At 43.4% G+C, this 57671-nt stretch carries 53 protein-coding genes (2 of these 53 cut by a window edge); 31 read left to right on the top strand and 22 right to left on the bottom strand.

All coding sequences use genetic code 11. From position 1 onward, the window contains the following. On the top strand, nt 1-748 hold the 3' portion of the coding sequence (gene alr, locus HQK88_01510; GenBank protein MBF0615474.1) for an alanine racemase. Its footprint begins 374 nt before the window's first position; only the last 748 of its 1122 coding nucleotides appear in the window; its start codon lies off the left edge, out of view; it ends in the stop codon at nt 746-748. A 69-nt stretch (nt 749-817) separates the two neighbouring features. Here alr and HQK88_01505 read toward each other — a convergent pair whose 3' ends face one another. The 9 genes from HQK88_01505 to def all read right to left on the bottom strand — a co-directional run bounded on the left by HQK88_01505 (nt 818) and on the right by def (nt 10933). Beyond that, nucleotides 818-1510: a molecular chaperone TorD family protein gene (locus tag HQK88_01505; GenBank protein MBF0615473.1), complete on the bottom strand. Its 693-nt coding sequence runs from the start codon at nt 1508-1510 to the stop codon at nt 818-820. Further along, nucleotides 1507-2415 (bottom strand): hypothetical protein, encoded by a 909-nt coding sequence (locus tag HQK88_01500; GenBank protein MBF0615472.1) that lies wholly within the window; start codon nt 2413-2415, stop codon nt 1507-1509. Before HQK88_01500 ends, HQK88_01505 begins: the two co-directional genes overlap by 4 nt. A gap of 45 nt (nt 2416-2460) precedes the next feature. Further along, nucleotides 2461-3597 carry a dehydrogenase gene (locus tag HQK88_01495; protein ID MBF0615471.1) on the bottom strand — a complete coding sequence of 379 codons (1137 nt, stop codon included), beginning with the start codon at nt 3595-3597 and terminating at the stop codon, nt 2461-2463. 24 nt (nt 3598-3621) lie between these two features. Beyond that, nucleotides 3622-7116: a molybdopterin-dependent oxidoreductase gene (locus HQK88_01490; protein ID MBF0615470.1), complete on the bottom strand. Its 3495-nt coding sequence runs from the start codon at nt 7114-7116 to the stop codon at nt 3622-3624. 79 nt (nt 7117-7195) lie between these two features. After that, on the bottom strand, nt 7196-7960 hold the full coding sequence (locus tag HQK88_01485; protein ID MBF0615469.1) for a c-type cytochrome: 765 nt from the start codon (nt 7958-7960) through the stop codon (nt 7196-7198). A gap of 373 nt (nt 7961-8333) precedes the next feature. Continuing rightward, on the bottom strand, nt 8334-8813 hold the full coding sequence (locus HQK88_01480) for a DsrE/DsrF/DrsH-like family protein (GenBank protein MBF0615468.1): 480 nt from the start codon (nt 8811-8813) through the stop codon (nt 8334-8336). Between the two features lie 119 nt (nt 8814-8932). Next, a complete protein-coding gene (locus HQK88_01475; protein MBF0615467.1) occupies nt 8933-9475 on the bottom strand; it encodes a DUF116 domain-containing protein in 543 nt (180 codons plus the stop codon). Continuing rightward, nucleotides 9465-10397 (bottom strand): methionyl-tRNA formyltransferase, encoded by a 933-nt coding sequence (locus tag HQK88_01470; GenBank protein MBF0615466.1) that lies wholly within the window; start codon nt 10395-10397, stop codon nt 9465-9467. Before HQK88_01470 ends, HQK88_01475 begins: the two co-directional genes overlap by 11 nt. Nucleotides 10398-10408: 11 nt before the next feature. Then, nucleotides 10409-10933, bottom strand: coding sequence for a peptide deformylase (def, locus tag HQK88_01465; protein ID MBF0615465.1), 525 nt, complete (start codon nt 10931-10933; stop codon nt 10409-10411). An 82-nt stretch (nt 10934-11015) separates the two neighbouring features. On the opposite strand from def, the gene HQK88_01460 reads away from it, so the two are divergent. The 12 genes from HQK88_01460 to HQK88_01405 all read left to right on the top strand — a co-directional run bounded on the left by HQK88_01460 (nt 11016) and on the right by HQK88_01405 (nt 23965). Then, nucleotides 11016-11963 (top strand): bifunctional riboflavin kinase/FAD synthetase, encoded by a 948-nt coding sequence (locus HQK88_01460; GenBank protein ID MBF0615464.1) that lies wholly within the window; start codon nt 11016-11018, stop codon nt 11961-11963. A gap of 131 nt (nt 11964-12094) precedes the next feature. Further along, a complete protein-coding gene (locus HQK88_01455) occupies nt 12095-12394 on the top strand; it encodes a hypothetical protein (protein ID MBF0615463.1) in 300 nt (99 codons plus the stop codon). Then, complete coding sequence (locus HQK88_01450) at nt 12379-12627, top strand: DUF2283 domain-containing protein (GenBank protein MBF0615462.1); 249 nt, start codon at nt 12379-12381, stop codon at nt 12625-12627. Before HQK88_01455 ends, HQK88_01450 begins: the two co-directional genes overlap by 16 nt. A 17-nt stretch (nt 12628-12644) precedes the next feature. Next, a complete protein-coding gene (locus tag HQK88_01445; GenBank protein ID MBF0615461.1) occupies nt 12645-13433 on the top strand; it encodes an ABC transporter permease in 789 nt (262 codons plus the stop codon). A 283-nt stretch (nt 13434-13716) separates the two neighbouring features. Beyond that, nucleotides 13717-14358, top strand: coding sequence for an adenylate kinase (locus tag HQK88_01440; protein ID MBF0615460.1), 642 nt, complete (start codon nt 13717-13719; stop codon nt 14356-14358). Between the two features lie 22 nt (nt 14359-14380). After that, nucleotides 14381-15592, top strand: coding sequence for a sulfate adenylyltransferase (gene sat, locus HQK88_01435; protein ID MBF0615459.1), 1212 nt, complete (start codon nt 14381-14383; stop codon nt 15590-15592). Between the two features lie 139 nt (nt 15593-15731). Next, nucleotides 15732-16154, top strand: a complete 423-nt coding sequence (gene aprB / locus HQK88_01430; GenBank protein MBF0615458.1) for an adenylyl-sulfate reductase subunit beta — start codon at nt 15732-15734, stop codon at nt 16152-16154. Between the two features lie 63 nt (nt 16155-16217). Further along, nucleotides 16218-18191 carry an adenylyl-sulfate reductase subunit alpha gene (locus HQK88_01425; GenBank protein MBF0615457.1) on the top strand — a complete coding sequence of 658 codons (1974 nt, stop codon included), beginning with the start codon at nt 16218-16220 and terminating at the stop codon, nt 18189-18191. Nucleotides 18192-18286: 95 nt separating this feature from the next. After that, complete coding sequence (locus tag HQK88_01420) at nt 18287-19546, top strand: CoB--CoM heterodisulfide reductase iron-sulfur subunit A family protein (GenBank protein MBF0615456.1); 1260 nt, start codon at nt 18287-18289, stop codon at nt 19544-19546. 7 nt (nt 19547-19553) lie between these two features. Beyond that, the gene (locus HQK88_01415; GenBank protein ID MBF0615455.1) at nt 19554-21785 is read left to right on the top strand and encodes a hydrogenase iron-sulfur subunit; all 2232 of its coding nucleotides are present in this window, start codon (nt 19554-19556) and stop codon (nt 21783-21785) included. 26 nt (nt 21786-21811) lie between these two features. Next, nucleotides 21812-22981, top strand: coding sequence for a quinone-interacting membrane-bound oxidoreductase complex subunit QmoC (gene qmoC, locus HQK88_01410; GenBank protein MBF0615454.1), 1170 nt, complete (start codon nt 21812-21814; stop codon nt 22979-22981). Nucleotides 22982-23185: 204 nt separating this feature from the next. Continuing rightward, nucleotides 23186-23965: a YkgJ family cysteine cluster protein gene (locus HQK88_01405; GenBank protein MBF0615453.1), complete on the top strand. Its 780-nt coding sequence runs from the start codon at nt 23186-23188 to the stop codon at nt 23963-23965. Between the two features lie 52 nt (nt 23966-24017). Here the strand turns inward: HQK88_01405 and HQK88_01400 are convergent, their stop codons facing one another. Genes HQK88_01400 through HQK88_01385 form a run of 4 tightly spaced genes read right to left on the bottom strand, consistent with a single transcriptional unit; the run spans nt 24018 to nt 29310 of the window. Next, on the bottom strand, nt 24018-25337 hold the full coding sequence (locus HQK88_01400) for a M23 family metallopeptidase (protein MBF0615452.1): 1320 nt from the start codon (nt 25335-25337) through the stop codon (nt 24018-24020). Between the two features lie 28 nt (nt 25338-25365). After that, entirely contained in the window at nt 25366-26709 is a 1344-nt protein-coding gene (locus HQK88_01395) for a sigma-54-dependent Fis family transcriptional regulator (protein ID MBF0615451.1), read from the bottom strand. A gap of 13 nt (nt 26710-26722) precedes the next feature. After that, nucleotides 26723-28753, bottom strand: coding sequence for a HAMP domain-containing protein (locus HQK88_01390; GenBank protein MBF0615450.1), 2031 nt, complete (start codon nt 28751-28753; stop codon nt 26723-26725). Further along, nucleotides 28750-29310, bottom strand: a complete 561-nt coding sequence (locus HQK88_01385; GenBank protein MBF0615449.1) for a DUF4390 domain-containing protein — start codon at nt 29308-29310, stop codon at nt 28750-28752. Before HQK88_01385 ends, HQK88_01390 begins: the two co-directional genes overlap by 4 nt. 154 nt (nt 29311-29464) lie before the next feature. On the opposite strand from HQK88_01385, the gene HQK88_01380 reads away from it, so the two are divergent. From HQK88_01380 to HQK88_01365, 4 genes are all read left to right on the top strand, one after another. Then, on the top strand, nt 29465-30034 hold the full coding sequence (locus tag HQK88_01380; protein MBF0615448.1) for a phosphatase PAP2 family protein: 570 nt from the start codon (nt 29465-29467) through the stop codon (nt 30032-30034). Beyond that, on the top strand, nt 30024-30401 hold the full coding sequence (gene hisI / locus HQK88_01375) for a phosphoribosyl-AMP cyclohydrolase (protein MBF0615447.1): 378 nt from the start codon (nt 30024-30026) through the stop codon (nt 30399-30401). Before HQK88_01380 ends, hisI begins: the two co-directional genes overlap by 11 nt. After that, a complete protein-coding gene (gene hisE / locus HQK88_01370; protein ID MBF0615446.1) occupies nt 30382-30675 on the top strand; it encodes a phosphoribosyl-ATP diphosphatase in 294 nt (97 codons plus the stop codon). The genes hisI and hisE overlap by 20 nt, the downstream gene beginning before the upstream one ends. A gap of 185 nt (nt 30676-30860) precedes the next feature. Next, nucleotides 30861-31037, top strand: coding sequence for a hypothetical protein (locus HQK88_01365; protein ID MBF0615445.1), 177 nt, complete (start codon nt 30861-30863; stop codon nt 31035-31037). 59 nt (nt 31038-31096) lie between these two features. Here the strand turns inward: HQK88_01365 and rlmB are convergent, their stop codons facing one another. Together rlmB and HQK88_01355 are read right to left on the bottom strand one after the other, a co-directional pair. Further along, entirely contained in the window at nt 31097-31840 is a 744-nt protein-coding gene (gene rlmB / locus HQK88_01360) for a 23S rRNA (guanosine(2251)-2'-O)-methyltransferase RlmB (protein ID MBF0615444.1), read from the bottom strand. Nucleotides 31841-31850: 10 nt separating this feature from the next. Then, on the bottom strand, nt 31851-32183 hold the full coding sequence (locus HQK88_01355; protein ID MBF0615443.1) for a hypothetical protein: 333 nt from the start codon (nt 32181-32183) through the stop codon (nt 31851-31853). A 392-nt stretch (nt 32184-32575) separates the two neighbouring features. On the opposite strand from HQK88_01355, the gene HQK88_01350 reads away from it, so the two are divergent. The 7 genes from HQK88_01350 to HQK88_01320 all read left to right on the top strand — a co-directional run bounded on the left by HQK88_01350 (nt 32576) and on the right by HQK88_01320 (nt 39763). Continuing rightward, complete coding sequence (locus tag HQK88_01350; protein ID MBF0615442.1) at nt 32576-33946, top strand: cobalamin-dependent protein; 1371 nt, start codon at nt 32576-32578, stop codon at nt 33944-33946. A 137-nt stretch (nt 33947-34083) separates the two neighbouring features. Then, a complete protein-coding gene (locus tag HQK88_01345) occupies nt 34084-35079 on the top strand; it encodes a MoxR family ATPase (protein MBF0615441.1) in 996 nt (331 codons plus the stop codon). A gap of 7 nt (nt 35080-35086) precedes the next feature. After that, nucleotides 35087-35971, top strand: a complete 885-nt coding sequence (locus HQK88_01340; GenBank protein ID MBF0615440.1) for a DUF58 domain-containing protein — start codon at nt 35087-35089, stop codon at nt 35969-35971. 1 nt (nt 35972) lies between these two features. Then, entirely contained in the window at nt 35973-36869 is an 897-nt protein-coding gene (locus HQK88_01335) for a hypothetical protein (protein ID MBF0615439.1), read from the top strand. Then, a complete protein-coding gene (locus HQK88_01330; GenBank protein ID MBF0615438.1) occupies nt 36869-37915 on the top strand; it encodes a VWA domain-containing protein in 1047 nt (348 codons plus the stop codon). The genes HQK88_01335 and HQK88_01330 overlap by 1 nt, the downstream gene beginning before the upstream one ends. Then, entirely contained in the window at nt 37912-38937 is a 1026-nt protein-coding gene (locus HQK88_01325) for a VWA domain-containing protein (GenBank protein MBF0615437.1), read from the top strand. Before HQK88_01330 ends, HQK88_01325 begins: the two co-directional genes overlap by 4 nt. Then, nucleotides 38918-39763 carry a tetratricopeptide repeat protein gene (locus HQK88_01320; protein MBF0615436.1) on the top strand — a complete coding sequence of 282 codons (846 nt, stop codon included), beginning with the start codon at nt 38918-38920 and terminating at the stop codon, nt 39761-39763. Before HQK88_01325 ends, HQK88_01320 begins: the two co-directional genes overlap by 20 nt. A gap of 470 nt (nt 39764-40233) precedes the next feature. On the opposite strand, the gene HQK88_01315 is transcribed toward HQK88_01320, so the two are convergent. From HQK88_01315 to HQK88_01305, 3 genes are all read right to left on the bottom strand, one after another. Continuing rightward, on the bottom strand, nt 40234-41232 hold the full coding sequence (locus HQK88_01315; GenBank protein ID MBF0615435.1) for a hypothetical protein: 999 nt from the start codon (nt 41230-41232) through the stop codon (nt 40234-40236). A gap of 165 nt (nt 41233-41397) precedes the next feature. Further along, nucleotides 41398-41718, bottom strand: a complete 321-nt coding sequence (locus HQK88_01310) for an XRE family transcriptional regulator (protein MBF0615434.1) — start codon at nt 41716-41718, stop codon at nt 41398-41400. After that, nucleotides 41697-42059, bottom strand: coding sequence for a type II toxin-antitoxin system RelE/ParE family toxin (locus HQK88_01305; GenBank protein ID MBF0615433.1), 363 nt, complete (start codon nt 42057-42059; stop codon nt 41697-41699). The genes HQK88_01310 and HQK88_01305 overlap by 22 nt, the downstream gene beginning before the upstream one ends. Nucleotides 42060-42185: 126 nt before the next feature. Between HQK88_01305 and HQK88_01300 the strand changes: the two genes are divergently transcribed. The 6 genes from HQK88_01300 (at nt 42186) to HQK88_01275 (ending at nt 52987) form a co-directional block, all read left to right on the top strand. Then, nucleotides 42186-44009 carry a protein BatD gene (locus HQK88_01300; protein ID MBF0615432.1) on the top strand — a complete coding sequence of 608 codons (1824 nt, stop codon included), beginning with the start codon at nt 42186-42188 and terminating at the stop codon, nt 44007-44009. 8 nt (nt 44010-44017) lie between these two features. Beyond that, entirely contained in the window at nt 44018-44776 is a 759-nt protein-coding gene (locus tag HQK88_01295) for a tetratricopeptide repeat protein (GenBank protein MBF0615431.1), read from the top strand. A 133-nt stretch (nt 44777-44909) separates the two neighbouring features. Then, a complete protein-coding gene (locus tag HQK88_01290) occupies nt 44910-46103 on the top strand; it encodes an MdtA/MuxA family multidrug efflux RND transporter periplasmic adaptor subunit (GenBank protein MBF0615430.1) in 1194 nt (397 codons plus the stop codon). Further along, nucleotides 46103-49195: a multidrug efflux RND transporter permease subunit gene (locus HQK88_01285; GenBank protein ID MBF0615429.1), complete on the top strand. Its 3093-nt coding sequence runs from the start codon at nt 46103-46105 to the stop codon at nt 49193-49195. The genes HQK88_01290 and HQK88_01285 overlap by 1 nt, the downstream gene beginning before the upstream one ends. A 65-nt stretch (nt 49196-49260) precedes the next feature. Continuing rightward, complete coding sequence (locus HQK88_01280; GenBank protein MBF0615428.1) at nt 49261-52353, top strand: multidrug efflux RND transporter permease subunit; 3093 nt, start codon at nt 49261-49263, stop codon at nt 52351-52353. Nucleotides 52354-52777: 424 nt separating this feature from the next. After that, nucleotides 52778-52987, top strand: coding sequence for a hypothetical protein (locus HQK88_01275; protein MBF0615427.1), 210 nt, complete (start codon nt 52778-52780; stop codon nt 52985-52987). A gap of 96 nt (nt 52988-53083) precedes the next feature. On the opposite strand, the gene HQK88_01270 is transcribed toward HQK88_01275, so the two are convergent. The 4 genes from HQK88_01270 to HQK88_01255 form a co-directional block, all read right to left on the bottom strand. Beyond that, nucleotides 53084-54226: a hypothetical protein gene (locus HQK88_01270; GenBank protein ID MBF0615426.1), complete on the bottom strand. Its 1143-nt coding sequence runs from the start codon at nt 54224-54226 to the stop codon at nt 53084-53086. Next, nucleotides 54223-54720 carry a DUF4365 domain-containing protein gene (locus HQK88_01265; protein MBF0615425.1) on the bottom strand — a complete coding sequence of 166 codons (498 nt, stop codon included), beginning with the start codon at nt 54718-54720 and terminating at the stop codon, nt 54223-54225. The genes HQK88_01270 and HQK88_01265 overlap by 4 nt, the downstream gene beginning before the upstream one ends. 288 nt (nt 54721-55008) lie before the next feature. Beyond that, entirely contained in the window at nt 55009-56106 is a 1098-nt protein-coding gene (locus HQK88_01260; GenBank protein ID MBF0615424.1) for an HlyD family secretion protein, read from the bottom strand. Between the two features lie 32 nt (nt 56107-56138). Further along, nucleotides 56139-57503 (bottom strand): TolC family protein, encoded by a 1365-nt coding sequence (locus tag HQK88_01255; protein ID MBF0615423.1) that lies wholly within the window; start codon nt 57501-57503, stop codon nt 56139-56141. Between the two features lie 132 nt (nt 57504-57635). On the opposite strand from HQK88_01255, the gene HQK88_01250 reads away from it, so the two are divergent. Further along, on the top strand, nt 57636-57671 hold the 5' portion of the coding sequence (locus tag HQK88_01250) for an HD domain-containing protein (protein ID MBF0615422.1). 1431 nt of this gene lie beyond the right edge of the window; the window shows 36 of its 1467 coding nt (coding positions 1-36); it begins with the start codon at nt 57636-57638; the stop codon falls past the right edge of the window.

Below are 57671 nucleotides of genomic sequence, written 5' to 3'. Positions count from 1 at the left end.
TGATATTGATACCGGTATGGGCAGGCTTGGCTTTGCTTACGATGAGTGTGTTGACAAACTGATAAACCTTACCGCTTTTAAGGGTATAGAGGTTACCGGGTTTATGAGCCATTTTTCAGAGGCTGATCTGAACAACAGAGATTTTGCACAACATCAACTGGACAGATTTCTTGAAATACGCAAAGTAGTTTCCCAGTACTACACAAGCGCTATATGGCATTTTGCAAACAGTGCAGCAGTGCTTACTTTTGCTGCTTCTCATCTTGATGCGGTGCGCCCAGGGCTTATGCTCTATGGCAGTAACCCCATGGCCTGCCAGTCCGATATAAATTGTGACGAATTTTTAAAGCCTGTGATGACAGTTAAAAGCCGCTTTGTAGATATCAGAAAGGTATCTAACGGGAAATCCATAAGCTATGGCCGCACATTTATTACAAAACGGGATAGTCTTATCGGGGTGCTTTCTGTTGGATACGCTGACGGTTACCCGCGGATGTTGTCAAACATTGGCAGGGTTATCGTAAACGGCAAGTATGCTCCGATAGTTGGCAGGGTTTGTATGGATTTAACCATGGTGGATTTAACAGATATTTCAGATTTTAACGAAACTGCCGAGGTCACACTAATTGGCTCTGACGGGCAGTGTAAAATCACAGCCTGTGAACTTGCTGCACTTTCCGGCACTATTCCGTATGAGATTGTTATATCCCTGGGCAAAAACAAGAATAAGAAATATCTTTACCAATAACACTCTGACTGAGTAAGGGCGACTGGCCGGCCGCCCCTACAAAATCCACTAAACGTAGCAAACAAATTACTATTTTTCATCGAAGAGTAATGAGTTGTCAATATCAACCCAAATACTGAGCATTTTTGCTAGCACATGGTAAAAACTGCCTGTATCACCGATGGCTATAACCGCTTCGGTAAATCTTTTAGCCCAGCGGCCGAGGTGGTCGGACATAAATTTCTGTTGCCCATGCTGTACTATTTCTATGTGTTCAGTGTTGGCATTCTCAAGTGCAGTGGCCTCCTTTAGCGCCATCACGTGCATAAACTCAAGCTCGGTTGATATGTGATCAACCCGCTCGGGCACGTCAGTTGCCGTGTTAAGGCCAAAGGCATTGTAAAAGCCTGCCACATCGGCAAGCTCCGCTTGTGAAGTGAGGGAGTGCTGAGGTGTGTCCCTCATACATTCCATCTCATACGGCGTTACAAAAGTCCGCCCAAACGACAAAAACAGACTATTATACTCCTCATACAGGGTGTCGAAAGTGCTGGTTTTTAAAGCCTCTGAGATGGAATCAACGAGGGGCAGGAAATGCCCCTCGCCCGCTGCTAAAAACCCCACAACATCTTTCCACGAGTGTACGTAATGATGAGACAGCTCCTGAAAATGCTCCTCTGTCATCTGGCGAAACCCTGCTGCCAGTAAACCATAAATACGGCTTCTTACGACAGCGGTCGCCTGTTCATATTCTACAGCTTCTATAGCTAAATTAGTCATCATTTCTTTGCCTGTGACGCAGCATCAAACACAAGAGGTGTCCAGACGATTGACAGGGATTTCATGCCGTTTACATCACCTCCGCTGCCATTCCATGCTGCAAAGTTGACATAGGTTCTCTTGCCCGTAACAAATTCAGCATCCCCTTCGTCGTCACTTTTTAGGTCCCTGACAAACACTACCGTCCATTTCCCGTTTTTGTATGAGCCATGTGCAACCGGAGTTTGATTTTTCATTTTTGTCAGAGTGCCGTAGCCCTCGGCTATGTACTGAACCATAGCGGCATCCTTAGATGGCCTTTGGGGAAACTCTGACTTTAAAATCGCGTCAGAGTATGAAACGTAAATGCCGTCAGTGTGTGGCTGACGAGCGTCCAGATTGCGCTTGCCGTCTTTTTCCGCCTGCCAGTCGGCTCTCCACTGCCATACGTTAACAGGCTCCCCCTTCGCTCCCATTAGTGGAGACGGGTAAAACTCTTCTGCCTGCTTAACTGGAAACAACATCGCTACCGAGTCTCTGAAAGAATCAATTGCATTTTCTGTGTCCTGAGTCGCATCGTCCCAGGTCAACTGGAAGGCGACTTTTTTACCGTTATGCACCGCCTTAACTGTCACCACTGGCGCTGGTTTCGACAGATTAAACACATATCTTACGTTACTGTTTAGCGCTTTCATGTCATCAACAGCAATTGTGCCTTGCCTTAGCGCTGTTGTAGTCTCAAGCGCTATAAGTTTAATGTGTGAAGCTTTGGCTGATTTCCAAAGCTCAGCATTATCCAGTGAAATGTTACCCTTTGTGTAACTCACCCTGATGCCATCATCTGGCATTATGATTCCAGCAAAAGATGTGTTGCACATTGCTGTAAGCATAAGCGTGAGTGTAAACAAAAGCAAAACAGCTTTCTTCATTGCTATATCCTCCTCATGAGATATTCCCTGATTGCCGGGGACATTTTAAGTTACATCCAGACGATATACGTCACGGGCCTTGTCGTAATGATCCCTAATAACATGGGGCTCTTGTATCGGTGCTTGTGCAACAATGTCCCCTTTGCTGTTGTAACCGATAGCGATGTCGTTTTTAACTTCAAATTTAGTCATAAGCTCGGCACAACTGCCAAATAAAACCAATAGCCCCTTCAGAGTGGTATCTGAGGGCGCTGCCTTATAGGCTTTAATTGCGGCATCCACGCCCGTTCCAAACATCTGTGTCAGATACGGTGAAGGAACATGAATAGGAGGTATGTAGTAGATGTTAGGCTGAGTGCCAAACTGTGGATACAGAGGGTGCGCAATTTTTTTAACATGCACAAGGTAGTCTATCGGGTTATTTGGGTCAGCCTTATCAGGTGGGCTTATCCAGCCCTGAATTCTGACTTTCCCTATGCAGTGTTCCATACACTGGGTGTGAAGGCCAGCCTCTGTCTTTGGATAACAGGCCACACACTTCTCACTCCTGTTGGTAGTGGCATTGTACATCGGTTTTTTGTATGGGCAGCCCGCTACACACTGTCTGTAGCCCTGACAGCGGGACTGGTCTATCAGCACTATGCCGTCTTCTGGCCGTTTATAGACCGATTTGCGCGGACAGGCGGCAACACAGGCTGGATAACTGCAGTGGTTACAGATTCTGGGCAGATAGAAAAACCAGATCGGATGCGGAAGCGACTCTATGTGCATCCCCTGTGTTACACTGCCGCCATAGATTTCATCCTCACCCATGTTAGGGTAGGACCAGTCTTCAAGGGCAGGTAAAAACCCCTCAACGCTTTTGTTTTCCTCGGCAGCCTTTTCAAAAATTGTCTTACCGGCATAAGTGTTGTTGTTCCACTTACCGCCGCCAATTTTCTCTAACAGTTTAGAATCCCAGTACAGTGGGTATCCGCCGTAAGGTTTAGATTCAACATTATTCCAAAACATATACTCTTGTCCGCGTCCTGCCGTCCAGGTTGTCTTACAGGTGATGGAGCATGTCTGGCATCCTATGCACTTATTTATGTCAAAAACTGCGGCAAATTGTTTTTCCGGCATTGCTGCTGAATATGGATACTTCATGTTCCGGTTTATTTGCCAGTTAAAGACGTCTTCCATTATATATTTCCTCCTTTGCTGGTGTTAGCTGACATACTGTCCACTCAGATATTTTTTAAAGGTGTCGCTTTCATGCGTAGGGCGTCCGCCTAAAGTCACAGGTCTCCACTTACCCTTGCCACTTTCGCCACCGTCCTCAGCTTTGGAAAACTTGACAAAAGACTCACGAGGAGCGCCGTTTGCGCAATGTACATCCGGGCAAAAACCCTGTCCGGTTGCCTGCCCCATTAGTTCTTTACGAACCAGGGTATCGGTAAGAAGCGTAGGTCTAAGCCACGAGCGTGTGCCGCTTTGGTGTCCGCCGTAACGATACATGGACTGGTAACCTGTGGCAGGACTCTTAGCAAGTCCATCCTTTCTGCTCTCATGTCCCTTTACAGAGCCAAATGAGGCCATATACATATTAAACCACGTTCTTGTGACTCCGCGCGGAGTGCCGGGATAATACCTTGCCCTAAGCATACAGCGAGACACTTTGTACTCATTTGGACGCTCCTGCCAGCCCTTAAACGGCATGTCCTCAGGGTCGGCATCAACCCACACATAATCGCCGTCCTCAATTCCGTAGGCTTTAGCGTCCTCCGGGTGCATGTCAATGTATCCCTCGCCTACCCACGGTTTACGCTTATCCTTGCGGTATATGTCGCCAAATGGCCCCCACCACACAGACAGATAATCCAGGTCGGCAAACATGGTGTGGACACTGTGGCGATATTTTGGCGTTAGCCATATGAAATTGTACTTATCCTTTATAAGCGGATGCTCTGTCTTTAACAGTTGATCCACTGTGTAAACCACGTTTCGTGCCTGCCGCGTTTCACGGCTAAGGTCACTGCTTGGCCAGCCGTAAGCCTCCGGTGTTTTTGGTTTTATCAGAGGATGCGGTGAGGCTACAATAACATTAGGCTCATAAAATGTGGCATCAATGGGTTCACGGTGAAGAGGTATGCTCTCGCCATAGTCTTTAAACTCCTGCTCATCGCGATAAAACTCAAGGCGTCCGCTTTTGGTGTACCAGGGTTTCGATTCATTACTTTGCTCGTAGCCAATAAATTTTGGATAGGTTCTGCCCATCATCATGGCAGGGATTCCGTCTTTAGCTTTCACCAGCAGATCCTCTATATCGTAGCCCTTAAACATGTTAGAGTGGCTCAGCACGCGCTGTATATATGGTTTAGCCTTGTGCGGAGCGCTGATAAGTGCCCAGTAATCATCGAAGCGCTTATCATTAGTGATTTTTCCCATCGCATGGGCGACACCCTGATAGATTTCCGTATCACTCTTTGTATTGTGAATGCGTTTGATTTCTGTAAGCGGCATGACCTGCATAAAGGGATTGGTGCAGGACTGAGTCATGTCGTGGACATTGTACTCGGCCCAGCTGTCTGCTGCAAACACGATATCTGAATACTCGCAGGAGCCGTTCCACCACCACTCGTTTACAAACACCGCATCGAGCATACGCTTGTGCATTCCCTTAGCGCGATATGCCGGATGGCGTAGCAGGTTCATCACCAATTCGTAATGGCCCTTGGCGTTACCCAGTAATGAGTTTGAGGCTGTAAACCATAATGATTTAGTTGGAAACGGCATGTGGGTTTTTCCATTGAAGTAGTGGCCATGCACTTTCAACGGTTGATCGCCGTGCGAATAGTAATGAGCCGACTGCAATGCAAACAATGGTTTCATCTTTGCCGGCTTTGAAGGATCCAACGTTATATCAAAGGGATTTTCCGCCATGTACTGTGGCATTCCGTTAAAGTATGCTGCACGGTAGTTACCGGCATAACTGCCTACATTTCCGCCGACAAACCCAACGTTTCTTGTCAGAGCCGCTACTAAAAATATTCCCCTGTCCTTCTGATCTGCATTAAACATCTGGTTTGGTCCCATGCCAACTGTAAAAAGGACTTTCTCAGGGTTTTTGGCAAATTGTCTGGCAAGGCTGTGTATGGCAGAAACAGGCGCCCACGTTACTTTTGAGGTGTTTTCAGGCGTCCATGTATCAAACAGGTGTTGTTTAATAACATCAAACACGGGGCGTACTTTTACATCCTTGCCGTCTATTGTGACGGTAAATTCGCCCTCTAAGGCAGGGTCAATGCCCAATTTATGGAAATGCTCGCCTACGTCGTCACTGCTTACGGCAACAGGTTTTCCGCTTTTTGTGTCCCACATGACGAAATCGCCCCATGAGTTGCGCATTTCCTCTGTGACACCAGGCATCCCCACGTTTGTTTGTGCAGGTTTTGGCAAGTCTCCCTTATCTTTAACTATCTTTTTCAGTGTAAGTTCCTTCTGCTTGTAATCTTTAATTACATCGGCTGCCTTACACATGTTGCCGGTGTCCATCCGTACAAGCATAGGAAGGTCTGTATGTGTTTTGACAAATTTCTTGTCATAGAGGTTTTCTTTAATTAACACATGAGCTATGCCAAGGGACAGAGCAGGGTCGGTGCCTGGTCTTATAATTACAATCTCGTCGGCTTTGCTGCAGGTGGAGCTGTACTCAGTAGTTATAACAATGACCTTTTTGCCCTTCATGCGAGCCTCTGTAAGCCAGTGGCCATCAGGCATCTTTGTGGAAATCCAGTTTATACCCCAGCAGGCTACGACGTCACAGTACTCAACATTTACCAAATCAAAGTCAATAGTCTGCTGGCCGCACACCATGGGGTGTCCTGGGGGCAAGTCGGTGTGCCACGTGTAGTTATCCAGTCCAACGCCGCCAACGGCCTTGTCTTCACTTACGTTTCTGACCTGCTTGTCCAGTAGAGCCATTGAATTGGCAAACCTGTACTGGCCAAAGAGTTTCATAGAGCCAAGAACCGGCATACCGCCCCTGAACTTCATGGTTCTGGTGCCAGCCCCTTCTGTACGCTTAATCATAGCCTCGTCGTAGTCTTGCTGCTTAAGAAGCTCTGCTCCCTTATCACCTGAATAAGTTTTTGCCAGTTCATGGAAAGTTTTTGCCGCTACCTCAAACGCTTTGTCCCATGGTACCGCAACATAGGTATCCTCGCCGCGGCGAAACATTTCCTTTGGCGGTATTCCGTTTTGATCACGCGGGAAACCTTTTTCCACCCACTCAAGAAATCCCTTACGTATCATAGGGGTTTTTACCCGTCGGTCTCCGTAAAAACGCCTCACTAACGAAATCCCCTTGTTACAGTGTCTTGGATCCCATCGCTGGGAGGCTTTCGTTCCATACACATCGGTTGCCTTGTGGTAGTTCTGAGACGGCCCGACACGGACTACAACGCCGTTTTTCACGTAAGCCCTGAGGTAGCAGTTATGCGTGCAGTTGGGTGTGCACATGAAAATGTAACTTGAATCTGCCTTATAAATATCCCTGTAGAGTTTTTCCCAATCGCGCGCAGGGTAATGGCTAAGCGGATTAGCCACATTAACGGCAGGCTCAAGGGCATGCATGGCTAAGGCCTCAGTGCCCCCTGCCAGTGTCAGCAGTAATCCGCCGCCGGTTGTTTTTAAAAAATTTCTTCGTGATAAATTGGCCATATATTTCTAATCCTCCTGCAAAACAACGCTTGCTTTATTCAGAGATTCAATACCCCGGTTATATACAAGCGTTTGTCTGTTATTTTTTCATAAGTTTTAGCGTATAAGATACCAGATTCCAACGCTGTTCCTCGTTTAAGGAATCCTCATAAGAGGGCATTCCGGTGCCATCCAGTCCGGTTGTGAAAGTCATATAGACATTCTCCGGCGTTGAGCCGCGCTTAAGCTCCCCTGTGGTAAAATTAAACGGCAAGATTGGTTTCCCTGAGTCGTCTTTGATGTCTTGTGACTTGGGGCCGTCTCCTTTACCCTCTTTACCATGACACTCCCAGCACTTCATCTTCTCAAACACTTCCTGCCCTTTTTTAGCAGATTCGGCAGAACCAACCCATGCGGGTTTTGCTGCTGTAAAAGGTTTACAAGGTGCCTCCTCTTTCCATCGAGTTGATAATGTCTTCACATACTCGATGACCGCGTCAACGTCTGCCTTAGAAACATCCTTATGGGATGGCATTGCCGCTCTTGTAATTCCTTGTGAGACTATGTGCTCAAGATCGGCCTGAGTGGGAAGGCAGCCAGAGGGTGTTGATCTAAACTTAAACACGCCAACAGTTAAGTCACGTGGATAGACCGACCACAACTTATCCCCAACAACTCCTTTTTCCACAATTCCAATGACACCATTACCATCCCCCTTAAAACCATGACAAATGGCACAGCGGCTTTCAAAAACTTTTTTGCCGGTATCCACCTCAGCCCCGTATGATGTCTTAGATAATTGTGGCCAAAACAACACACTTAGGATGATAAGATACCACGCTGTTTTGATTACAGAACTCTGCATGTCTCCTCCTTTCAAAAAAAACTTGTACGTCTTACAAACGTTATCCTGTGCTAATTTACGATGGTAACACAACATAATACTGAGATTTATGCGACTTTAGTTACAGTAGTATTTTTTTTTGGCACTTTTTTTCAGGATACGATTATCCTGACTTTGGCAGTTTAATTTGAAAGGAAACGACAGGCTCTGGCAATGCTGGTACGGCAGCGTGAAAGTCTTGCAAATAGGTGTTACAATAAAAATATACCTCTGCACCATCCACTGTAGCCAAGGCATATAAACTAATAAAGCGGAATTGCTCCGCTTTAATTAGCTGCCTTATACTATATGTTTTAGACTAACTTAACTAATATCTAAACCAATATCGTTCAACTTAGATAAACAAGCTGATGTTAGCGTCAAGAGCAAAGTTAAGGAACTCTGCAGCACCGGCAAGTACAACACCATCTACAAGGTCATCCTTAGATATGCCGGTCATCTCAATTGTAGGCGTACAGGCTATCATTCTGACATCAACCTCACGGCAAGCGTCAACAAGCTCAGGAATACTAGGCCAGTTGATCTTCTTAATCATGCTTTTCATCATCATGGTTGCCATGGGCGTCATACCGGGCAGCATTCCAATTATGTTTGGCATAGGAATAGGGGAGGGCATAGCAGGGTTGCCTATCGGCGCCACCTGAAGATTACGGTACTTCTTCTTATTTATTATATCCACACCGTAAAGAGTAAAAAATATTTGCACATCAACGTCCATTGCCGCTGCGGTAGAAGCAAGAATTAACGGAGGATAGGCCATATCCAAAGTCCCTTTGCTTGCTATTATTGCCATTCTCTTTTTTTGTGCCGCCATACTTAAAGTTACCTCCTAAAATTTATTTTTTATTGGTCTGTTACACACCCGTTCCTCAATTTATAGCATTTTATTTGTTGTGATGTCAACATGGAGGGCAGAGATTATTAAAAATTTTTTCATTGTAGAAATGTCTTTATCGCTTCCTGCACTTTTTCAACGCTGACTTTTGTGTTATAGCATGGGCCAAACGGCCTTTCGTTTTGTACTCCAATGACAGGCAGCGGGTGTGAATCAGCTATCCCGCTGCTTAAGTCCCGTTGACAGGCAACAGCCACTATGGCATCCGGACGGATGTCTTTAACCAGTTTTCTTGCTAGAGAGCCGCCTGTTGCCACATAGAGTTTGAGGTTACAGTTCTCTGCCACGGCTATTAAGTCTTTGACGTTACACCTGCCGCACCTCTTGCAGTTATTTATGTCATTGGTAATCCGAATGTCACACTTATCAATCTGAATACAGTGAGGTAACATAATCAGGAGTTTTGAGGTCTTAATGCCAAGTTTCATCACAAGGTTATTATTAATGTTTATAATGAAATCCTGAAACGATTCTTTTTTGCTTTTTAGGAACGCCCCTATTAGCATAAGAAACGGATAGAGCACCTTTAGTGTAAAGGCACGCAAAAATTTAACCCAAAATATTTTAAATTTAACCCACATAAAGAACGTTTTCAGGTGTTTTTACTCTGCCGGCTATAAAGTCTGCGCAGGACATGGCTTTTTTACCCTCAGGCTGTAGCTCCAATATTGACAAGGTACCCTCTCCACAGGCTACAACAAGTCCGTCTCTGGTATTTTGATGTATCACCTCGGAGGCTGTTGCCCAACTCCCTTCAGTTATCACTGCCTTTGCCCTGAGAATCTTTACCCTCTGTCTGTTAAAAAACGTATAGGCTCCCGGCCACGGGTAAAGCCCCCTTATTGTGTTGACAATGTGAGCGGCTGATTTATTCCAGTTAATAAGACCATCCTCTTTTCTCAGAATTCGCGCATAGGTGGATGTACCATTCTGGGGGGTTGCTGTGGCAGTTCCGGCCTCTATATCTGTAAGAGTTTTAATTAATAACTCTGCCCCTCGTTTAGCAAGTCTCAGACTCAAAGATTCATACGTGTCATCCTCTTTGATAATTTCCCTTTCTGTGTAATAAACTGGCCCGGTATCAATCCCCTCATCCATAAGCATGGTGCTTACGCCGGTTTCAGTGTCACCGTTTATGATTGCCCATTGGATTGGCGCTGCCCCGCGGTAGTTGGGAAGCACTGAGGCGTGAACATTTAAGGATTTAAACTTTGGCATATTTAAAATCTCAGCCGGTAAAATCTTGCCGTAAGCTATCACAACGTTGAGGTCATGGTTAAGCGCTGCCAATGTGTCAATGAGAGCCTCAGATTTAATGGTCTCAGGCTGTATCACTTCAATGCCGGAGGCCAGAGCCGCCTGTTTAACCGGAGGTATTATCAATTTAGTCCGTCTGCCCTTATCAGGCTGGGTTACAACAAGTGAGACGTTGTGTCCGCTGCCGGTTAATGCTTCAAGAGCCGGAACAGAAAACCACGGTGTCCCCCAAAAAGCTATATTCATTTGCAGGTTTCCTAAGATTTCAGAAAAATTCGCTTTTTTGCATTTTTCAAATTTTTCTTATCATAAGCAGCTTTTTCGCTCTCACTGATCCTGTTAAGCAGCAGTATGCCGTGCAAATGATCAATTTCGTGCTGAAGGATGCGTGCAAAATTCCCTGTGGCCTCTATCTCAAGAGTGTTACCGTCAATGTCAGCCCCTTTTACAAAAACCCGCATAGCTCTGTTTACTGTGAAAGTTGACTTTGGAAGACTGAGGCAACCCTCTGTTGATTCCATTATCCCTTCTGAATAGACAATCTCCGGATTAATTATCACAGTCAGCTTATACTTGTCAGGCTCCTTAAGTGATGGGTCAGCGATGATGATTTTAGTGGAATGTCCAACCTGAGGCGCCGCTAGTCCTTGCCCCTCGCACTCAAACATGGTTTCTTTCATATCCTCAATAAGTTTCACAACCTTGCCGTCTATGTTTTCCACGGCTGTGGCTTTTCCCATAAGCACGGCTGCAGGATATGTTTTTATTTTTAAAGATGACATACATAATTATAACACTATTTTTTTAGGAAATTGTATAATGAATAGTTTATGTGGTCAATAATAATTTTATAAGGAGACAACGTTGGAGGTAATAAGAGGGCTGGATAATCTGATAGAAAAATATCCGGTTCCTGTAGTAACTCTTGGTAACTTTGACGGAGTACACACCGGGCACAGGCGAATACTTGAGCGGGTACGAGAGTCTGCACAGAAGTCAAACGGCACATCTATCGTGATCACCTTTGAGCCTCATCCGCTTAAGATTGTAAATCCACAGAAGGGGATAAAGATACTGACGCCTTTTGATATAAAAGCAGAGCTTATAGAAAAGGCAGGGATGGACGTGCTTTTGTGTATAGAGTTCAATAAGAGGTTTTCCTCGACAGAGCCGGATTTTTTTGTAGAAAACGTTCTTGTCGGTAAACTTAATGCAAGCCACGTGATAGTCGGGCACAACTACAGATTTGGCAAAGGGAAAAAGGGTACAACGGAATCACTCCGCAGACGGGGCAAGAAGTATGGATTTACATTTCAGGTGGTTAGAAATGTTAAAAGAGACAGCGTAGTAATAAGCAGCAGTGTAATCCGGCATCATTTGATAAAGGGTGACATGGCACATGCCAATTGCTACCTTGGACGGCCCTATTTCATACAATCGGAAATAATAACCGGCACAGGACGTGGCAAGAGCATTCTTCATATACCAACGGCAAACCTCTCGTTGCCGGATGAATTAGTGCCGCGGTGCGGAGTCTATGCCGTAAAGGTTCAAATTGATGGCCATCTATATGACGGGGCTGCAAACATCGGGAGTAACCCCACCTTTGGAGAGAATCCGACAAGCTATGAGGTGCACGCATTTGGTTATGAGGGCAACGCCGTTGGTAAAACCGTGCGGGTGCATTTTATCGAACGGCTGAGAGATGAAAGGGTGTTCCCAAGCCCTGATGCCCTAAGAGAGCAAATAATGACGGATTTCAAAAGAGCTTCTGAAATATTAAAAAAGGTTACACTTAACCAGTCAGTGTAAGGGAATTTAAGTAATGAAAAGTAGTAAGAGAAAGTGCGTTGCCCTTTCCCTTAAAACCTTAAAAAATGTCCACTTTTCATACCTTACAAAAAATGTTACAATACTTCAGAGGAATTTTTTTAATATTAAAGATGCATATAGCATACTCTGTAAACGATGTTCCTATACGGTTGACGTTTGAAAGATGGTGTCATATAACAGAAAACCATGATGATTTGGCAGGTTCTTTCTATGATGTGTTAGAAACAATAGAAAAACCTGAATACGTGTTGAGAGGAAACAAAGGAACGTTAAAAGCAGTGAGGAATGTTGGTAACAGGAAGTGGTTGGTAGTCATTTACAGGGAAATGCAAACCAGTGATGGTTTTATTATAACGGCATATTTTTTAAATAATACGCCTAAAGGTGAATTGTTATGGACACAAAAATAACACAAGACAGCTTAGTCCGAAATTGTTTGGCTCTGGTTTCAGGCTTATTGAAGTTTCAATGTAATCACATTCAATTTGACTACGATGATGAGGCTGACGTGCTATATGTCAGCTTTCGTAAGCCTCAACGTGCTACAGAAACTATTGAGACAAGCGAGGACATTTTAATTAGAAAAGACGGCGATAATGTGGTTGGCATAACTGTTTTAAATGCAAGCACAAGAAGAAATTGACAAAAGTTTTCAATAAAATGCCAATGCTTCACAACAACATTATGCCGGGAGCCTGCACACGGGTCTTTGCCGTGTGGTGCCGCCACGTCAGGGTTTATACGAAAAACCTCTTTAGTAACGGTTTTCCGCCATTTGTGGAGCCTTTGATATTTTTGTCTGGCGTGGGGCTTGGCCTTGGCCGGTATATGCCTGACATAGGAGGTGTAAGATATTTGGAATTTCTGGCATCTGCCCTCGTTGTGACAACCTCTATGATGACTGCTGCATTTGAATGCTCTTTCGGGACATTTATCCGGATGGAATTCAATAAGGTCTATGAGGGGATGCTGGCAGCACCACTTAGTGTGGAAAACCTTCTCATAGGAGAGATGTTGTGGGCGGCAACCAAGGGATTTTTCTTTTCGTTTGCCGTGCTCGTGGTTGTTATTCTATTTGGAATAATAAAGTTTCCGGCAGGGTTGATGGCTCCTGTCATTGGCTTTTTGACGGGTCTTATGTTTGCCGCTCTTTCTTTATTTATTACCTCCTTTGTAAAGACTATTGCATATTTTAATTTTTATATGACAGGACTTTTGTCGCCAATGTTTTTCTTTTGCGGCGCTGTCTTTCCAGTCTCTCAGTTGCCGGGGTGGATGCAGCCTGTGGTTGAAATTTTGCCCCTGACCCATTCCGTAAGGCTGTCCAGAGCATTCTGCCTTTTAAAAATCGAACCGGTTATTGCCTATGACTTGCTGTATATAATTGTTTTTACATCGCTTTTTGGCTTTCTTGGAATAAATCGTTTAAAAAGAAGACTCATTGATTAATGAAGATGCTAAAGCCATTTTCCTTATTCAGTTACTTTAAAAAAAATTTTTCAAAAAAAATATGTTTACTAATAAATTTCACTTGACACAGAATGAATATATTTGTAAAATCCATTTGGTTATATTTTTAGAGTTTGAGATAAGGAGTGATACGCTGTCTTGACAACGGGGGTTTTGTTTGTATAGGATACTGCCGGATGTGTTAAGTGGTATAACTTTAAATGAGGTGTAGTACTGTTAGTTCAGAAAACGATGGAATGTATTTAAGGAAAATGGAGGAAATATGAGATTAGTATTATTGGGAGCACCGGGCGCCGGAAAAGGAACTCAGGCTAAGATGTTGATAGAAAAATTCGGGATTCCTCAGATATCAACAGGGGATATTTTGAGAAAACACGTAGCAGACGGTACGGCATTAGGTAAAGAAGCGAAAGGCTTCATGGACAGAGGCGAGTTGGTAGCCGACAGTGTAGTAATTGGCATGGTAAAGGACAGACTTTTACAGAGCGATTGCAAGGCAGGGTTTATACTGGATGGTTTTCCTCGCAACACCGCACAGGCCGCCACCCTTGACGGCGTCTTAGAGTCAATGGGAATGCCCCTAACAAGAGCATTAAGCGTAGATGTGGACTTTGAAGTCCTTATGAAAAGATTAACTGGCAGACGCACTTGTAAGGGCTGCAACCAGATGTACAATATATATTTTAGCGCTCCAAAGACAGAAGGAAAATGCGACAAGTGTGGCGCTGACCTCTACCAAAGAGATGACGATAAAGAAGACACCATTAAAAAGAGGCTCGACGTGTATAAGGCTCAGACAGAGCCCCTCATAGATTACTACGGCAGCAAAGGCATACTTAAGAGAGTGGACGGAGTAGGGGATATGAAAGAAATATTTAATAAAATAACAACGATGTTATCATAATAAAACAGGAGGTATTAAAGAAATGGCACTAGTAAGGCCACATGGTAAGGAAAAGAAACTGAAGCCGTTGCTTTTAGAAGGGGCAGCGCTCAGTGAGGAATTGAAAAAGGCTCAGAGCCTGACAAAGGTTAAGATGGCTTCAAGAGAGGTAGGAGACCTCATAATGTTAGGAATAGGCGGCTTCACACCACTTGACGGCTTCATGGGCCATGACGACTGGAAAGGCGTATGCGACAACTATTTAATGAAAGACGGCGTGTTTTGGCCAATCCCTGTCACGCTTTCCACTTCTAAAGATCAAGCTGACAGTTTGAAAAATGGCCAGGAGGTTGCCCTCGTTGATGATGAAACCGGCGAGATTATGGGCACCATGGTTATAAAGGAAAAATATACAATAGATAAAGATCATGAGTGCAAGAAAGTCTATAGAACCAATGACCAGGCTCATCCCGGTGTTGCGATGGTTATGCAGCAGGGTGATGTTAATCTGGCAGGCCCTGTGAAAGTCCTTAGCCAGGGCACATTCCCAACCGAGTACGCAGGCATATACCTGACGCCGGCTGAGACCAGAAAGATATTTGAAGACAAGGGCTGGAGCCGTGTAGCAGCATTTCAGACCAGAAACCCTATGCACCGTTCCCATGAATTCCTTGCAAAAATCGCTATTGAAATCTGCGACGGTCTTTTGATTCACCAGCTATTGGGTAAACTCAAACCCGGTGACATACCCGCAACCGTAAGAAAAGACTGCATCAACCTGCTCATAGAGCACTACCTTGTGAAAAACACCTGTGTACAGGCTGGGTATCCGCTTGATATGAGATACGCAGGCCCCAGAGAGGCACTGCTCCATGCCCTCTTCAGACAGAACTATGGCTGCAGCGACCTTATCGTAGGCAGAGACCACGCTGGTGTTGGCGACTACTACGGCCCGTTTGATGCTCAGACCATTTTCAAAGAGATACCTACAGACGCTCTTGAAACAAAGCCAATGAACATAGACTGGACGTTCTACTGCAAGAGATGTGACGGTATGGCCTCTATGAAGACCTGTCCGCACGGTAAAGAGGACAGACTGATGCTTAGCGGTACAGCCTTAAGGAAGATGCTTTCAGAGAATTCCGAGGTGCCAGACCACTTTAGCCGCCCGGAGGTACTTGAGGTTCTTAGGAAATACTATGCCGGTTTGACTGAAAAAGTCGAAATAAAAATGCACAAACACTCAACAGGCTAAGTAAACAATAAGGGGGTATTAAAATACCCCCTTATTGTTTATATATAGAACAGGGTTGCCCGGTTAAAAAAGATGAGCACCCTTTTAAAAAACAATTAGCGATGGCTTTTTAAGCCAAAAAGTAAAAAGGAGGTAACATATGCCGAGTTTTGTTATGACTGAGAAGTGTGACGGCTGCAAAGGGCTGGAGAGAACCGCATGTATGTACATCTGCCCCAATGACCTTATGAAGCTGGACCGCGACAGAATGAAAGCTTTCAATCAGGAGCCGGAGCAGTGCTGGGAGTGCTATAGCTGCGTGAAGATTTGCCCGCAGCAGGCTATCGAGGTCAGAGGCTACGCTGACTTCAATCCCCTTGGTGGAAACGTAATTCCAATGAGAGGATCTGATTCCATTATGTGGACTGTCAAGTTCAGAAGCGGCGCACTTAAACGCTTCAAATTCCCGATTCGTACAACCGCTGAGGGTTCAGTGGATCCATACAAGGGCAAACCGGAGCCTAATTACGACAACCTTAAAAAGCCCGGATTCTTTAATCTTACGGAAGTAAGAAAACCGTAACTTTTATTAAGAAACAGTGATTGATAAAATTAAAGAAAATAGTCTAATAACTGGAGGAAAATAATGGAATTAGAAACATGTAATTTTTCTTATTGCCAGAAGCCTGAGATGATTGAAGTCGAGACCGACTTGCTTTTAATCGGTGGTGGTATGGCTTGCTGCGGTGCGGCTTTTGAGGCTGCTCGCTGGGCTACCCCAAAGGGTCTTAAATTAACCATGGTTGATAAGGCTGCCACAGACAGAAGCGGCGCAGTTGCCATGGGTCTCTCTGCTATCAACACCTACATGGGTGAAAATGATCCTAAGGATTATGTTAAATACGTGAAAGGCGACCTTATGGGAATCATAAGGGAGGACTTAGTATATGATGTAGGCAGGCACGTAGATGATTCAGTGCATCTTTTTGAAGAATGGGGTCTCCCTGTTTGGAAAAGAGCCGACGACGGCCACACACTGGACGGAGCACAGCCAGCTAAGAAACTTACCGAGGGCGGCAAGCCGGTTAGAAGCGGTAAGTGGCAGATAATGATTAATGGTGAGTCATACAAAGTAATAGTGGCAGAAGCTGCAAAGAAAGCCCTTGAGTTTAACAGAGCAGGCACAGGCCAGGCCCAGAACCACTATGAGAGAGTGTTTATCGTAAAGCTCCTTCTGGATGCTAAAGAGCCTAACCGTGTTGCGGCAGCAGTTGGTTTCAGCGTCAGAGAGAACAAAGCATATATATTTAAAGCAAAGAGCATGCTTTTGGCAGCCGGCGGAGCGGTTAACGTATTCAGACCGCGTTCAGTGGCAGAGGGCCAGGGTAGAGCATGGTATCCAGTATGGAACGCAGGCACCACCTACGCATTAGCAGCACAGGTTGGAGCAGAGCTCGTTCTTATGGAAAACAGATTCGTTCCTGCAAGATTTAAAGATGGTTACGGCCCTGTTGGCGCATGGTTCCTTTTCTTTAAAGCAAAAGCCACCAACGCTCTTGGCGAGGACTACTGTGTAACCAACTTTGAGTCAACCAACAAGCTCTATGGTAAATACTGTTCAGACCCTCACAAACTCGGCACTGCTATCAGAAATCACATGATGATGATTGATATGAAAGCCGGCAAAGGTCCTATTTGGATGAACACCCACAATGCTATGGCAGAGCTTGGAAAGACCATGGATGCCAAACAGATCAAGCATCTTGAGGCTGAGGCATGGGAGGACTTTCTCGATATGTGTATCGGACAGGCCGGTATGTGGGCGGCTAACAATGTTGAGCCGGATAAGTCGCCATCCGAGATTATGCCTACCGAACCGTATCTCCTTGGCTCACACGCAGGTTGTGCAGGGCTTTGGGTAAGTGGTCCGACTGACCTCGGCGCTCCTAAAGAGTGGAGTTGGGGTTATGACAGAATGACCACCGTAAAGGGCCTCTTTACAGCAGGCGACGGTGTTGGTGCATCAGGCCACAAATTCTCCTCAGGCTCACACGCCGAGGGCAGAACCGCAGCTAAGGCTATGGTAGCCTTCTGTCTCGATAACGCCAGCTACAAGCCAGCAGTATCAAAGAGCAATGAGGAGCTGGCAGCCGAGCTCTATCTGCCGTTTGAAATATATGAAAAATACAAAAACTACAGCACAGATCCTAACGTAAACCCCCACTACATCAGACCGAAGATGCTTCAGGCAAGACTGCAGAAGATTATGGACGAGTATGTAGCCGGTGTTTCCGTATGGTATATGACCAGCAAAACAATGCTTACCGAGGGTTTAAGGCAGTTGGTTTTGCTTAAGGAGGATGCTACAAGAATGGCAGCCTCTGACCTTCACGAGCTTATGAGATGCTGGGAGAACTATCACAGAATATGGACTGGTGAGTCACATGCCAGACACATTCTGTTCAGAGAAGATTCCCGTTACCCTGGCTACTACTACAGAGGAGACTTCAACCTCGTGGACGATCAGAATTGGAAGTGCTTCACAATATCCAAGTACAACCTTCAGACCAACCAGTGGGAGTTGTCAAAGAGAGACTACGTACAGTTATTCCCAGACTGATAGATAAACGCATTGTGGTATCAGGGTTCCCCGCGAATGCGGGGAACCCTTACCGTATTTATGCTTGTTGAATAAAAAGTGGAGGAGTTTTTATCATGCCAGAGGAAAAAACGGCACAAATGGTGGTAATAGGCGGCGGTATAAGCGGTATGACTACAGCTATAGAGGCTGCTGAGGCAGGTATAACCTCGGTGATTATAGAGAAAAGTCCATATCTTGGCGGTCGTGTTGCCCAATTAAATAAGTACTTCCCAAAACTCTGCCCGCCGTACTGCGGGATGGAGATAAATTTCAGACGTATCAAACAGAATTCAAAAATTAGTTACTACACTATGTCGGAGGTAGAGAGCGTAAGTGGCTCCGAAGGGAATTTTACCGTAAAAGTTAAGATTAATCCCCGGTTAGTTAATTCAAAGTGTACCGCATGCAATAAGTGCGTTGAGGTGTGCCCGGTAGAGCGCACAAATTTATTTAATTTCGGATTGGATAAAACAAAGGCCGTTTATCTTCCCCATGATATGGCTTTTCCTATGAGGTATGTGATAGATGATACTCTTTGCACTAAAGCCTCCTGTGCAAAGTGCGCCGCTGTTTGTAAGTACGATGCTATAGATTTTGATATGAAACCTGAGACGGTAGAGATAAAGACGCAGTCGGTGGTCTATGCTACGGGTTGGAATCCGTATGACGCAAAGAAAATGGATAATCTGGGGTTCGGGAAAGTTAAAAACGCGGTAACAAACATGATGATGGAGCGTATGGCCTCACCTAATGGCCCAACAAAGGGGAAAATTGTCAGACCCAGTGATAAGAAAGAGCCCAAAACGGTGGCCTTTGTACAGTGTGCAGGTTCAAGAGACATCAACCATCTTGCCCACTGTTCGGCTATATGCTGTATGGCCTCACTTAAACAGGCAACGTACTTAAGGGAGCAATATCCGGATTCCAATGTGTTTATTTATTACATAGATTTGAGAACACCCGGTAAGTATGAGGACTTTTTAAAGAAAATTCAGGCAGATGAAAACGTGCATATGATAAAGGGAAAGGTTGCGAAAATAGAAGAGGACCCGGAAAGCGGAGACCCGATACTTACCCTTGAGGATATAGAGGGTTCTGCTAAGATAACTAAAAAGGTTGACATGGTGGTCCTTGCAACCGGAATGGAGCCGGCCATAAAGAGTGCCGGTAATCACGGTTTAAAGCTCGATGACAACGGTTTTATAGATGCTGACCTACAAAAAGCAGGCATATATTCATCCGGCGTGGCAAAGAGGCCTAACGACGTGACTAATTCCGTTCAGGACTCAACGGCATCGGCCCTGAGGGGCATACAGTCCACGGTGAGGAGGTAACACAGACATGGCTGATAGTAAAATGGGCGTATATATATGCACCGGATGTGGTATAGGTGAGTCAATAAATGTTGAGGAACTTCAGAAGACTGCAAGGTCTGCAGCATCTTGTAAGACTCATTCCTTTTTTTGCAGTGATGACGGCGTGCAAGTTATAAAAGATGATATTAACAATGATGGGATAAATAAAATCGTAATAGCTGCCTGCTCACCGAGGGTCAACACTGATGCTTTTGACTTTGATCCGCTTCTTTACTATACGGAAAGAGTGAACATAAGAGAGCATGTGGCGTGGACACAGCCTGCCGGAGCTCCGGGAACGCAGCTTTTGGCTGTCGATAATCTCAGCATGGGAATGGTAAAGGCCTCAAAGGCAGAACCGCCGGTTCCAAAAACCACAGAGGTTCACAAGTCTCTGTTGATTATTGGCGGCGGCGTTACAGGTTTGACTGCTGCAATAGAGGCGGCAAAGGCCGGATATGAGGCAGTTATTGTTGAGGAAACTGCTGAACTTGGTGGTTTTGCTAAAAAATCCTTCAAAGGTTTTCCTGTAAAAGAACCATTTGATAAGTTGCCGGAACAGACAATCGGAGCAAAAATTAAAGCGGCAGAAACTGATCCCAAAATAAAAATAATGCTGGGCACAAAAGTTACCTCTATAGAGGGTGAGCCCGGAATGTTTGAGATATTTGTAGATAAAAGCGGTCAGGAGGAGAAGTTCAGCGTTGGTGCGGTTGTGCTTGCTATCGGCTGGAAACCCTATGATGCCACACAACTTACCATGTATGGTTATGGCCGCTATAAAAATGTTGTAACAAACGTTGAGATGGAAACCATAGCCTCAAAGGGCAAGATAACACGCCCATCGGACGGTAAAACGGCAAACAGCGTTCTGTTTGTCCAGTGTGCCGGCCAAAGAGACGAAAACAACATTCCATACTGTTCTACCGTGTGTTGTAACGTTTCACTTAAACAGGCTAAGTACGTGCGGGAGTCTAATCCTAAATCAAGTGCTTACATAATCTACAAAGATATGCGCACGATGGGTCTGTATGAGGGTTTTTATAAGGCAGCACAGGATGACGAGGGAATATTCCTTGCCAAGGGCGAGGTGAAGGGGCTTACAGAGGCTCCTGACGGCAGCATAATGGTGGACGTGTATAATCAATTGCTAAGCCGTGATATGCAGATAAAGGTTGACCTTGTTGTGCTTGCTACTGGCATGGTATCCAGCATGCTTCCTGAGGGCAGGGCCGTAAACGCAGTTACAGAGGAGTACATTGGAGATCTTGTAACGAAACAAACCCAGGACGGCTCCAGTTCAGAGCTTGTGCCTATACCTATAGTTTTGAATTTAAAATACAGACAAGGCCCCGAACTGCCTCATCTTAAGTACGGTTTCCCTGATTCACATTTTATATGTTTTCCTTATGAAACACGGCGAACCGGAATATATGCGGCAGGGGCGGTAAGGCATCCCATGGACGCACAACAGTCAAGCACAGATGCCACAGGGGCGGCTCTTAAGGCCATTCAGTGTATTGAGCTTACTGCTCAGGGCAAGGCAGTGCACCCACGGGCAGGGGATATGACATTTCCTGAGTTCAGGCTTGAAAGCTGTACTCAGTGCCGCCGTTGTACGGTTGAGTGTCCGTTCGGAGTGCTGGATGAGGACGAAAAGGGAACTCCGAAAGAGCATCCTTATCGCTGCCGCCGTTGTGGTACTTGTATGGGCGCATGTCCTCAGAGAATTATTTCCTTTAAAAACTACAGTGTGGATATAATCTCTTCAATGATAAAAGCGGTTGAAGTACCCTCTGAGGGAGACGAACCGTTTATATTAGCCTTTATCTGTGAAAACGATGCATATCCGGCATTGGATATGGCAGGGTTAAACAGGATATCGTTAAATCCTAATTTCAGGTTTATACCTCTTAGATGCCTTGGCGGAACCAACCTAGTGTGGATAGCTGATGCGCTTTCAAAGGGAGTGGACGGTGTTATGCTTATAGGGTGTAAGTATGGTGATAACTACCAGTGCCACTTTATAAAGGGCTCGCAGGTGGCAAGTGAGAGGCTGGGTAAGGTGCAGGAAACTCTGGGCAGATTGATGCTTGAGGCTGAGAGAGTGCAGCAAGTGCAGCTTTCGATAGATGAATGGGATCTGTTACCGAAATTAATGAACGACTTTTCGGAGCAGTTAAAAGGCTTCGGCCCCAATCCATATAAAGGTTTCTAATAAAAAAAGTGGTGTGGAGGTAAAATATGGGTGATGGTACGGTAGTAACGCCTGATCTGGACTTTGTTAAAAGTTTAAAGAGTTCAGGTGCAGATACGGTAAAGAGGTGTTACCAATGTGCTACTTGTTCGGCGGTTTGTAGTTTAACGCCGCCGGGTGATCCGTTTCCCCGCAGGGAAATGTCAATGGCACAGTGGGGCCTTAAGGCGGATTTGGCAGCAGATCCCAATATCTGGTTATGCCATAACTGTAACGAGTGCACCAAGTACTGTCCAAGGGGGGCAAGACCCGGTGATGTACTTGCAGTGCTAAGAAAACAAGCTATCACGGAAAACGCATTTCCCGGGTTTTTAGCAAAGATAATCGGAGAGCCTAAACTCCTTATCTTAACGTTTCTTATACCGATAGTGCTTTTTCTGTTGATTTTAAATGCAACCGGACACTTAAACATTCCGGATGGGCCTGTAGTGTATGACCATTTTTTCCCAATCCACTACGTTGACCCGATTTTTATAACTTCAGCAACCTTTGTGTTTATTTCTTTTGTAATCAGTATAAGCCGGTTTTGGAAAAACCTGAACACAAATCCACACAAGCTGATGGCTGAGGGTAACTTAGTAAAGAGCATTGTGGAGACGCTGAAAGAGTTTTTGTTGCACAAGAAGTTTGAAAAGTGCAGTGTAAATAAGGACAGGACGTGGGCTCACAGGTTTGTGTTTTTTGGTTTTCTGGGGCTTTTTATAACTACCAACTGGGCTGTCTTTTACATTTACGTACTTGGCTGGCATTCGCCATACAGGGTGGATGATCCTGCTATTTTAGCTCTTTTTAATGGCTCAAAGGAGCTGGTAATTCTTTGTTATCTGGCCTTTAAAGGGTTTGGCAATCTTAGTGCTCTGGCCTTGTTTATAGGCGCTGTGTTGATTTTTAACAACAAGGCTAAAGACAAAGGGTTTGTCACAAAGACCTCCGCCTTTGACAGTAGTTTCAACGTAGTTGTAATGTTGCTCTTTATTACCGGTATTCTTTCGGAGCTTCTCAGATGGGGAAACGTGGCAAACATAGCGTACCCGATGTATTTCGCACACTTAGTGTTTGTTTTTTATACGATTGCGTTTTTACCTTTTACAAAGCTCGCTCACATGGTCTATAGGACAACGGCTATCGTATATGCAAAGATGGCAAATAAGGATTAGGCAGAGACAAGTTATTAGTTAAGGATACAAAGGAAAGGACTGGATTCCCGCTCGGAGGCGGGAATGACAGAGGAGGGTGCCTTTTTCTGTCATTCCTGCGAAAGCAGGAATCCAGTTTTTTAACAGCGAGTTAACTACTCTGCAGAGAGCAGCGTGTTGGTGAGTTGTTATTGTATTATCATGATTAAAAGGATTTGAAAAACTATGGATGATGTATTTAATAAACTACGGAGCTTTCCTGGTGAAAAGATAGAGCTTACCTATAAGGATAAGTTTAGTTTCAGGTGCCACAAAGACATCGAGTGTTTTAATCAGTGCTGCAAAGGCGGATTGGAGATATTTTTAACGCCTTATGATGTGCTTAGAATAAAAAACGCAATCGGGATAACATCGTCGGAATTCCTGGCTACGTACGCTATTCAGGTCACGCTTGAAAAGAGCAATATACCTTTTTTAAAACTGAGAATGGATGAAAATAAAAATTGTTATTTTAACAGGGAGGACGGATGTGCAATATACACTAACAGACCGCTTGCATGCAGGTACTATCCGATAGGGTATGCGGTTATGAAGTCAACCCGGCCGTTTGAGGGAGATGATTTTTATTTTAAGATACAGGAGAGTTTTTGCAAAGGCCACAATGAGTCAGCGCTTTGGGATATAGAGACATGGCGAACTAATCAGGAGATTAATATATACGAGGATGCCAACAAGGACTGGGTTGACCTGATTTTAAATAAAAAACTCTACGGAAGCAGCGTCAAGCTCGATGATAAATCCACGGCTATTTATATGTTGGGGAGTTTTGATATGGATGCGTTCAGGGAGTTTTTACTAAAGAGCACTTTCCTTAAACGCTTTGATGTTGAAGAGGATGAGCTAGAGCTAATAACTACCGATGAGCTGCAGCTTCTGAAGTTTGCTAATAAATGGCTAAAATTTGCGCTGTTTAAAGAGCCGACCATGAATTTGAAGCAGGGTTAAGGTAATAAGGGAAAGGGCAACGCCCTTTCCCTAAATCGTCAAATTGTGATTCTCAACCCTTATTGAGAACGAGGGAAATCCGTTTATCTATCCACAGTTTATCCCACCACTGAACCGGACTAACATATACGCCGTGGCATATAATTGCAAAGTGGAGGTGGTCACCTCCGGCAAACCCGGTCATTCCGCTTTTAGCAATTATACCGCCTTTGACTACTTTGTCCCCTTCCTTTACCATAATTGCAGAAAGATGTCCATAAAGACTCATAAGCCCCAGACCGTGGTCAATTATTATTGCATTGCCGTAGATTCCGAGATTGCCCGCAAATTGCACAATGCCTGAGTTAGCGGCTGGAACCGGTGAGTTAGCTAAAGAGGCAAGATCATATCCCATGTGACGGCTGCCGCTTATTATCTTTCCCCCGTATTCGTATGAGCGGATATCTCCAAAATGGGCAAACACTTTTGTGTTTTTCATTTGAATAAAGGCGCCCTGCCAAAGAATCTCACTTACGCTCTTAGCTGATATTTCCTGTATTTTAGCTTCATTATCTTTTCTCCAGCCCTCGTTAAGTTTTATAAAGGCATCCACAGGAGGCATCTCTCCTTCTGTAATTCCAAGGAGTGGATAGACCTGACGTTTTATAAAATCATCAGATATTTTGATAATGTCTTTTCTATAAACTGTGGGCTTAAATATGGTTTTAATTGGTGTCATAACCATATTTCCGGCATTGTCTTCTGCTACAGCAGTTAAAGGAACAGTGCCATTGTAGTCAACATCAAGCGGATAAATACAGAAGTAGTGGTTTTTGTTTTTAAAAATAGAATTTACTGCAGGATATGTTTTATCGCCGATTTTAACATAAACAGAATCTGCTCCGGAGGCCTCTATTAACACTGCTGTAGCAGAACCTTGATCGGAAATGTATGTGGAATCAAGCACTGCGATAATCGGTGGGATTGTGTCAATAACCGTTTCAAACATTTTTTCGGTCTTTGTAAATAATCCGCTTTTTATGATAACTTTTATTTGAGCTGTGCCGTCCTTAAGTGATAGTTTTACTGGCTCTATTTTAAGAAGGTAATCAGCTGTTTTTTTCCCGGGGTTATCTGAAAGAATCTCTTGTGCTTTAGTGTTGTCACCCTGTGATATAGTGATTGAAACAGATTTTATAGTGGATTTACAATCTATTTTAATTGGAACATCTTTTTTGCGCGGGAGTTTTGCTAATCCGTCCAGTCCTGAGATTACCGGAGGTTTAGAGCTTATTAACGTATAAAGCAGAAAAATTACAAGAGCGGCAATAACTATGCCCAATCCGTAGTAAGTGAACCTTATTAAGCCTGAACTTTTTTCATTTCTAAACATTTCATTTTGCTCCTTTAGTTATAATTTGTTATGGGATATCTATATCATAACCTTTGATTTTTCTGTGAAGGTTGCTTCTCTCAATTTGAAGAGTTTCAGCGGTTTTAGATACATTCCACTTGTGTTTGACCAATTGTCTGATTATGTAGTCCTTTTCAAAGGAGTCACGGGCCTCTCTGAGTGTCTCATAAGCAAAGTAGTCTTTTTGAGGAGAGTCGCCTACGGATATATCGTTTGCTGTTATAACTTTTGATTGAGTCATTATGAAAAGCCGTTCAAGAGTGTTTTTTAGTTCTCTTACGTTACCAGGCCAGTCGTGGGCAAGAAGAGTGTTCATGGCTTCAGGGCTTATAGCTCTCAGGGGGCGCGCATACTCGGCAGCAAAGGAGCTCATAAAGTGCTCTATAAGCATTGGCAGGTCATCTTTCCGTTCCCTGAGGGGAGGCACTATAACAGGGATAACATTAAGGCGGAAAAAAAGATCTTCGCGGAATTTTCCCTGTTTAACTTCTTTTTGGAGGTCCTTATTTGTTGCAGCAATGATTCGTACGTCCACCTTAATGTTTTTACTGCCGCCCACTCTCTGAAACTCCTGAGTCTCTATGATTCTCAGCAGTTTTGCCTGTGTAGTCATAGACATATCACCGATTTCATCAAGAAACAGGGTGCCCTCGTTTGCAAGCTCAAACTTACCTTTTTTCTTTTCAAAGGCTCCCGTAAAGGAACCCTTCTCGTGGCCAAAAAGCTCACTTTCTATAAGTTCCTGAGGAATGGCAACACAATTAACCTCAACAAATGCTCTGTTTGCCCTGTCACTTTGGTAGTGGAGATTTCTTGCTACAAGCTCTTTTCCTACACCACTTTCTCCCATTATCAACACCCGTGCATTGCTCTTACCGGCTATTTCTATTTCCTTTTTTAGATCAACTATTGCCCTTGATTCGCCCACCATAGTATGTTTTTGAATCATATCCTTTTTGAGAGTTTCGTTTTGTACCTGAAGTTCCTTTTTTTCTATTGCGTTTTTAGCAGTCAGCAGCACACGTTCCAGTGACAGGGGTTTTTCAAGGAAATCATAAGCACCGAGTTTGGTGGCTTTTACTGCCTGGTCAATTTTACCGTGTCCCGATATTATTATAACTGGCAGCACTGAGTTAATTTGTTTTATTTTCTGAAGCACCTCAAGGCCGTCTATGCCGGGAAGCCACAGGTCAAGAAATATTACATCAGGCGGTGACTTTTCAATATACTCTAAGCCCTCCTCACCAGTTTCAAACTTTATTACAGTAAATCCCTCATCCTCAAAAATCTCTGAAAGCGTCTCTCTTATACTCTTTTCGTCATCAATTAAAACTACTGTAAAATTGCCCATATCCTCCACCTGTTTAAAAGCATGGTAATTCTATTTTGAATGTAGAACCCTTAGGGTTGTTGTCCAAAACTGAAATCATACCCTTATGTTCAGTGATAATCCTGTGGGCTATTGCAAGCCCAAGCCCGGTACCGTTTTTTCGCCGTGAAAAATACGGTTGAAACAGTTTATCCTTATCCTCTTCTCTTATGCCCTCACCTGTGTCTGAAATCTCTATTATTATGTTACTGGTTGTCGCATCCTCACTTACTGACACAGTTATTGTACCATTTTCATCAATGGCCTGCACGGCATTATCAAAAATATTTATTAGTACTCGTTTGAAATTATCGGCATCAATAAGTAGTTCATCTATGCGGGTGTTATAGTGTAAGATTATCTCAAGTTTTTCATACTCTCTGTACAACTCGATAACCTCGTTAATCAGTGGCTTAAGGTGTGTTACAGAAAGCTCAATGTCGGGCATTTTACCAAGACGTGAAAATTCGTTTACAAGTTTTTGAATGCCATCAACCTCTCTGATAATTATGGAGGTAGATTTTTTTAAGATTTCACCAAATTTAGGATCTCCTGAGTTCCATCTTTTTAGCATCCGTTCGGCGGAAAGTTTAATAGGAGTAAGGGGGTTTTTTATTTCATGTGTAAGACGTTTTGCCACATCTTGCCATGCAAGGGCCTTTTCTGCCCTTATCAGCTCTGTCAGGTCGTCAAACACTACAAGAAGGCCTACGGGGTTTTTAGTGTCGTCTTTCAGTTGCACTATAAAGACGCGCAGCACAATGCCTCTGCCGTTTATTGATACTCGTATCTGGTCTTTTTTACTGTGAAAATTATACAGATTGATATCTTTTATGAATTTCTCAAATTCATTAGACTTTATGTTTTTTGTAACCTCAGCATAGTGGCGGTTAATAACATCCCGTGCGTTTATACCCAGAATGTTGCAGGCAACGTCGTTAATGGTTATCACAGAGCTGTCCACATCAAGAGAGATAACCCCTGAGTTTATATTATTTACGATATTTTCAAAACTCAAACGTCTTCTTTCCGATTCAAGATAGGCGTTGTGAAGGGAAAGTTCGGTATTTTTGATTTTTTCAATCATGGTATTAAAGGAGCTTATGAGCATTCCAATTTCGTCATCAGGTTGTTGTGTTTCAACCACTGTGTTAAAATCTCCAAGCGAGACATTAGCAGTGGCCTTAAGCAGGTTCTGAATTGGTGTGGTAATGCTGCGAGATATACGCAGTGCTATCCACAGGGCAAGAAACATGATAAGAAGGGTAAAAAAACCTAAAATTATAAGATAGTTTGCTTTAAGCGGCACCCTGAACTCTCTTAGGGCCATGTAGTTTTCGTTAGCTTTTTGAATCTCTCCAACACGCATACTTATCTCCTGGGGAACCACCTGAGAGACGCTTAACACTTTTACCACCTGCCCGTATCTATAAATTGGAACGGAGGCTCGTATAATGTCAGTATCTCCCTGAGTTATAACCTCTACGGCACTATTGCCGTTAAGGGCATCCTTTTGTGCCTCGGAGAGCTCATGAGATTCATTTTTTGTTAACACAACATATGTGTACTTATTGTCTATCGGCATTGAATTTTTGAGCTTAAAGGCGCTTTCCAGAGTTTCTTTCCTTAAAAGAACGTAAATTTTTGCAGAAAGCGCAAGGGAATCCTCTATCGGCTTACTGACAAGAGGAACAAACCACTTGTCAACGTAGCTTGTAACAAGACCACTTGAAATTATAAATAACATAATTGACGGTAAAAGAGTTATTCCTACAAGGATTATGACAAGCTTAGTCTTAAACTTGTAGCCGACAATTTTATTTCTCTTTTCCATTAAGAGCTTAATTAGATTTTTAGTAGCAAAAAAGACAAGTGTCAGGATGGCTATTATGGCAATATTAAAAGCAGCAATGAACTTTGAGGCTGTTTTGAAATCAGTTTTTACAAAAGTCAAATCAAAGTAAACCCATACAGCTATAACTAATATAATAGCTAATATAAGTAAAATCAGCTTTAGGTATTTCATTTAACCACTGGTGTGAACATTTCAGAGTCTTTTTTTATCTTAAAATCCCTGTCATCAACAAAAAAGAAAACGTAACCAAGCATTTGTTGAGGTTTTTGTTTAACAGACTCAACCATAACCCTCACAAAATATGAGCTATCCGCTGACAGAGTTTCTGTGACAAGTGTTGTCTCTTTAATACTTAAAGCCCACTTAATCATCGAATCAAAAGAATTAAACCGTTTCTCTAAAATAGTGTTGCCCTCAATGGAAATGACCTTATACTCACCCTTTACCGGATTAGCCATTAGCGTCCTGTAGATTTTCTTACCCTTTATAAACTCATCCGGCCAGAGATTCCACTTTCTGAATATATCTATATAGAAGACGATTTCTTTTTGAAGACCCTCGCCGATAAGTTTTATTTGGCTTTCATCCAGAGAAAGTGTTAAACTTGTCTTTACCGTACCGCCGGAGACATTTACCTCCAGCCTGGTTATCTCCTGTGCCGCCACCCGGCAGGGAGCGAGTGTTACACAGAGAGCGGCAACTGTTATACTTAAAAGCAGTCTGTTCATAGGAGTTTTCCTCTTAATTCTGTAGAGAGGGTATTTTAACATAAACGGCATAGGAAAGTTGAAAAGTTCTAAAGCAGAATATGGTTTTTTTAAGCAGCCTGAAATGCGGACAGCCTGCATATGTGTCATTTTAGCTATCCCTGCGGTTTATATTATGGCTAATAACGATGTCCTGATAAGAAGCGTTATTGCTGGTTTTTTTCAAAACCATATGCCTTTGTGTTCTTTATATAACAAAATCACTCCTTTCCTTAACTTCATATTTCATGGAGTGCCGCAATTTACGGCAGCGGTTTTAATTTTAATACTTGGCAGGTACCGGTTCAAGGAGCTTTATGTACCCGGGAAAATCTCCCTGATTGCTTTGACTGCAAGCGGTTTAGCAGTGCAGGCAATCAAACACCTGGTGGGACGGGGTCGTCCACGGGTGGCAGAGACTTTCACAGCATTAGGTCCCACACTTAACGGCGATTACGACTCTTTTCCGTCCGGCCACACCGTGCTGGCTTTTACGATAGCCGTGCTAATGACACACTATTTCCCAAAGTTTCGAATCCCTGCATATATGTATGCCGTCTTTAGCGCGTTTCACAGGGTAAAGACAGGGTCACACTTTCCCTCGGATGTAGTGGCGGGGGCTTTTGTTGGTGTGGTTGTGGCAAATATAGTTTTGTATTACTTAAAGGATAATAAAAACTCAAAGGGGGTATTAAATGGACATTAGTATTAAATATGACAGCAACGGGCTGATTCCGGCGATAGTTCAGGATGCAGACAATGGCGAGGTTTTAATGATGGCGTACATGAACGAGCAATCGCTTAAGGAGACAATCCGAAGCGGATACACACATTTTTGGTCTCGCTCGCGACAAAAATTTTGGAAAAAAGGGGAAAGCTCCGGACATGTGCAGGAGGTTAAGGAGATTTTGATAGACTGTGATGGTGATACGCTTGTAATAAAGGCTAAGCAGCATGGCCCAGGGGCCTGCCACACCGGACACAGAACCTGCTTTTACAGAAACATTGACGGCATAGAGGTCTCAGGAAAAACCTTTTCTGAGGAGGATGTCTATGGAAAAAAGAGTACTTGATGCGCTGTATGAAGTGATTTTAAGCAGAAAAGCCGTTCCTGTGTCCGGCTCATACACCTGTAAACTATTAGAGGCAGGGCGAGTTGGGATTTTGAAAAAACTTGGCGAGGAGGCGGTTGAGACTATTTTAGCAGCTTATGAAAACGATAAAAACCGGGTTATCTATGAATTAGCCGATCTCTTTTATCATATCCTGGTCTTTATGGCCAATGAGGATATAACACCTGAGGACGTTTATTGCGAGCTAAGCCGCAGAGAGAGAAATCCTGAGTAACCAACCGGTTATAATTAATGCCCTTTGTCAAATCGAGTGGTAACTAATAAATTTCTGGTGCTGTAGCCTTATCCGACTGGTAATGTCAAGTGTTTACAGTTGAATGTGTTTTCTTATATAATTAGAGTATAGGATGCGTTTGTTATTATTGTTAACCCGCTTATAAAGGTAAGGAGGGAAACATTATGGACGCTAAAACTATTTGCCCTGAATGTAAGGGGAAAAAGACAATTCCTGGTGAAACCGTATGCAACATGGAATGGAGAGCGAATAAACCTGATGACGAACTCGAGGATTGCATGACCGAACCAGAGAAGGAATGTCCATCGTGCCATGGGACTGGGCTTGCGCTTTGTGCTTAACCATTATGCCGAATGCACACTCCTCATCTTACGATGCATAGCATCGTAAGATGAGGCTGTTAACTTTTATGCTCAGACTTCATGTACTCTCTCTGTCTTTTACATTCAAACAGAAAAATGCCGGCAGAGACGGATACATTAAGGGAGTTAACTGAGCCATAGACAGGAATTTTAACAAGTATGTCACATTGCTCAGAGACCGTCTTTCTAAGTCCTGTGCCCTCAGAGCCAAACACAAATGCTGCCGGTCCGGTTAAATCAACGCTCCATAGTGAATGTTCCGAGGCAGCGTCGGCGCCATATACGGTAACGCCATTGTCTTTAAGGTATCGCATAGAGTTTTTAATATTTGGAACTGTAGCCATAGGGATGTAAAAAGACGCCCCACTTGACGTCTTATCCACTAAGGGAGAGAGTCCGGCACTTCTGTGAGTTTGAAAAATAACGCCACTAGCACCTGCTATCTCGGATGTTCTTAGAATTGCACCGAAATTTCTTGGGTCCTCTATTCCGTCAAGAATCACAAACAGCGGATTAACAGCGGATTGAAAGAGCTCCTCAACTGAGAATAACCTCTGTTTTTCGCTTAATAGTGCGCATATTCCCTGATGCGTCTGCCCGTGAAATTTATCGAAAAACTCCTTCCCTGCCTCCTCCACATTAACCTTAGCCCGGCCTGCAAGCGACAACAACTCTGCCCTGTCACGTTTCCACCCCTTTGTTATATACACAGCCTGTATGTGCTGCTTAGTAGTTAATGCCTCAAAAACCGGATTAATTCCATAAATCCACCGTTTGGCCATAATTTTAGAGTTAAAATCCCGGGAAAAGTTTTAATGTTATGGATTTACCATTATTTAGCTCATGCACAGCAGATATGATTCCTCCGTCTATGTACTCAAGTTTAAAATGGCCATACCCACGGCTTACAAATCCTTTAGCATCCGATGGGCAGCCATGCTCACACCCGGCTACACCTTTTATCATTTTGGTTATCAAGGTATCTATCCTGAGCGCTGAAATGTCCTCTCCGTTGTCCTGCCCAAAACGCACTATCTTATCCGTAGCTGCCCGAGTATCGAATTTATACGGATTTTCTATGTCAATTCCAAGTGAGTTACTGCCAATAGTTACATCAAGTTCCATTCATTTCCCTCCATTTTGTTCTCATAATACATATCGGTTTACTCTTGCACTTATACCAAGCCGCATTCAATCGCCTAACTTCGTTGGCATACGTCAAAAGCTCCTCAACGTACTAAAAGTACGCCTGCGTCACTTTTTCCTTGCCGCCTCGTTATGCTTCTGACTACAATTTGGTATTATAACTAATAGTTTATTATTTTACTACATCAATAAGTCAAGCTATTAAGTCAATTTAGCACCAAAGTTGCGTTCCAAAACAATAACATTTTATAAATACAATATAATCTTTCTTTTTTTTCTGCCTTTTCGTTTATAATTAAGCGATGTCAAAAGAAAAGAAATTCTATTTACTGTACCCTCCCATAACAAAAATGGAGAGGTACTCCTCAAAGGTGGGAAGTGTAGGGGGAGAGCAAATCCCTCTGGGGATATACTACATAGCGGCGTACCTTCGCACACAAGGGTTTGTGGCAGCCGTAACGGATGCCGAGGCGCTCAAACTTACCGAGGATGATATAATCAAAGAAATCAGAGACTTTGCTCCCGGCTTTGTTGGAATAAGCTCAACAACGGTTGCCTTTCACAGGGCACTAACTACAGCCAGACTGATAAAGGAGAAATTTCCCGATGTTTTGATTATCTTAGGCGGTCCTCATGTCACCTCAAATTATGAACATGCAATGTCCTTTGAAGCGTTTGACTACGGGGTGGTGGGTGAGGGCGAGGCAACGGTTCTTGAGCTTTTAAACGCACTGTATGAGGGCAGACCTGTGGCTGATATAAAAGGCATAGTGTATCGTGACACAAACGGAAAACTCTTAAACACTGGCCGAAGGGAATACATACAAGACCTCGATACCCTGCCATATCCTGCCTTTGACCTGATTTCCGATATCAATCTCTATAAACCTCCGCCTTCTAACTATAAAACCCTTCCGGTGGTGAACATGATAACCTCCCGCGGTTGTCCAAGCGGGTGCACATTTTGTGATAAAAACATATTTGGCAGAATGTACAGGAAGCGTTCTGCACAAAACGTCTTTGACGAAATTATGTACTTATGGGAAAAATACCGGATTCGGGAAATAGCCTTTGTTGACGACACGTTTTTAGTCAATAAGCAGCGCATATACGACTTGTTTGCTTTGATACAGAAGTCGGGATTATTTTTCCATTGGACGTGTATGGCAAGAATAAATAATGTTGATTTTGAATTCCTAAAGTTTTTGAGAGACAATGGTTGCTGGAACATAGCATTTGGGATAGAGTCCGGTGATGAGGAAATACTGAAGGTGATAAAAAAAGATATATCGCTTGAAAAAACCCGGCAGGTAATCGGATGGTGCCGTACGCTCAAGATTAAAACCAAAGGATTTTTTATAATAGGGCATCCTCTTGAGACACTTGAGACGATGAATAAGACCATAGAGTTTTCCCTGAGCATTCCGCTTGATGCGGTAGTGGTAACAATAAACACACCTATTCCCGGCTCACCACAGTACGCAGAGGCACACAAGTACGGCTCTTTGGATACAACAGACTGGTCGCAGTTTAACTACTGGCGCCCTGTGTTTGTTCCAGCAGGATTAACAAAGGAGATTCTCCTTGAAAAACAAAAGGAGATGTACACCAGATTTTATATGAGACCACACATACTGTTTGAGTACTTTAAAAGCCTTTTTGGCAGAGGTGGAATTCAACGCCTTAAAGCCATTTTGCCCTCCCTTTCACTGCTGATTCAGAGTAAACTACATAGGATCTAAATAGACTCAGTTGGCTTAACAATTACTCCCACAGTAATTATTATAATTTTTTGCTTTGAAAAAAATTTTACAAAGCTGTAAAATAAAAAAACGATAGGTTTCAAGACAACACTTTTAATATACGGGAGGTCAAAAAGATGGCCGATAAGGACATCATGGCAATTAATGAGAAAGTCAAAAAGGAAAGTGCCTTTGTAACCCTGCTTTTGTCGGAACTGGAAAAAGTAATCGTAGGGCAGAGGGAGCTCCTTGAGCGGTTACTAATTGGAATTCTGGCTAATGGCCATGTGCTTTTAGAAGGAGTGCCGGGGCTTGCTAAGACCACTGCCGTTAAAGCCCTTGCAAAGGCCATAAATACCGGATTCAAACGTATCCAGTTTACGCCGGATTTGCTCCCTGCCGATATCATCGGCACTCAGGTGTATAACCCTAAAGAGGGGACATTTACAACTAAACAGGGGCCGGTTTTTTCTAACATCATACTTGCTGACGAGATAAACCGCGCTCCGGCTAAAGTGCAAAGCGCGCTCCTTGAGGCTATGCAGGAGCGGCAGGTCACTATCGGTGATAACACCTATAAGCTCAACGAGCCGTTTCTGGTGCTTGCCACACAAAATCCCATTGAACAGGAGGGCACATATCCTCTGCCTGAGGCTCAAACTGACCGCTTTATGCTGAAAGTTAAAATCACTTATCCAAGCCACGCTGAGGAACATAAAATCCTCAAACTCATGGCTTTTACCTCTCCTGATGTCACCGCTTCAACCGTTGTTACCCCTAAGGAAATCACAGATGCCCAGAAGGTTATAGATGAAATTTATATGGATGAAAAAATAGAAAAATACATCGTTGATATAGTTTTTGCAACACGCAAACCGCAAGACTATAAACTTTCCGATCTTTCTGGCTTAATCCAATATGGGGCATCTCCGCGAGCTACAATTTATCTGGCACTTGCTTCAAAAGCCGCTGCATTTATGCAGGGCAGAGGGTTCGTAACTCCGCAGGATGTTAAGTCCATTGGGCACGATGTCTTACGCCACCGTGTCATTGTTAGCTACGAGGCAGAGGCAGAAAATGTAACCTCTGACGATATAGTACGCCGTATTTTCGAAGAGGTGGCTGTCCCTTAGAGCCGATATGCTGACAGCAGAGGTAATTAAAAACATCCGCAGGGTGGAGTTAAAGACCCGCAAAATGGCTGCCGACTTCTTTACCGGCCACTACCGGAGTGTGTTTAAAGGCATGGGGATGGAGTTTGACGAGGTGCGACAGTATGTTGCCGGGGATGACATCCGCTCCATTGACTGGAATGTGACGGCAAGAATGGGAGAGCCATTTATTAAAAAGTTTGTTGAGGAGCGGCAGCTTACAATTATGTTTCTCCTTGATCTTTCTCGCTCGTGCTCCTTTGCCACAGTTAACAGACTTAAGCGCAGCCTTGCCGCCGAACTTTGTGCTGTGCTGGCACTTTCTGCCAATAAAAATAACGACAAGGTGGGACTTATCGCCTTTACCGATAAAGTGGAAAAGTTCCTTCCGCCAGCTAAAGGAATTAAGCATATCCTCAGAGTAGTACGTGAATCCCTCTACCTTGAGCCGACTGGTAAAGGCACTGACATCGCCTCGGCTTTAGAATATCTCAATAAGATTATTCACAGAAAGGCAGTTGTGTTTATAGTCTCTGATTTTCACGCCCAAAAATACGAAAAAGCCCTCGCCGTTGCCAATAAAAGACACGACGTTATAGCCGTAACACTTACCGATCCGATTGAACTGGAACTGCCCAATTCCGGAATGATTACGCTTGAGGATGCAGAATCCGGAGAGATTTTTCTTGTTGATACATCAAACAAAAGAGTAAGAAGCGAATACAAAGAAAACGCCTCAAAAATATTTAACCAACGCAAAAAAATGTTTCGCTCGTGTAATATTGACCACGTTGATATAACCACGGATGTGCATTATTTAAAAACATTGATTAGATTTTTCAAAATGAGAGAGTGGAAATTAAGCCATTATTAATGTGATAAGATTAATTTTATCCATATTTTTCGTTCTCATTACGGCAAACGGTTTTGCTGCCACGGTGACTGAGCCTGCTGCCTCGGTAAGCAAAGAGTCGGTAGCAATTGGCGAGAAATTTACTTACACAATTTCTATAAAAAACGCTGTGGATGTTGTGTTTCCAGATGTTGGAGAAAGTGTTGATAACCTGACGGTTGTAAACAGTGGCACTAATACAAGCGGTATATTTACTAAAAAATATTCCAAATGGTACGTGATGAGAGGGTTTACCGTTGGACAATATACGATTCCGGCCTATACGCTAAAATATAAAGATGGTGGGGTTCAGAAAGAGGTCAAGACTCCTCCGGTACACATCAAGATAATAACGCAGTTGCCCGATAATGCAACAGAAATTGCCGACATTAAGGGCCCTGAGGATTTCGAATGGAAACCTGTTTACACATGGATTGCTGCCGGAGTGCTGATTGCGTTAGCACTTGCGGCGTTGATTTATTATTTGATAAAACGGCGGGGACTCTTGAGAAAAAAACTTCCGCCGCCTTTGCGCCCTCATGAAATAGCATATCAGGCTTTACAAAAACTTCATGAGAAAAACCTCATTAAGGAGGGGTTAATAAAGGACTACTTCACAGAGCTATCCTTAATTGTAAGAACGTATATAGAAAACAGATTTTTCCTTAAAGCCCCGGAAATGACTACCATTGAGTTTCTTGCCATGGTAAAGGACTCAACAGAGCTTACAGATGCTCACAAGGCATTACTGAGGGATTTTCTAAACCGCTCCGATATGGTTAAATTCGCTAAGTACGGGCCGACAACAGACGAGATAGAGATGAGCTTTGCCGCAGCTAAACAGTTTGTAGATCAAACGCGGGAGACGCAAGTGTTATGATGGATTTTATTAAGCATTTTTTGATTTTTAAAACGCATCCGATTTCTGATTTCATGTTTAAAGATCCGATTGTGCTCATTTTAATACCGCTTCTTGTAGCATTACTCATCATAAAGGAGCGAAAAACATCTGTTCCCAGTGTCAGGTTTTCCACACTCACTCTTTTTGCCGGTATTACACCGGCATTTAGGACAATAGCGGTCAAGTACATCGTGATTTTAAGAATAATCGCTGTGATTTTGTTGTGTTTGGCACTGGCAAGGCCACAACAGCGGCTTGATATGACCACGGTTGAGACTAAAGGGATAGACATAGCGCTTGCCGTGGATTTATCCACGAGTATGTTTGCCGAGGATTTCTCCATTAAAGGTAAACGCCAGAACCGTCTGGATGCTGTGAAGGAGGTAGTGCGGGATTTTATAAAAAACCGTAATGGCGACCGCATAGCGATGGTAGCCTTCGCCTCCCGTCCATACACGGCAAGTCCGCTTACGACAGACTATACCTATTTGCTTGAAAATATGGACAGGCTGAAAATTGGAATGATTGAAGACGGCACTGCTATTGGAAATGCACTGGCAGCCGCAGTAAACAGAGTTAAAGACACAAAATCCTTATCAAAGGTCGTTATCCTTCTTACCGATGGCATTAACAACACCGGCACTATCTCTCCTATGATGGCAGCCGAGGCGGCGCGAGCTCTTAATATCAAAGTTTATACGGTTGGCGCTGGCTCAAAAGGCCCAGTTCCGTATCCAATGAAAGACCCCTTTGGTAACACCGTCTATCAACAGATTCGAAGTGATGTTGATGACGAAACTCTGACTGCAATTGCAAAACTAACCGGAGGGCAATACTTCAGGGCGACGGATTTTGCATCGCTTAAGAAAATCTATACCGAAATAGATAAACTCGAAAAAACCAGTTTTGAAGAGAAGAGGTTTTTTGACTATAAGGAGTATTTTCACTTTTTTCTGATACCGGCGCTTTTTTTGTTATTGCTTGAGGTATTGTTAAAAAATACATTTTTAAGGACAATGCCATGAGATTTGGAAATTATCAGTTAGTGCATCTGTTGTGGGGCGTTGTTGTTGTGGCGATATTTTATGCGCTTGCATTTAAAAGCAGAAAGAGGGCACTTAACGGCTTTGCTACGTCTGAGCTGCTAAAAGATATAACCCAGGGATTAAGTTACAGGCGGGTTTATGTAAAAGCTATTCTGATTATAATTTCCATTTTTCTTTGTATAGTTGCACTGATGAGGCCGCAGTTTGGTTTTCATCTGGAGGGGGTAAAACGAGGGGGCTCAGATGTGTTGATAGCAGTTGATGTCTCAAAAAGTATGCTTGCTGCCGATGTCAAACCCAACAGGCTGCTGCGCTCAAAGCTTGCCGTTGAGGGTTTGCTTAAAAAACTAAAAGGCGATCGTGTGGGGCTTATCGGATTTGCAGGTCGTGCGTTTCTGTTTGCTCCGCTTACGGCCGATTATAACGGGTTTTTGCTTGCCTTAAACGACCTCAATGTGAAATCTGTTCCTGTTGGAGGCACTGACATTGCAAGCGCAATTGACGAGGCGATAAAGGTTTACAGCATAAGCGGTGAGGAAAAGAGCACAAAAATGAAATCACTGATTTTGATAACCGATGGCGAGGACCTTGAGGGCGGTACAGTAGAGGCTGCCGAGAGGGCAAAAGCCGCAGGGATTAAAATATATGCGGTAGGGATTGGAACCGCAGAAGGTGAACTGATTCAGATAACCGATGAAAAAGGCGGAGTAAGTTTCTTAAAAGACGAAAACGGCAACATTGTAAAGTCCCGGCTGGATGAGGGCACGCTTGAAAAAATTGCACTTGCCACAGGAGGAGCCTATATAAAGGCAACCGGTGCTGATCTTGGACTTGATCTCATCTATGAGGAAAAAATCGCGAGCGGTAAAAATTTTGCGACAGAGGATAAAATGGAAAGGCGTTACAATGAGAAATTCCAGTATCCGCTTGCCGCAGCTTTGATTTTGCTAATAATAGAGGCATTGATTAATAGAGGAATTCGTGAAAAACGCAAAAATTAAAGCAGCGGTTTTGGCGGCAATTTTAATTATGATGCCTATTGTTGCAAATGCAGCCATTTTTGATAATCCGGCATCAGAGGGCAATGCGCTTAACAAAAGTGGTAAATACGATGAGGCAATCAAGAAATATGACGATGCACTTAAAAAAACTCCGGACTCAGACGTTATCAATTATAATGCTGGCACGGCTTATTACAAAAAGGGCGACTATCAGAAGGCGTTAAACCATTTTACAAAATCGCTGACAAGCAAAAACAAATCCTTAGAGATGCGCTCTAACTATAACGTTGGTAACACCCACTATATGATGGGAAAATCTACAGAGAAAACCAATCCCTCAGAGGCAATATCATCGTATGAGGAGGCACTGCAATATTACAAACGGGCACTGGAACTTGACGACAAAGAGAAGGATGCCAGATATAATTATGAACTCGTAACTAAAAAAATCCGTCAATTAAAAGAACAAAAACAGCAGACTAAAAAAGACGACAAGAAAAATGATAAGAAGGATCAAGACAAAAAAGACGATAAGAGCGATAAAGATAAAAAAGATAAAGACGAAAACAAACAAGACGACAAAAAAGACCAGCAGCAACAGGATAAATCCGATGAGAAACAGGATAAAAATGACGCCTCAAAATCACCTCAGGAAAATAAGTCTGAAGACAAGGACAATAAGCAGGGTGAAAAGGGTAAACAACCTCGTCAAATGTCAAAAGAAGAGGCTAAGACACTTCTAAACGGCCTTGAAAACGACAGTTTGCCACGTGCTTTGGCTGATGAGAAAAAAGGCGGCTACCCAAAGGTTACAAAAGACTGGTAATACCAATTTTGAGACCGTTGCAAAAATATTATAACACCAAAGTTGAGTTCAAAAATATAACAAAATGTTATAGAAAAAGGATGAGATTGCCACACCCCCTGCGGTGGTTCGCAATGACGGCGTGGGCTGTGCGTGGGCGTACCTATCCGTCATTACGAGGAGCGATAGCGACGTGGGCTGTGCGTGGGCGTACCTATCCGTCATTACGAGGAGCGATAGCGACGTGGTAATCTCATCATTATTATATTTTAGGCTGCTACTCGGTATTAATTGGGAAATACTTTTCCCCCATTTTGGGAATTTTGCAACGGTCTCAAGTTGCCTTCTATCGTCTAACTGTGTTGGCATCGTTACAAACTCCTCAACTTTATTGAGGCATTTGCGGTTGTATGGTTGTTATCTAAAGCGGAAGTGAAGCTCTAATTCATTATGTGTAAGTTTAATGTAGCCTTGTGCAGACTGTTAATAAATTATGTAAATGCAGCGATAGCTTTTTGGGCATAGTCTTTATTAGCAAACACAAGCCCTTTGTTTCGATCTAAGATAACATCTATAGCAGAAACATGTACTATTTTATGTCTATATTTTATGTTAGTTTGAATCTGTTCCAATAAAGTGTTTTTTAAATTTAGGCTTTTACCAAATACTATATTGTAACCTTTGTTATACGCATCTTTACATCTTTCGTAGTTTTGGAAGTCAATTCTATTTTCCTCGATAAGCTTTTTCAGCAGTGAAATACCTTTAGCACTAGCTTCTGTTTTAATTCTTTCAACTGCACCATTGTCTCTCTCGCGATTTGATATGAACTCATAAAATAATTTATCAATACTTACAATTATTCCTTCCTCTTCCAACTCTATAAATCGTTTTTTGCAGTATGTCTCAAAACCAGTCACAAGCATCACTATAATAAAGTTTGTATTAACCACATCATAAATATGAGCCGTCTCAGGATTATTAGATTCACCGCTTATTAGGATATTTATTCCTTCAATGGTATTATTCCATGCATCAATAGCGGTTGGTTGTAATGTTCTCTTTCTATTTTCTACTATGTTAACATTCATTGTCCTTACGCCAACATCACCTATTTGAACTAAATTCCCATCTGTATCAACTCTAAACTTCTTATCTGAGATTATACCGGTGCTTTGTTTTAGAAGTTTAGGATTTTGCCCTTCTATTTTTAATGAGATAGAATCTGGATGCCAAGAGATTGTACAATTTATCTTGTCATTTCCTGTTAATGGTTCTATGTTTACAGAAGACACTCTTGTATCAGTGCCTGGAGAAGAATGATAAAAGCATATATTTAGCAATTCATCACGTTCTAGTCTGTAATAAAATTTGCCTTCAACTCTACTAAAAAGTATAAAACTGATTTTAGATCTATCGAATATGTCCTCAGAATTTATTTCAAGTTGTAGGATTCCCACCGGACGCTTTAAGTTTTCTTCTGATTTCATTTTTACATTATCATGAATGTAATTCAGTAAATTCATATACTCAATATACATCGAAATGGATAAGAGTGTCAAAATAGTTTTTCGCGCCTTGTGACATGGGTGGTCGTCACGCTCTTCAAAGAGCTACATTTTTAACCTCAAGGCCGGTCGCTCGGTCATCGCGCCTTAGGCGTGCACACCTTGTTGCAGAGAATGACGTGGTTTGAAGGTAACATCCACTTCAATATCTTCGTCAAGTTTTTCAAGAATCGTAATCATCCGGTCAAGAGTAAAGCGCGCAAGCCGCGCATTTCGAATGCGCGAAAACTCCGAATGAGACACGTCTGTAAGCCTTTCGGCCTCGCGTGTTGTGAGCTTGCGTTCGTCCAGAATGCTGATGATTTTTGCCGCAATGATGGCACGCGCCTGTTCAACGCTGGCGTTAGGATGTCCAAAGTCGCGGAACACGTTCCCGCTGCCGTGTATCAATTCGAAATCGTCTTCCATTGTAGAGCCTCCTTTAATCGTTTTAAGCGTTCTCTGATAAGGTCAACCTCCATTTGAGGTGTTTTGACCCCCGACTCTGATTTTTTCTGAAAGGCATGAATGACCCAAATGTTCACGTCAATTTTCATGGCATAGAGGAGGCGGAAGGCCTCCCCTCGATGTTTAAGTGCTATTTCAAAGACACCGTCGTCAACACCTTTAAAAGGCTTGGCTATGTCCGCTTTGCCGCCCTCGGCTGCCATCGTAAGCGCTCTCATTATACCAACCTGCACGAATTTGGGAAATTCTTCAAAATCCCTTCGTGCTGCTTTTATCCACGAAATTAGCCGAGTATCCCTCATTACTGAATGTTGACATATTTATCACCAAATTGCAAGCTCTTTCTATGAGTCTGTAATATAAGATTTTAATTCGGCTCATGCTAAATATTTTCAAACTCCACAATTTTTTTGTATAATATTAAAGATATGAAAAAACTGACAGTGCTGTTGTTATTAATACTGTTGACAGCGGCTCCTGCATTGCATGCTGCCGATTTGAAATTTGAGTTATCAGTTGGTAAAACTACACTTTCAATAGGCGAGGGTACGCAGTTAAGTTTGACATTTACCGGAGACAGGGGGGTGCCGCAGCCTAATCCGCCACAAATTGATGATTTCTCAGTTAACTACATGGGATCCTCTACTCAGATGTCTATAATAAACGGCGCTATGTCAAGCGCGGTTTCCTATAACTACTCTTTAGTGCCGATGAAAAAAGGGGAGTTTAAAATAGGTCCGCTCTCCACACAATATGAAGGTAAGACTTACTCTTCTAATGCTATAACCTTAACAGTTACAGACAATGGAGCGTCTCAGCCACAGACGGCTAACACTCAGCAGCAAAAGAGAGCATCTAAAGATACCGGAGGCATGAAAGACCGGCTATTTATAACTCTGAAACCATCTAAGACATCAGTTTATGTAAACGAAATATTCACGGTAAGGGTTAAACTTTACGTTAAAGACATTGCAGTACGTGACGTGACCTTTCCACAGGTGACTGGTGATGGGGTTTCAGTCAGCTCTTTTGAAAAACCAGTTCAAACCACAGAAAACATAAATGGAGTAACTTATGAAACTCTGGAGTTTACAACAACTGCCTTTGCAGCCACCGCAAGTGGCTCTATGAAACTTGGGCCTGCCTCACTGGATTGTAACATCATGATAAAGGAAAACCGGAGGATGTCTCCCGGCGGGATGTTTGACGATGATTTCTTTAACAATGTTTTTTCTTCGGTCAGGCCGGAGCCTGTTAAATTAAAATCAGAGACTGTCGCCGTCAAAGTCCTGCCACTGCCTGAGGAGGGAAAACCGAAGGGATTTAGTGGAGCAATCGGTAAATTTGAAATGAATGCCTCCGTCACTCCCGAAAATGTAAGAACCGGAGACCCGGTTACTTTAAAAGTGACCTATACGGGAAAAGGTAATATTAACACCATTACAAAGCCGGAACTTGAAGAGAAAACCGGTCTTAAATACTACGAACCTCAGATTAAGCAGGATAAAAACTCTAAGAGTTTTGAGGAGGCGGTTATACCTCTGACAAACACAATTACGGAAATCCCTGAGGTTGTGTTTTCGTATTTTGACCCGGATGAAAAAGCATACAGGACAGTAAAAAAGGGGCCGTTTCCATTAAATGTGACAGGAGCGGCTACGGCAACTGCGGCTAAAATCGTGGAGCAGCCAAAAGTTCAGGGCACTGCTCCCACTGAAAAAGAGGTGTTTGCAAAGGATGTGGTGTTTATAAAGGAACATCCCGGAAATCTTGTTAAAATATCGGACATGCAGCAGATGCTTTACAGAAATCCTATGTTTTTATCACTCTGGTTTTTGCCCCTGTTAATCTACATATTAGCGCTTATATACGCAAAAAGGAGCAAGCGGCTGCGTAACGATATACAATATGTAAGGAGATTAAGGGCTCCTAAGCAGGCACGGCAGGGAATAAGAGCAGCCCGTGAGTATCTTAAAACTGGAAAAGAAGAGGAATTCTATAACACGGTGCACAAAACCGTTTATGAATACCTGGGTAATAAGCTCCACCTGCCACCGGGTGAGGCAGCAGATGAGAAAATCTGTGCTCTGTTAGAGCAAAAAGGCGTGGAAACACAGTTGCTTAAAGAGATTCTAAGAGCATGCGAGTTAGCGCGATACGCTAAAGGCGGCTCAGTTGACAGCAGCTCTGAAATGGAAAGGATTTTTAAACACCTTGAAGATTTTATCGATAAAACTGAAAGGACGCTTTAGTGAGACGAATGAAAAGACACTTTAAATTATTTCTGCTAATGCTCATCATTGCCATAGCTATACTGCCTCAGATGGTGGCAGCTGATAGTGCAGAAGAAGTATTTAAAAAGGCTTCGGCATTTTACGTTTCCGGAAAATACGATGATGCCCTGAAACAATACGAAACACTGGTTAAAGAGGGCTACGAAAGCGGCAACCTGTACTACAACATGGGGAACTGTTACATCAAAAAGAACAACATCGGCAATGCAATATTATATTACGAAAAGGCAAAGAGACTCATACCCTCAGATAACGATTTAAGGGCAAACTCTGAGTATGCCGATTCTTTAGTAAAAAACCGACAAAGCATTGGAAATATTAAATCATGGATAGAGCGCCGCATAGACAAGGTTTTCGATATTTTTACTACAAACGGGCTGACTGTTTTTCTGCTGTTACTCTACGTTTTTATTATGGCTATACTTACTATTAGTATTTACTTTGAGAAGATAAAAAAATATGCAAACATGATAATATTGATAGCTACGTGTTTGTTTCTTTTGTCGTCTTACGTATTTTATGAGCGAATCAGCTTAAAAGAGGCAGTAGTGTTAGTTGAAAGAGCAGACGTCAGATATGAGCCTTTTGAGAAAGCAACCGTTTTTTTTACCATGTACGAGGGAATGATGGCAGATGTGGTTGATGTCAACAACGAGTGGTATAAAATTAAACGGTCTGATGGTAAAACAGGATGGGTACGTATCAGTGATATTGGCGTAATTTAATGTAAGTTTGTAGCAATACACGCTAAACCTTTTTCTGTTATGATGTGTCTAACTATTGAAAAAAGAATTCTAATAGAGTATAATTCACAAGAGTTCATAAGAAAATACATTGACTAAAAATACAAATCAAAAACTGACAAATTCACGCTCAAGGGTGAAACGCAGCATAACCATATCGTTGGTGTTGTTCCTGTTGGCCTCACTGACTGTCTATGTATTTGGTGCTGATTCAGATAAAAAAACAGAGGGTAAACCATCTGGCGGTAAGAATTCTAAATTTCCGGCACAGATTCCGCCTGTTGAGGTAGCTGAGGTTAAAACCGGTGATATTGGAACATATCTTAACGGTCTTGGCACAGTTATACCGCTTAGCACTGTAGCCATAAAGAGCCGCGTTGATGGCCAGTTGATGAAAATTCTGTTTGAAGAGGGTCAATTGGTTAAGAAAGGGGATGTTTTAGCAGTAATTGACCCACGGCCTTTTGAAATCCAGTTGACTCAGGCCGAAGGGCAGTTAGCTAAGGATATGGCGCTGCTTAAAAACTCACAACTTGATGTGGAAAGATATAGGGTACTGTTTAAGCAGGATTCCGTCTCAAAACAACAGCTCGACACCCAGGAGGCGCTGGTCAAACAGTATGAAGGCACTATCAAAGCCGATAAAGGACAGGTTGATAATGCTAAGCTTCAACTGGATTATTCTAAGGTAACTTCACCGATAAGTGGTAGAGTCGGACTAAGACAGGTTGACCCGGGAAACATCATCCACGCAAACGATGCTACCCCAATCGTTGTTGTCACTCAGTTAAAGCCAATTTCTGTGGTGTTTCCCATTGCCGAGGACAACATTCCCCGTGCACTAGAAAAGTTACAAAAAGGCGCTCCGATTGTGGTTGATGCTTACGACAGGCAGCAAAGCCGCAAACTTGCTACAGGACAACTTCTGACTATTGACAATCAAATAGACATAAACACCGGAACTGTACGCTTCAAAGCCAAATTTCCAAATGAACACAACGAACTTTTCCCTAACCAGTTTGTTAACATAAAACTACTTCTTGATCTTAAACACAATGCCGTCCTTGTGCCGTCAGCCGCCATTCAGCGTACTCAAAAGGGTATGTTTGTGTATGTTGTAAAGGCGAATGACAGCACAGCCTCTGTGCGATTGATTAAAGCTGGTGAAAGCCAGAATGACATAACATCTGTTGAAGAGGGACTAGCTCCCGGCGAGTTAGTTGTTGTTAGCGGTGCTGACAGACTAACCGACGGCGGGAAGGTACAGCTCAGATCTCAGCAAGATAACACCACACGAAAGCATAAGTAATGAATATTTCACGTCTTTTCATCATGAGACCCGTGGCTACCACGCTCATTATGATAGCCGTGCTGCTGGCCGGTGCTGTGGCCTACCGTCAATTACCGGTTTCGGCGCTCCCTCAGGTTGATTATCCTACGATTCAGGTTCGCACATTTTACCCGGGCGCAAGCCCTGAGGTTGTCACCTCATCAATCACGTCTCCGCTTGAGCGCCAATTTGGACAGATGCCCGGGCTTACTCAGATGACCTCGTCAAGCTCCGGCGGAAGCTCCGTCATAACACTTCAGTTCAGTCTCGATTTAAACCTTGACGTTGCAGAGCAGCAGGTTCAGGCGGCAATCAATGCTGGTTTTAATTTTCTGCCAAGAGATCTCCCTAATCCGCCTGTTTACAGCAAGGTTAATCCGGCTGATGCTCCTGTTATTACACTTGCGCTTACCTCTGACACCATGTCTCTTCCAGAGGTGGAGGATTTGGCTGAAACGCGCTTTGTGCAGAAAATCTCACAGCTTTCCGGTGTAGGTCTTGTTAGCATAAGCGGAGGCCAAAAGCCTGCCGTCCGCATCCACTCTAATCCCACAGCCCTGGCTGCCTATGGGCTGACTCTTGAAGATGTAAGAGCTGCCGTAGCTGCCGCTAACGTTAATCAGGCTAAGGGGAGTTTTGACGGCCCTCGTCAGGCTTACGTTATAGGAGCTAATGATCAGCTTTTTTCCGCTAAAGATTATAAATCGCTTATTGTTGCCTACAAAAATGGCGCACCGGTTCATCTTTCTGATGTTGCCGATATTGGTGATGATGCTGAAAATATCAATCAAGCCGCATGGATGAACACATCGCCTGCCGTAATTGTAAACATTCAAAGGCAGCCCGGCGCTAATGTCATAGAGGTTGTTAACCGTATCAAAAAATTAATGCCACAGCTTACAAGCTCACTGCCCTCATCCATTAAGGTATCTGTACTGACCGATCGTACCACTACGATTCGCCAGTCAATCAAGGACGTTCAGTTTGAGCTGGTGCTGGCAATAGTTTTAGTTGTTATGGTGATTTTTGTTTTTCTGCGTAATCTACCTGCCACAGTTATTCCTGGGGTAGCGGTGCCGCTTTCGCTTGCCGGAGCTTTTGGCATTATGTATCTGATTGGTTTTAGCTTAAATAACCTGTCTCTTATGGCCCTTACAATATCTACCGGATTTGTCGTGGATGACGCAATAGTTATGATTGAAAACATCTCGCGGTATGTCGAGGAGGGTGAGTCGCCACTTGAGGCTGCCCTTAAAGGCTCTGAACAAATTGGATTTACCATCATTTCTCTTACCGTCTCATTGGTAGCCGTGCTTATTCCACTTCTTTTTATGGGAGATGTTGTAGGCCGCCTGTTTAGAGAATTTGCAGTGACACTTGGAGTTACGATTGTTCTATCCGCATTGGTCTCTCTTACGCTGACCCCTATGATGTGCGCTAAAATTCTTAAACACACCACGGCGGCAGAACATGGGAAACTGTATCATGCCACTCAGGATTATTTTGACAGAGTTATAGCGGCCTATGGCAGAACGCTTAAAATAGTGTTAAAACACCAGAATCTTACAATCATCGTTGCTGTCTCTACACTCCTTCTTACGGTGTTGTTATACATTGTAACTCCAAAGGGATTTTTCCCAATTCAGGACACAGGCGTAATACAGGGAATTTCACAAGCTCCGCAATCCATATCGTTTACCGAGATGGCTAAGCGCCAGCAAGCACTCTCAGAGATAATCGCACAAGACCCGGCGGTGGAAAGCCTGTCTTCATTTATAGGAGTTGACGGCACTAACACCACACTAAACAGCGGACGGATTCTTATAAATCTAAAACCGCTTGCCGAGCGGAAAATAAGCGCAAGTGATATCATCCGCCGTCTTAAGCCTAAATTAGAAAGCGCACAGGGAATAACCCTCTTTATGCAGCCCGTGCAAGACCTAACGGTAGATTCCAAAATAAGCGCTACCCAGTTTCAATATACCTTAGAAGACCCAAATATAAATGAATTAAATTCGCTTGTCCCGTCTTTAGTTAAAAACCTGCAGCAGCGCACTGAGTTAAGAGACGTAAGCAGCGACCAGCAAAATGACGGGCTGAGATTATTTATTGATATAAACCGTGACAGCGCATCACGGTACGGGATAACGCCGCAGTTAATTGACGATACCCTGTATGACGCTTTTGGACAGAGGCAGATTTCTACGATTTTTACCGAACTTAACCAATACAGGGTAGTACTTGCTGTCAAGGATAATTACAGGGAAAACGTGCTTGGGCTAAATGATATATATATTCGCGGAATAAACGGCGGGCAGGTTCCGATTAGCTCAATAGCCAAAATATCGGAAACTACAGGACCTCTTGTTATTAACCGTCAGGGGCAGTTTCCCTCGGCAACGGTATCATTCAACCTGGCGCAGGGCAAAGCACTGGGCGATGCTGTTAAAGCTATCGAGGAAATCGCCCGGAGTATGAACTTTCCGGCAAGCATACGCGGGGCCTTCTATGGCACGGCTCAGGCCTTTAAAGCATCCCTTTCTAATGAGCCGCTGCTTATTTTGGCTGCTCTTATTACAGTCTATATTGTGCTTGGCGTTCTTTATGAAAGCTACATTCATCCCGTTACGATTCTATCAACTCTGCCTTCAGCCGGAGTGGGAGCTGTGCTCTCTCTTTTAATGTTTCGTATGGATTTGGATGTGATAGCCGTAATAGGGATAATCCTTCTTATTGGAATTGTAAAGAAAAACGGTATCATGATGGTGGATTTTGCTTTAGAGGGACAGAGGCGGGATGGTAAGAGCGCCGATGAGGCAATCTATGATGCGTGTCTTTTAAGGTTCCGGCCTATAATGATGACAACAATGTCAGCATTGCTTGGAGCGCTTCCTTTGGCTTTAGGCGGAAGCACAGGCTCAGAGCTAAGACGCCCTCTTGGTATAACAATAATAGGGGGACTGATACTCAGCCAAATTCTGACCCTTTATACGACACCGGTTATCTATCTTGCTTTTGATAGATTATCCAACCGAGTGAAAGGGCTGAGGAAAACCTCTGAAAAAGATTAATCCGCAGATGACGCAGATGAACGCAGATGAAAAATATTTCCAGAGTTTATCAGTAGTAATTCAAAATGAAATTTGTTGAAACATTTATCAGCAGACCGGTAGGAACCACTCTTATAACGATAGCTGTGGTTTTAGCTGGGGTGATTGCCTTTATGTGTCTCCCTGTCTCTCCGCTTCCACAGGTGGACTTTCCGACAATATCGGTAAATGCTGCTCTTCCCGGAGCGGACCCTGAGACAATGGCGACATCTGTTGCCGCTCCCCTTGAAAAACAGTTTACCCGCATAGCCGGTGTTACCGAGATGACATCAACTAGTTACAGGGGTTCAACCTCGGTTACGCTTCAATTTGAGCTTGACAGAGATATCAACGGCGCTGCGCGTGACGTTCAGGCCGCTATCAACGCAGCACGCAGTTATCTTCCGGCAAACCTTCCCACTAACCCCTCATACCGGAAAGTTAATCCGGCTGATGCCCCGATTCTCATACTGGCGCTCATCTCTGACACTGTCAGTAAGTCGCGGATGTATGACATTGCATCCAGCGTGCTCCAGCAGAAAATCTCTCAGATGAAAGGGGTTGGCCAAGTGTTTATCGGTGGTGGGTCGCTGCCTGCCGTAAGGGTAGAGCTAAACCCTAATGCGTTAAGCAGATACGGCGTTGGACTTGAGACAGTTCGCAGCGTGATTGCCTCCAATAATGTTAACCGCCCAAAGGGACAAATATCTCAGGGAGATAAAACCTGGGAAATTGTAACCAATGACCAATTGCATGGCGCAAAAGAGTACCTTCCTCTTATTATCTCTTCAGATAATGGTACAGTGCTGCGTCTTTCCGATGTCGCTTCTGTGGAGGACTCGGTTGAGGATTTGCGTGTTGCCGGTTCGGTTAACGGAAGGCAGGCTGTTATGCTGGTTATCTTCAGACAGCCAGGAGCCAACATTATAGAGACAGTGAAGGGCATTCGGGATGTTATGCCTCAGTTAAAGACAATTTTACCTGCTGCCGTGGATTTATCTGTAGTGCTTGACAGGACGCCTCCAATAAGAGGCTCCCTTAAAGAAGTTGAGCGCTCGCTGGTACTTTCTGGTATTTTAGTGATACTTGTCGTATTCTGGTTTATAAGGGATTTCAGAGCGACATTAGCGCCTGGTGTTGCCGTGTTTGTTTCCATTACCGGTACGTTTGCCGTGATGTATCTGTTGGGTTATTCTTTAAATAATCTTTCTCTGATGGCTCTTACGGTTGCCACAGGGTTTGTTGTGGATGACGCTATTGTTGTGCTTGAAAACATATCGCGATACAGGGAAAAGGGGATGTCTCCGCATGAGGCGGCGGTGATTGGTTCAAGAGAGATTGCTTTTACGGTGGTTTCTATGAGTCTGTCACTGGTAGCGGTGTTTATTCCGATTTTACTTATGCAGGGGATGATTGGGAGGCTTTTTAAGGAGTTTGCCGTCACGCTTTCAGTAGCAATACTAATCTCTTTGGCAGTCTCTCTTACGACAACACCTATGATGTGTGCTACCGTTATTAAGGATAAAAAGGAACGTAAGCACGGGTTTTTGTATGCTATTAGTGAGGGTTTCTTTAACAAGATATTGCATCTCTATGAAAAGAGTTTAAATGTAGCGCTTCGTCACTCATTTTTAATGCTCTGTTTAACGATACTTACGGCAATAACCAGCGTGTATCTGTTTGTTACGGTGCCAAAGGGGTTTTTCCCGGAACAAGACAGCGGACGAATTGCAGGGAGCATTCAAGCCTCACAGGACACATCGTTTCAGGCGATGAAGGGCAAACTTACGCAAATCATCAACATCATACAAAAGGATCCGGATATCGAGCATGTGCTGGGATTTACCGGAGGCGGCGGCGGTGGGGGCTCAACCACAAACACAGGACGGTTATTCCTTTCCCTTACTCCGTTTGAAAAACGAAAATCCTCCGCTCAGGAAATCATGAAAAGGCTGCGCAAAAAGCTTAACACTGTTGCAGGAGCGCCCACGTTTCTTCAGCCCGTGCAGGACATTCGTATTGGAGGCCGCATAGGTGGCGCACTGTATCAATATACTCTTCAGGGGGAAAACATAGCTGAGCTTAATATGTGGACACAGAAACTGACCGGGAAATTAAAAACCATGCCACAGATTGTTGATGTCAACAGTGATTTACAGGTTGGGGGGCGGCAAGTTACACTTGCGATAGACCGCGACACGGCCTCACGCTTTGGCATAACTCCACAGGCTATAGATGCTGCCCTGTATAACTCTTACGGTCAGCGGCAGGTCTCTGTTACATACACGGCGCTAAACCAATACCACGTGGTAATGGAGGCTGCTCCGCAGTACTGGCAGTACTCTGACACGCTGAAAGACATCAATGTTTTTACCGTGGATGGAAGACGTATTCCGCTGAGTGCCTTCAGCCGATACGAGGAAACTCCAACCCCTTTAGCGGTAAATCATCAGGGGCAGTTTCCGGCAACAACGATATCGTTTAATCTCGCTCCGGGTACAGCGCTTGGCGATGGGGTAAAGGCAATAGAGAGAGCTGCTTTAGAGATGGGAATGCCAAAAACTGTGCGTGGAACGTTTGCCGGCACAGCGCAGGCGTTTAAAGACTCCCTTGCTAATGAGCCCTTGCTGATACTTGCCGCTTTGATTGCTGTTTACATTGTGCTCGGAGTGCTCTATGAAAGCTATGTTCATCCGATAACGATTCTTTCCACGCTTCCCTCAGCAGGAGTTGGGGCGGTGGCAGCCCTTTTCATATTCAAAATGGAGTTAAGCATAATAGCAATCATAGGGATAATACTTCTGATAGGAATTGTGAAGAAAAATGGGATAATGATGGTGGATTTTGCACTGGATACCGAACGCAGACACGGAAAAAGCCCTAAGGATGCAATCTATGAGGCATGCCTTCTAAGATTCAGGCCGATTATGATGACAACGATGTCGGCACTTTTAGGGACACTGCCCCTTGCCCTTGGCACAGGTGTTGGCTCAGAGCTTCGCCGCCCTCTGGGGACTACAATTGTCGGCGGATTAATTTTGAGCCAGATGCTGACCCTTTACACAACGCCGGTAATTTATTTGTACCTCGACAGACTGAGGTTATGGGTACAAAGGTTCAGAAAACGCAGAGTAGAATGAAAGAAGAAAATTATATTATATAAGGGATGGCGCTGCCCATAACGGCGGGGGTGCCTCACCCCTCCCTTATAATCCCTTCCCCTAAAGGTGATTCCCCTGCCGCAAGGGGACTAGTCCCCTTGACCCCAGGTTTTTTGTCAGCGATAATCTCAAGCCGTCATTGCGAACCCCCGCAAGGGGGTGTGGCAATCTCAGCTTTTAATATATTTGCCATTTTGACTGTTATTGTTGGTAAATATTTTTTTAACCGGCGTACCGCCGCTTAAAAAGTTTCACAGCGAGCTCTGCCCGCTAAACAGACGAAAAGATTAAAAGATTTATAAATATTATTGCAATCCTGTACTGAAGTGCAAGAGCCTTGGTTTGCTGTTTTGGCCGAGAAAGAAGCTGCCAAATTTTACATATTTATGTTGTATAATAGAGCATGAAGAGGAAGTCCCTGTACGAGACAAACCCTTACTTGAAGGATCCGGACAAGTGTTGGGAATATTTTATTACGTCGGTAAGTTCCTCTTGCGCCATCGAGGGTATATCCGTATCAGAAGAGGAATCATGGGCTATAATCAATTCAATCAAAAAGCGGCAAGAGAAACCGAGCAAGAGCATAACTAAGTCTTTTTCATCGTCTGGTTGATAACATCAACGAATATCTCCGTCATTGGGTGTAGTTTTTACTAATTTTTATCCTTTATATCTTGAAAGTTGAGTCTTAGGCCGCACGTCTTAGCTTTTATGTGTTCTCATCTACTCTGAGATTTCGTGGTTCATGTAACTCGTAAGAACGTCCTTCTCGCGTAAGCAAACCTGTGCAGGATATTATCTCTTGATTATCATGTGCCTGTACAGCTTTATGGTAATCATTATCTTCTAAATCTATTATAACGTTCCTTGGTTGCTCATCAACATTACCTACTATGGTAACTTTCCCTTTAGGCGCACCCTCAGCCCGTTCGAGTTTTACAACCTGTCCACGAAGTTCGAAATCGTCACGTGTTGTTGTTATTGCACGAAATAGCCTTGCAGCTTCTTTAAACACTGGCATGCTATCTGATAAGAATGTTATTTTACTTTTAATTGTTGCATCGTTTACAGGACGACTTACAGACCATGAAAAATTTACTTCTAAATCTCGAGAGGTTTGTCCTTCAGATGCAATCCCATAAATAGCATCGCAAAGATTGGCGCTCACTCCTTCTTTAACTGCAGATTTAAAACCCTCAAAACTTCCAGTTGACACAGCATTGCTTGCAGCATTATTTGCTGCTGCTACAGCTTTAACCAAAGTCGTTGTTACCTGTCTTTCAAAAGGCTCATCTATTTCAAAAAGACGTTCGCTCTCTTGTAAGCTTAGCACTGGTGGAACACGTGAAATGACTGTTATTACATAGCTGCCGCGTTCAGTTTGTCCCATCCGGACTTTTTTTAAATAGTCTGCTGCCTTAGTTGGTTTTTTGGTTTGGAAAACTTCTCTTTTTTCAATCGCTGCACATGCACCAGCTATAATCAAGTCACATGAACTCTTTATTATTTGTGCACCAGCCTCGATTGAAATTGTTCCATCGTCTGACTCTGCATCTTTTATATGCAAGCGTATAATATCGGCAGATGAGGTGAGTAAGTCGTTAACAATTTCCAATTGAGACCGCTCTTCAACAGCCTCAAGAGTTTTGAGTATATCCGCCATGCGCAAAGCAAAATCACCGAATTCCCGATTTAGCGGTAGTATCGCCTCAAAGTCACCATCCTTTACCCATGTTGTCCATTTGCCTGTATTGATTTTTGACTGTTGCCATCCTTTTGAACGGAGGTATGCGATTATTTCTAAAGGCTTAAGAGCTAAAAGTGTTTGTTTATCGTAAAAGGAAGTTTTCATGGTAATTCTCCATTACCTATACGATACATCATATGTTTCAGGTTGTCAACGGTAAACTGTTGCTTTCGCGGCAAATAAACAGTAACAGTTTCCGTATTATCCTTTTCTTTCTCACCATACAATGACATCCAGTAGCCGCAATGCCGCATTGTGAGCTCAAGCTCTGAGTGATTCAACCACTTCTCTATTTTATCTGGTACCACAACAACTACCAAAATACGTGGGACCATGTAGTTTATATGCCTTAAATCATCGTAGTTTTTAATATTAAGTGGGAATCTTATAAACTCATCACCCATAACGTTTTGTGACGTGCATTTCAACTGCAATTCAATTTTGGGAGATTTAAATGTTCCGCTTACTCCCACTGCTGTAATACCCCAGTCCACACTTTCAATATCTACATTTGGCTTATAGCATGTATAACCAGCCACTGCTGTTACAGCGCAAAGATATGCGTTGCTAAACTGTTCTTTTTGTTGATTTATATTCACAGTTATACCTCCACAAAAATTTCCGGATCTTTAATACATATTTGTTCTGAAATCAGCTCTGCTAATATATACAGATTGAGAATAAGTATGTTATTCCTCATGGTGTAACCTAATCTGTCTCATGGATAGGCTCCCTACTCTCAAAGAAATTATGTACGTTTTTACTCTCCATTTGTTTTTGCGTTATAAAATGCTCTCCGTTAAAATAGATAAAGTATTTTAACACTTTCGGTATGGGTTAGAAAATGGCGGCATATAAGATGCTAAAAAGACGGTAAGCTTAAATACTTACTTCACGATAACAGTTGGTACAACAGACATCCCTACCCTCAGCACGTGTTCTTTTACTGTAGTGTTATCAAGAACAATTTTTACAGGAATACGCTGCAGTACTTTAACGTAATGGCCGCTGGCGTTTTCTGGCGGAAAAAGTGAAAACACCGACCCAGTACCTGCCATTATGCTGTCAACGGTTGCATTAAATATTTTTCCGGGGTAGGCATCCACAGATACTTCAACCTGCTGTCCGGGGCGAATCTTTGCAACCTGTGTCTCTTTATAATTGGCAACCACCCAGATGTCATCAAGTGCAACTATTGCCATAAGTGGCTGGCCAACCTGAATGCGGTTTCCGGTTTCTACGCTTTTTTTGTTCACATATCCGGAGGCTGGGGCATATACCTTTGTGTAACTCAGGTTATGGGCTGCCTCCTCTGCGAGCGCCTCTTTCTGTTTGATTGAAGAGAGCTGTGAGCTCTGCAGCGCCTCTGTCTGTTTTATGACCGATTGCTGGGTTTTAACTGCAAGCTCCGCCTGTCTGAGCTGCTCCAAAGCGGAGTTTTTAGCCGCAGTGAGGACTGTGTAATTTGTCTGAGCCCTTTCGTATTTCTCCTTAGAAATAGCCTCATCTTTGTAAAGGTTTTCCGCTCTTTTTATATCCAGTTGCGCTTGTTTGAGGTTAGCTTCTGAAAGAGCGACATTTGCCTGTGCAATAGCTGTCTTTGCACCATGTTCATAAAGCTGGCCTTTGGCAGCATCAAGCCGTGAGTCTGCCTCGCCTGCCTTTGCTCTTTCAGCACTTAATGCAGCCTCTGACTCTTTTAAGTGCAGCGCATAATCGGTATCATCAAGTTCTACAAGCAACTGCCCCTCTTTGACAAACTGGTTGTCTGTCACATAGATGCCCTTAACCGTACCGGAGACTTTTGCTGACACTGTGTGAATCGTACCCTCGACAAAGGCATCGTCAGTTGAGATATGATGAGCCTTGTACCTCAGGTAAAAAAGGGTGATCAGCCCTCCGACTACAATTATCGTTGTTAAGACTGTTATCGCAATTTTTTTCTTATTACCACTATCTGAAGTATTATCTGTTGCTTGCTCCATGTTATGTTTTATCCTTCATCTCTGAGTTTTATTTATAGTGTTTTCTTTTTGAACACTTCAGCCATATCCGCTCCGCTTAAATAGAGAAGCCCAGCAGAAGCGCGTTTCATTTCATAGAGGGCGCTGAAATAGTTGGTCTCAGCATTGGCCAGAAGCGTTATAGCGTCTATGACATCTGTGGCAGTTCCCTGTCCCTGTTCATACCGAATCTTGTTAATCCGCAGGTTTTCAGTTGCCTGTTCAATTGAATCTTTTAATACGGCGAGTTTTTCCTCAGCGTTTTTCATATTAAGGTAATACCGCTCTACGTCAAGCCGGATATCTTCAACGAGTTTTTTTCTTTCCTCAGCGAGTTTCTCTGTCATCAGTTTCAACTTTGATACCTCAGCCTTAGTGCTCCCGCCGCTAAAGAGATTAACACTGGCCCCTACCATTACAGACCAGTTATTTTCATACACCTGGTAGTCATTTTGCATATAGCCGTAGCCACCTTGCACATAGAATGTGGGGAAAAATGCGGCGGTTTTACTTTTTTTCTGAAGATTCAATGCGTTAAGTTGCTTGTCCAGAATTTTTATCTCCAGTCTTTGGTTTTCAGCCATTTCCCAAAAATGCTCAACTGACATAGCGGAGAGGGTTGTCTCCTCCTCGTCAACAATGTGTAATTGTGAACCTAATGGCCGCGATAAGATATTGTTTAACTTAGAGACTGAAACTGCTTGCATGTTTTTCAGTGAGAGATGCCGCTGCTTTGCATCGGAGAGTTTCACCTCAGCTTGAAGGAGGTCATTTTTTGTAATCACTCCTTCTTTAAAAAGAGAGCGGGCAACTCTCAGGTGCGATTCAAGCCTCTCAGTTTCAGCCTGTGACACTGTAACGAGTTTTTCAAATTCAAGCGTATCATAACAGCCTGTGATAAACTCAAGTGCAACAAGGTTTTTGGTACGTTCGTAGTCATACTTAACTGCATCAAGAGCCGAGACAGAGGCCTTGTAACGTGAAATATTTGCGCCAAAGTCAAAAATGGTTTGCTTAGCGCTTACCATATAAGAGAGGGAATCTCTGTTACCCATCGGCACCTGCATGGAACCAAAGATGGCTGTAGGTGTATGTTGTAAAAACCCCTGCGATATTTCAGCATTAACTGAGGGCAAAAGCGGTGCAGCGGCAATGTCTGTTTCCCGCTCGGAGATATTAACGCTTTGAGACGCTATTTTTACAATCCGGTTTTCGTCTGAAACGGCAATGGCTACTCCCTCAGAAATTGTCATGGTTTCTGCGGCTGAGGGTGAAGGCGCAGACATTTGTGCAAAGCAAATCCCATGTGTTAAAAACAAAAAAATAACGAAGTGAAAAGCCATCATGGGTATAAACTGCTTTTCAAAGCTGGTTTTCATCACTCATTATATTCTATAAAAACGGCGGATTTTTGTCAAATGAATTGGATGATAAGCCAGTGCTTTGCCAATGGAACCCTCCCATCCCACTGACGAAAGCACAATAGAGAAAGCTAATGGTATAATATAAAGATGAGGGATATACACTTTCATCTGTCATACCGGGCA

It is taken from the genome of Nitrospirota bacterium, assembly GCA_015233895.1.
GTDB lineage: Bacteria > Nitrospirota > Thermodesulfovibrionia > Thermodesulfovibrionales > Magnetobacteriaceae > Magnetomonas.
The sequence above is the reverse complement of the archived record's forward strand: the minus strand, read 5'-3'. Positions and strand labels throughout refer to the sequence as shown.

Excerpts from the sequence above, each read along its gene's own strand:
- HQK88_01505 (MBF0615473.1), bottom strand. The coding sequence starts at position 1,510 with ATGATGACTAATTTAGCTATAGAAGCTGTAGAATATGAACAGGCGACC.
- HQK88_01500 (MBF0615472.1), bottom strand. The coding sequence starts at position 2,415 with ATGAAGAAAGCTGTTTTGCTTTTGTTTACACTCACGCTTATGCTTACA.
- HQK88_01495 (MBF0615471.1), bottom strand. The coding sequence starts at position 3,597 with ATGGAAGACGTCTTTAACTGGCAAATAAACCGGAACATGAAGTATCCA.
- HQK88_01490 (MBF0615470.1), bottom strand. The coding sequence starts at position 7,116 with ATGGCCAATTTATCACGAAGAAATTTTTTAAAAACAACCGGCGGCGGA.
- HQK88_01485 (MBF0615469.1), bottom strand. The coding sequence starts at position 7,960 with ATGCAGAGTTCTGTAATCAAAACAGCGTGGTATCTTATCATCCTAAGT.
- HQK88_01480 (MBF0615468.1), bottom strand. The coding sequence starts at position 8,813 with ATGGCGGCACAAAAAAAGAGAATGGCAATAATAGCAAGCAAAGGGACT.
- HQK88_01475 (MBF0615467.1), bottom strand. The coding sequence starts at position 9,475 with ATGTGGGTTAAATTTAAAATATTTTGGGTTAAATTTTTGCGTGCCTTT.
- HQK88_01470 (MBF0615466.1), bottom strand. The coding sequence starts at position 10,397 with ATGAATATAGCTTTTTGGGGGACACCGTGGTTTTCTGTTCCGGCTCTT.
- def (MBF0615465.1), bottom strand. The coding sequence starts at position 10,933 with ATGTCATCTTTAAAAATAAAAACATATCCTGCAGCCGTGCTTATGGGA.
- HQK88_01455 (MBF0615463.1), top strand. The coding sequence starts at position 12,095 with ATGCATATAGCATACTCTGTAAACGATGTTCCTATACGGTTGACGTTT.
- HQK88_01450 (MBF0615462.1), top strand. The coding sequence starts at position 12,379 with ATGGACACAAAAATAACACAAGACAGCTTAGTCCGAAATTGTTTGGCT.
- HQK88_01445 (MBF0615461.1), top strand. The coding sequence starts at position 12,645 with ATGCCAATGCTTCACAACAACATTATGCCGGGAGCCTGCACACGGGTC.
- HQK88_01440 (MBF0615460.1), top strand. The coding sequence starts at position 13,717 with ATGAGATTAGTATTATTGGGAGCACCGGGCGCCGGAAAAGGAACTCAG.
- sat (MBF0615459.1), top strand. The coding sequence starts at position 14,381 with ATGGCACTAGTAAGGCCACATGGTAAGGAAAAGAAACTGAAGCCGTTG.
- aprB (MBF0615458.1), top strand. The coding sequence starts at position 15,732 with ATGCCGAGTTTTGTTATGACTGAGAAGTGTGACGGCTGCAAAGGGCTG.
- HQK88_01425 (MBF0615457.1), top strand. The coding sequence starts at position 16,218 with ATGGAATTAGAAACATGTAATTTTTCTTATTGCCAGAAGCCTGAGATG.
- HQK88_01420 (MBF0615456.1), top strand. The coding sequence starts at position 18,287 with ATGCCAGAGGAAAAAACGGCACAAATGGTGGTAATAGGCGGCGGTATA.
- HQK88_01415 (MBF0615455.1), top strand. The coding sequence starts at position 19,554 with ATGGCTGATAGTAAAATGGGCGTATATATATGCACCGGATGTGGTATA.
- qmoC (MBF0615454.1), top strand. The coding sequence starts at position 21,812 with ATGGGTGATGGTACGGTAGTAACGCCTGATCTGGACTTTGTTAAAAGT.
- HQK88_01405 (MBF0615453.1), top strand. The coding sequence starts at position 23,186 with ATGGATGATGTATTTAATAAACTACGGAGCTTTCCTGGTGAAAAGATA.
- HQK88_01400 (MBF0615452.1), bottom strand. The coding sequence starts at position 25,337 with ATGTTTAGAAATGAAAAAAGTTCAGGCTTAATAAGGTTCACTTACTAC.
- HQK88_01395 (MBF0615451.1), bottom strand. The coding sequence starts at position 26,709 with ATGGGCAATTTTACAGTAGTTTTAATTGATGACGAAAAGAGTATAAGA.
- HQK88_01390 (MBF0615450.1), bottom strand. The coding sequence starts at position 28,753 with ATGAAATACCTAAAGCTGATTTTACTTATATTAGCTATTATATTAGTT.
- HQK88_01385 (MBF0615449.1), bottom strand. The coding sequence starts at position 29,310 with ATGAACAGACTGCTTTTAAGTATAACAGTTGCCGCTCTCTGTGTAACA.
- HQK88_01380 (MBF0615448.1), top strand. The coding sequence starts at position 29,465 with ATGGCTAATAACGATGTCCTGATAAGAAGCGTTATTGCTGGTTTTTTT.
- hisI (MBF0615447.1), top strand. The coding sequence starts at position 30,024 with ATGGACATTAGTATTAAATATGACAGCAACGGGCTGATTCCGGCGATA.
- hisE (MBF0615446.1), top strand. The coding sequence starts at position 30,382 with ATGGAAAAAAGAGTACTTGATGCGCTGTATGAAGTGATTTTAAGCAGA.
- HQK88_01365 (MBF0615445.1), top strand. The coding sequence starts at position 30,861 with ATGGACGCTAAAACTATTTGCCCTGAATGTAAGGGGAAAAAGACAATT.
- rlmB (MBF0615444.1), bottom strand. The coding sequence starts at position 31,840 with ATGGCCAAACGGTGGATTTATGGAATTAATCCGGTTTTTGAGGCATTA.
- HQK88_01355 (MBF0615443.1), bottom strand. The coding sequence starts at position 32,183 with ATGGAACTTGATGTAACTATTGGCAGTAACTCACTTGGAATTGACATA.
- HQK88_01345 (MBF0615441.1), top strand. The coding sequence starts at position 34,084 with ATGGCCGATAAGGACATCATGGCAATTAATGAGAAAGTCAAAAAGGAA.
- HQK88_01340 (MBF0615440.1), top strand. The coding sequence starts at position 35,087 with ATGCTGACAGCAGAGGTAATTAAAAACATCCGCAGGGTGGAGTTAAAG.
- HQK88_01330 (MBF0615438.1), top strand. The coding sequence starts at position 36,869 with ATGGATTTTATTAAGCATTTTTTGATTTTTAAAACGCATCCGATTTCT.
- HQK88_01325 (MBF0615437.1), top strand. The coding sequence starts at position 37,912 with ATGAGATTTGGAAATTATCAGTTAGTGCATCTGTTGTGGGGCGTTGTT.
- HQK88_01315 (MBF0615435.1), bottom strand. The coding sequence starts at position 41,232 with ATGAAATCAGAAGAAAACTTAAAGCGTCCGGTGGGAATCCTACAACTT.
- HQK88_01310 (MBF0615434.1), bottom strand. The coding sequence starts at position 41,718 with ATGGAAGACGATTTCGAATTGATACACGGCAGCGGGAACGTGTTCCGC.
- HQK88_01305 (MBF0615433.1), bottom strand. The coding sequence starts at position 42,059 with ATGAGGGATACTCGGCTAATTTCGTGGATAAAAGCAGCACGAAGGGAT.
- HQK88_01300 (MBF0615432.1), top strand. The coding sequence starts at position 42,186 with ATGAAAAAACTGACAGTGCTGTTGTTATTAATACTGTTGACAGCGGCT.
- HQK88_01295 (MBF0615431.1), top strand. The coding sequence starts at position 44,018 with ATGAAAAGACACTTTAAATTATTTCTGCTAATGCTCATCATTGCCATA.
- HQK88_01285 (MBF0615429.1), top strand. The coding sequence starts at position 46,103 with ATGAATATTTCACGTCTTTTCATCATGAGACCCGTGGCTACCACGCTC.
- HQK88_01280 (MBF0615428.1), top strand. The coding sequence starts at position 49,261 with ATGAAATTTGTTGAAACATTTATCAGCAGACCGGTAGGAACCACTCTT.
- HQK88_01275 (MBF0615427.1), top strand. The coding sequence starts at position 52,778 with ATGAAGAGGAAGTCCCTGTACGAGACAAACCCTTACTTGAAGGATCCG.
- HQK88_01270 (MBF0615426.1), bottom strand. The coding sequence starts at position 54,226 with ATGAAAACTTCCTTTTACGATAAACAAACACTTTTAGCTCTTAAGCCT.
- HQK88_01260 (MBF0615424.1), bottom strand. The coding sequence starts at position 56,106 with ATGGAGCAAGCAACAGATAATACTTCAGATAGTGGTAATAAGAAAAAA.
- HQK88_01255 (MBF0615423.1), bottom strand. The coding sequence starts at position 57,503 with ATGAAAACCAGCTTTGAAAAGCAGTTTATACCCATGATGGCTTTTCAC.